The organism is Pseudomonas sp. 10-1B (assembly GCF_000935045.1).
Classification (GTDB): Bacteria; Pseudomonadota; Gammaproteobacteria; order Pseudomonadales; family Pseudomonadaceae; genus Aquipseudomonas.
Genome location: NZ_JYKS01000012.1, coordinates 54,694 through 97,485 on the forward strand (window position 1 = coordinate 54,694; position 42,792 = coordinate 97,485).

The window sequence follows — 42,792 nt, forward strand, 5'->3', positions numbered from 1 at the left end:
ACCGACCAGGACACGGAAGCCCAGTTCGCCAGCGTCGTTGCGCACCGGTTCCAGGCCGATGTCATGCACTTCGATGGCGGCGCGGTCTTCCTGCGAGCCGTTGATGGCAATCTTGAACTTGCGCGGCAGGTAGGCGAATTCCGGGTGGAAGGTGGTCCACTGGCGGACGATTTCGCACCACGGGCGCGGGTCGATGATTTCGTCTGCGGCGACACCGGCGAACTGGTCGGTAGTGGTGTTGCGCAGGCAGTTGCCGCTGGTCTGGATCGCGTGCATCTGCACGGTGGCCAGCTCGGCGAGGATGTCCGGGATGTCTTCCAGCGCCGGCCAGTTGTACTGCACGTTCTGGCGGGTGGAGATGTGGGCGTAGCCCTTGTCGTAGTCGCGGGCGATCTTGGCCAGGGTGCGGACCTGGCGGGCGCTCAGTTGGCCGTAGGGCACCGCGACTCGCAGCATCGGCGCGAAACGTTGGATATAAAGGCCGTTCTGCAGGCGCAGAGGGCGGAATTCTTCCTCGCTCAGCTCACCGGCCAGGTAGCGGCGGGTCTGATCACGGAACTGCTTGACGCGGTCCTCGATGATCCGCTGATCGTACTCGTCGTATACGTACATAAAAGTCCTGTCTCAGGCATGCAGCTATTCGCGCGCACGGCCGCGCACTCCGCTTCGGAGCCGGGGAACGATAGCAGGTTGCGTTTATGCGCTAAAGTGATGTTTTTGCATATGAAAAGAACCAAATGGACTATGTGAGACTGACTGGCATTTGTGCGCTGGGCAAGGCCTGGCGTTTATAATCCGCGGTTTGCTTCGCAGAGAGTGACCCCATGCTCAAGGCCCTGTGCCAAAGCTTGTGTCTTGCCCTGCCGCTGGCGGCAAGCGCGCAGCCTGCTTCGGTGGTTTTCCTCAACCCGGGGCTGTCCACCGAGACATTCTGGACCAGCTACACCCGCTTCATGCAGGCCGCCGCGGACGAGCTGGGCATGACCCTGCACGTGGAATACAGCGAGCGCCGCGCCGACCTGACACTGACCCAGGCCAGGGCGATCCTGAGCGGGCCGCAACGGCCGGACTACCTGGTGCTGGTCAACGAGCAGTACGTGGCACCGGAAATCATGCGCCTGTCGCGTGGCACCGGGGTCAAGCTGTTACTGGTCAACAATGGCCTCACCGTCAGCCAGGCGCGCAGTATCGAGGCCCAGCCCGACAAGTATGCCGAACCACTGAGCACCTTGATGACCAACGACGAGCAGGCGGGTTTCCAAATGTTGCGCCAGATGGTCGCGCAATTGCCCCGCGACAGCGGGCCGGTGGACCTAGTGGCCTTTGCCGCGATCAAGACCACCCCTGCTTCGCAGTTGCGCGAGCAAGGCATGCGCCGCGCCTTGGCGGACTTCCCCCAGGTGCGTTTGCGCCAGGTGGTGTACGGCGGCTGGAGCCGCCAGCGTGCCTACGAGCAGGCACAACTGCTGCTGGAGCGCTACCCGGCTACCCGCCTGGTGTGGTCGGCCAATGACGAGATGGCCTTTGGGGCCATGCAGGCGTTCGAGGAGGCGGGGCGCAAGCCGGGGCGCGATGTGCTGTTCAGCGCCATCAACAGTTCGCCCGAGGCCTTGCGCGCGCGTATCGATGGGCGCCTGAGCGTGCTGCTGGGCGGGCATTTCACCTTAGGTGGCTGGGCCATGGTGATGCTCCACGATGATGCCCAGGGGCTGGCGGTGAACCGCGACGGCCTGCGCGAGCACCGCATGCCGGTGCTGCAACCGATCGACCAGGCCAAGGCCAGGCGTTGGCTGAAACTGCTGGAACGGGCTGACTATGGCGTCGATTTCCGGCATTACAGCGCCGAAGGGCGATCGGCCAGCTACCAGTACCCGTTTCTGACGTCACCGGTCGAATATTGAAAGACCCTGCTTGAGGGAAGGGCATTGCTCGTCTTAACTGCTGATGGTGAAGTGCATTCCCATAACCACTACAAGAGGCAATGCAATGGGAAACTCAACCAAGGTCCGCAAAGCTGACAGCAGCGTCGATGCCTGGGCGATCCTGTGCCTGATCGTCCTGGTGGTGGTCACTGCCGTGTATTGGGTCAGCCACCAGTAGACTTGTCTTTCTAGACCGTGATGTAGCCAGGGCGCCTGCGGGAGGGAATCCCGCAGACGCTTTTATTTTGCCGGTTCCGGCCCTTTCGCGGGCAAGCCCGCTCCTACAAGGGTTGCGCGGACCGTGTAGGAGCGGGCTTGCCCGCGAAGGGGCCGGAACAGGCTAGCGGGTAAGATGCAGGGCCAACTGCACCAGGCCGATCAATACGGCGATGAACACCAGGGTAAACAACGTCCCCAGCGCAATGAAATGGCTAGCCTTGCCGTGGGTGAAGTCGCGGGCGCGGTTCTTGCCGCTTTGCACGCCGAAGGCGGCAGCGAGGATGCTCTGCAGCATCTGCCAGAAGGTCGGGGGTTTGCCCTGGCTGGAATCGTCCATGCTGGCTCCTGAAGAAATCAGAGGCAATCAGGGACAGTGTAGGCAATGGTTGTGAGGTTGCCTGTGATGGCCTCTTCGCGGGCTTGCCCGCTCCCACAGGTACAGCACAAACCTCAAGGGCGGTGATTTACCTGTGGGAGCGGGCAAGCCCGCGAAGAAGCCAATGCGCTCTTAGCTGTCGTAACCCAGGTTAGGCGCCAGCCAGCGCTCGCTAACACTCACATCCTGACCTTTACGTGCGCTGTAGTTCTCGATCTGGTCCTTGTCGACCTTGCCCACGGCAAAATACTGCGCCTGCGGATGGGCGAAGTACCAGCCGCTGACCGCCGCCGCCGGGAACATCGCGAAGTGCTCGGTGAGGAACACGCCGCTCGGCCCGGTTTCGCCAATGGCAGTGCCATCGAGCAGGCGGAACAGGGTTTCCTTCTCGGTGTGGTCGGGGCAGGCCGGGTAGCCCGGGGCCGGGCGAATGCCGCGGTATTGCTCCTTGATCAGCGCCTCGTTGTCCAGCTGCTCGTCGTGGGCATAGCCCCAGTGTTCTTTACGCACCTGTTCGTGCAGCCACTCGGCACAGGCTTCGGCCAGGCGGTCGGCCAGGGCCTTGACCATGATCGAGCTGTAGTCGTCGCCCTTGTCCTGGTAGGCCTTGGCCACTTCCTCGGCACCGATGCCGGCGGTGGTGATGAAGCCACCGACATAGTCGCTGACGCCGCTGGCCTTCGGCGCGACGAAGTCGGCCAGCGACCAGTTGGGCTTGCCGTCCGGTTTGATGGTCTGCTGGCGCAGGTGGTGCAGGGTGGCCAGGGCCTGGCCGTCTGGGCCGTAGACTTCGATGTCGTCATCGGCCACCTGGTTGGCCGGCCAGAAGCCGAACACCGCGCGGGCGCTGATCAGCTTCTCGTCGATCAGCTTGTCGAGCATCTCGCGGGCATCCTTGTACAACGCCGTGGCGGCCTCGCCGACCACTTCGTCGCTGAGGATGCGCGGGAACTTGCCGGCCAGGTCCCAGGAGATGAAGAACGGGGTCCAGTCGATGTATTCGGCCAGGGTGCGCAGGTCGATGTCTTCCAGCACCTTGACGCCGGTGAAGGAGGGCACTGCAGGCTGGTAGCCGGCCCAGTCGTACTGCGGCTTGGCGGCGATGGCCTGGGCGTAGCTCAGGCGCTCGGTGCGGGCACTGCGGTTGGCGGTGCGCTCGCGTACTTCCACGTATTCCTGGCGGGTCTTCTCGATGAAGCCCGGTTTGAGTTCCTTGGACAGCAGCTGGGTGGCCACGCCGACCGCACGCGAGGCGTCGGTGACGTAGACCACGGCATCGTTGCTGTACTTCGGTTCGATCTTGACCGCAGTGTGCGCTTTGGACGTGGTGGCACCGCCGATCATCAGCGGCAGTTCGAAGTTCTGGCGCTGCATTTCGCGGGCGACGTGGACCATCTCGTCCAGCGACGGCGTGATCAGGCCGGACAGGCCGATGATGTCGCACTTTTCGTCGCGGGCGGTTTGCAGAATTTTCTCGGCCGGCACCATCACGCCAAGGTCGACGATGTCGTAGCCGTTACAGCCCAGCACCACGCCGACGATGTTCTTGCCGATGTCGTGCACGTCGCCTTTCACCGTGGCCATCAGGATCTTGCCCTTGGCTTCCGGCTTGTCGCCTTTCTCGGCCTCGATGAACGGGATCAGGTGCGCCACCGCCTGCTTCATCACGCGGGCTGACTTGACCACCTGGGGCAGGAACATCTTGCCCGCGCCGAACAGGTCGCCGACCACGTTCATGCCGTTCATCAGCGGGCCTTCGATCACTTCGATGGGGCGCGCGCACTGCTGGCGGCATTCTTCGGTGTCTTCGACGATGAACGCGGTGATGCCCTTGACCAGCGCATGCTCCAGGCGTTTTTCCACCGGCAGCGAGCGCCACTCTTCGTTTTCCACTTCCTTGGTGGCGCCACCGCCGCGGTAGTCGTCAGCAATCGCCAGCAGGGCGTCGGTGCCGTGCGGGGTGCGGTTGAGCACCACGTCCTCGACCTTTTCGCGCAGTGCAGCGGGGATCTCGTCGTAGATTTCCAGCTGGCCGGCGTTGACGATACCCATGGTCAGGCCGTTCTGGATCGCGTGGTAGAGGAACACCGAGTGGATCGCCTCACGCACCGGGTTGTTGCCACGGAACGAGAACGACACGTTGGACACGCCGCCCGAACTCAGCGCGTGCGGTAGGTGGTCGCGAATGTAGGCACAGGCCTCGATGAAGTCGACGGCATAGTTGTTGTGCTCTTCGATACCGGTGGCCACGGCGAAGATGTTCGGGTCGAAGATGATGTCTTCCGGCGGGAAGCCCACTTCGTTGACCAGAATGTCGTAGCTGCGCTGGCAGATTTCCTTCTTGCGTGCGGCGGTGTCGGCCTGGCCGACCTCGTCGAAGGCCATCACCACCACCGCGGCGCCGTAGCGTTTGCACAGGCGGGCGTGGTGCTTGAACTGTTCGACGCCTTCTTTCATGGAGATCGAGTTGACGATGCCCTTGCCCTGGATGCACTTCAGGCCCGCTTCGATCACTTCCCACTTGGAGGAGTCGATCATGATCGGCACGCGCGAGATGTCCGGCTCACCGGCGATCAGGTTGAGGAAACGGACCATGGCGGCCTGGGAGTCGAGCATCCCTTCGTCCATGTTGATGTCGATCACCTGGGCGCCGGCCTCGACCTGCTGCAGGGCGACTTCCAGGGCCTCGGTGTAGTTCTCTTCACGGATCAGCCGGGCGAACTTGGCGGAACCGGTGATGTTGGTGCGCTCGCCGACGTTGACGAACAGCGACTGGCGATCGATGGTGAACGGCTCCAGGCCCGACAGGCGGCAGGCCTTGGCGATTTCCGGGATTTCCCGTGGCGGGTACTTGGCCACGGCCTCGGCGATGGCCTGGATGTGGCCCGGGGTGGTGCCGCAGCAACCGCCGATGATGTTGAGGAAGCCGCTGGCGGCGAACTCTTCGACCACCGCAGCCATTTCGGCCGGGGTTTCGTCGTATTCACCGAAGGCGTTCGGCAGGCCGGCGTTGGGGTGCGCCGAAACGTGGGTGTCGGCCTTGGTCGACAGCTCTTCCAGGTACGGGCGCAGGTCCTTGGCGCCGAGGGCGCAGTTCAGGCCTACGGAAATCGGCTTGGCGTGGCGCACCGAGTTCCAGAACGCTTCGGTGGTCTGGCCCGACAGAGTACGGCCGGAGGCGTCGGTGATGGTGCCGGAGATCATGATCGGCAGTTCGATGCCGTCGTCCTCGAACACCTGCTGCACGGCGAAGATCGCCGCCTTGGCGTTGAGGGTGTCGAAGATGGTCTCGATCAGGATCAGGTCGGCGCCGCCTTCGATCAGGCCACGGGTGGCCTCGACATAGTTCGTTACCAGCTCGTCGAAGCTGACGTTGCGGTAGCCAGGGTCGTTGACGTCCGGGGAAATCGAGCAGGTGCGGCTGGTAGGGCCGAGCACGCCGGCGACGAAGCGCGGCTTGTCGGGTGTTTCCAGGGTCTTGGCATCGGCCACCTGGCGGGCGATGCGCGCGCCTTCGACGTTCAGCTCGTAGACCAGCGACTCCATGCCGTAGTCGGCCTGGGAAATCTGCGTGGCGTTGAAGGTGTTGGTTTCGAGGATATCGGCGCCGGCATCCAGGTAGGCCTTCTCGATGGCGGCGATCACGTCCGGGCGGCTGAGCAGCAACAGGTCGTTGTTACCCTTGACATCGCTTGGCCAATCGGCGAAACGCGTGCCACGATAGTCGTGTTCCTCGAGGCGGTAACTTTGGATCATAGTACCCATGCCGCCGTCGAGAATCAGGATGCGCTCTTTGAGTGCGTGCTGGAGTGCTTGGAGACGAGCGCTGCGGTCGGACATAGGAACTACCTGGTCGGGCAAAAATCAGAAGGTGCGGAATCATAACAAAGCTGCGCGGTTTTTAGGCGCATTGCCCATTTTCATGAAAACTGCTCATGTTGGCGGCAAAGCCCCGGCACCCAAGGACGACCAGGCAAAAAATCGTGATGGCTTTCAATACCCAGGACTTTCCGCACATGGTGCATCGTATTCTTGTCGGCGCCTTCGCCCTGTTCATCAGCGGCGCGGTGTTCGGGCAAGCCCCCCAGTCGAGCCCGGCTATTTCCTACAGCCGGGACATTCAACCGATCTTCACCGAGAAATGCGTGGCCTGCCACGCCTGCAACGACGCCGCCTGCCAGCTGAAGCTGGAAAGCCCCGAAGGCGCGGTGCGCGGGGCCAGCAAGGTCCCGGTGTACCAGGGCGACCGCAGCAAGGCGGTGCCCACCACGCGGTTGTTCTACGACGCCCACAGCGAGGGCGAATGGCGCAAGAAGGGCTTCTACTCGGTGCTCGACAACCAGGGCAGCCAGGCCGCGCTGATGGCGCGCATGCTGGAGCTGGGGCACAAGACCCCGCTCACGCCCAATGCCAAGCTGCCTGACGAGATCGTCCTGGGCCTGAACCGCAATAACATGTGCCCCTTGCCCCATGAGTTCGACGCCTACGCCGGCGCCCATCCCAAGGAGGGCATGCCACTGGCGGTCACCGGCCTGACCGACAAGGAATACGACACCATGCGCCGCTGGTTGGCGGCCGGTGCGCCGGTCGAGTACCAGCCGATACAGCCGAGCGCGGTCGAGGCCAAGCAGATCGCCGACTGGGAAGAACTGCTCAACCGCCCGGGCTCCACCGAGGCGTTGGTCGGCCGCTGGCTGTACGAGCATCTGTTCCTGGCGCACATCCACTTCGTCGGTGGTGAGCAGGGCCACTTCTTCCAGTGGGTGCGTTCGCGCACGCCCAGCGGCCAGCCGGTCGACATCATTGCCACGCGTCGCCCCAATGACCCGCCCGGTACCGACTTCTATTATCGCCTGACCCCGGTGCAGGGCGTGATCGTGCACAAGACCCACATCACCTACCCGATGGGGCCGCAGAAGCTCAAGCGCGTGAAGCAGCTGTTCTATGCGGGGGACTGGCACGCGACCTCGTTGCCGGGCTACGGCCCACGCCACCGGGCCAACCCGTTCGAAACCTTCGAGGCGATCCCGGCGGTAGCGCGTTACCAGTTCATGCTGGATAACGCCGAGTACTTCGTGCGTACCTTCATCCGTGGCCCGGTATGCCGTGGGCAGATCGCCACCGATGTGATCCGCGACAATTTCTGGGCGCTGTTCCAGGAGCCGGCCTTCGATCGCTACATCACCGATGCCAAGTACCGGGGCGAGGCCACGCCGCTGCTGGCCATGCCCGGGCAGATCGATGATGTGGGCAGTGTGCTGAGCTTGTGGCACGCCTACCGGGACAAGCGCAACGAGTACGAGAAACTGCGCCGCGAAGCCTATGCCGACATGCCGGCGCCGGGCTGGGCGACCCTGTGGGCCGGTAACGACAACGCCCTGCTGAGCATCTTCCGCCACTTCGACAGCGCCTCGGTGAGCAAGGGCCTGATTGGGGACGTGCCGCTGACCGTGTGGCTGTTCGACTACCCGTTGTTCGAACGCACCTATTACCAACTGGCGGTCAACTTCGACGTGTTCGGCAACGTGTCGCACCAGTTGCAGACACGCCTGTACTTCGACCTGATCCGCAACGGTGCCGAGGTCAACTTCCTGCGCCTGATGCCAGCCGACCAGCGCAAGGCGATTCTCAGCGACTGGTACCAGAACAGCGGCAAGGTGAAGATGTGGTTGGACTACGAGGACATCGACAGCGATACCCCGAGCGGTATCAAGCTCGACCCGCGCAACCCCAAGCGCGACTTCGGCCTGAAACTGTTGCAGCGCACCGGCAGCCTGAATGCCGCGCCCGACCCGATCAACCGCTGCCAGGGGGCGTTCTGCTCACGGCCGCAAATGAGCGAAGAGTTCCGCAATGCCGAGCAGTCGCTCAGCCGACTGGTGTCGCGCCCGGCTGCCGGGCTGAAGGTGATCGACCAGTTGCCCGAGGCGACCATGTTGCGCATTGAAGGGCAGGGCGGCCAGCGCCAAGTCTACAGCCTGCTGCGCAACCGCGCGCACAGCAACGTGGCGTTCCTGCTGGGCGAGGCCGCGCGCTATCAGCCGGGGCTGGATACCCTGACCCTGTACCCGGGGATACTCAGCAGCTACCCGAACTTCATCTTCAATATCCCGACCAAGGATGTGCCGGAGTTCGTCGAGGACATGGAGTACGCCAAGGATGATCCGGCAAAGTTCGAGCGCATCGTCATGCGCTGGGGCGTGCGCCGCAGTCACCCTGAGTTCTGGCGCTACTTCCATGACCTGAACAGTTTCATCAAGGAGACCCAACCGGTCGAGGCGGGCGTGCTGGACATGAACCGCTACGAGAACCTCTGATCGGGTTGGCTGACCTTTCCGATTAGCCTGCGGTCGGAAAGAGCAGGTGGTCCGGGGGCTGCTTGGCAGCCCAATCGCCGGCAAGCCAGCTCCCACAGGTCTGCGTTGTCTTCGGGTTTACGCGGTCCCTGTGGGAGCTGGCTTGCCGGCGATGGAGCGCACAGCGCTCCCAACGGCCTCAATGCACCGGCAATCGCAGGGTACTCCATGCTGTATTCGCTTCAGGCACTGCGGGCGTTCGCCGCCTGGGTGGTGGTCTGCCACCATTTCATGCAGATCTTCTTCGACTTCCATGCCACCGGCCCCATCGGCCAACTGCTCACCGACCGCGGCGCGGTAGGCGTCGACATCTTCTTCGTCATCAGCGGGCTGGTCATCTACCTCTCGACCCGCGACAAACCCATCGAACCGCGCCAGTTCCTGCTCAACCGGGCACTGCGTATCGTCCCGGCCTACTGGTTCTATACGGCGCTGATGGCTGCGCTACTGTTGGCCTTCAGCCGATGGATGCCGCACCAGGTGTTCACCTGGCAGCACTTGCTGCTGTCGCTGCTGTTCATCCCGGCGGAAAACCCCGGTGGCTATGGCCTGTACCCGACCCTGAACGTGGGCTGGACGCTGAACTTCGAGATGTTCTTCTATCTGCTGTTCGGCCTGGCCTTCCTGGTACGGCAACGGCATCACCTGCTGCTGCTCACCGCTGTGCTGTTGCTGGTCAGCGAGGTGCTGGGCCGGCTGGGTGTGCTCAGCCGCTTCTACAACAACGACATCATCTACGAGTTCCTGCTCGGCATCGGCCTGGGGGTGTTGTACCGTCGTGGGCTGATCCGCCAGGGGCGGTGGCTGCCGCTGGTGTTGCTGGGCGTGGCAGGCCTGGCCATCTACCACCTGGACGCTTCCCTGCGCCTGCTGCACTGGGGCGTGCCGAGCGCAATGATCGTGCTGGCCTTCGTTGCTTTGGAACCACTGTTCCAGGGCAACCGGCTGCTCAAGGCCTTGGGCGACTGTTCGTATTCGGTGTACCTGATCCATGTGCTGGTGCTGTACGCCGGTTGGTTCGCCAGCCAACGCCTGCAGTGGAACCCGTACCTGGTATTCGCCCTGTGCGTACCGTCCATTGGACTAATGTCGTGGTTCAGCTACCAGTGGCTGGAGCGCGGCCTGTACCGGCGAATGCAGGCCTGGCTGGTGGCGCCACGGCAGCCGGCCCCTGAATATGCGCTTTCCCGAGTCAAATGCTAGGACTTTGTTCGAAGGCCGGGTTGGCGTACACTTGGCCGCAAGTCTGTGAGGAACTTACATGAGCGCTATAACCATTACCGACGCCGCCCATGACTACCTGGCCGATCTGCTTTCCAAGCAGAACACGCCTGGCATCGGCATCCGCATTTTCATTACCCAGCCGGGCACCCAGTACGCCGAGACGTGCATTGCCTATTGCAAGCCGGGCGAAGAGAAGCCTGACGACACCGCCGTGGGTCTGAAGAGCTTCACCGCTTACCTGGACGCGGTCAGCGTGCCGTTCCTGGAAGACGCACTGGTCGACTACGCCACCGACCGCATGGGTGGCCAGCTGACCATCAAGGCGCCGAACGCCAAGGTGCCGATGGTCAACGAAGACAGCCCGATCAACGAGCGCATCAACTACTACCTGCAGACCGAGATCAACCCCGGCCTGGCCAGCCACGGCGGCCAGGTGAGCCTGGTGGACGTGGTCGACGACGGCATCGCGGTGCTGCAGTTCGGTGGTGGTTGCCAGGGTTGTGGCCAGGCCGACGTGACCCTGAAGGAAGGCATCGAGCGCACGCTGCTCGAGCGGGTTCCCGAGTTGAAGGGTGTGCGTGACGTGACTGACCACAGCCAGAAAGAGAACGCTTACTACTAAGGTTGACGCGGTCGTTGTATGTGGGAGCGCCTGCCTTGTATTGCCTGGGCTGGCCTCATCGCCGGCAAGCCACAGGTACTGCACAGTGCTTGAGGCGTATGCGGTCGCTCCCACAAGTCGGCTCTCATAGCAACAAAGTGTTACGGTTTCAACCCCTGCGACAACAGGCCGCAGCCCGTATTCAAAGGGCTGCAGGCCATCCCCGCCTTGGTCGGGTAGAACCCCTTGGGGTGTCATGCCAGAATGCCCCGGTTTTTCGGCCGGCCCGTCCCGAGGGCCGGCACCTTCCCTGTAAAGGATGGTTCCATGAATGATCTGTATACCCGGCGCGCAGTTGTCGCTGGGATGGGCGTTCTCGGGCTTGGCCTGCTGGCAGGCTGCAGCCCGGCCCGGGGGCTCGAGTTCAAGTACGGCAAGAACATGAGCAACGAAATCCTCGGGCGCAAGTTCAGCCTCAAGGACCCCCAAGGCAATGTGCGCACCCTGTCGAGCTTCTACGGCAGCATGCCGATGATCTTCTTCGGTTTCACCCAGTGCCCGGCGGTCTGCCCGACCACCCTGGCGCGCGCGGCGCAAATCAGGAAGCTGCTGCGGGGCCGCGACCGCGACCTGTTCCAGGTGGTGTTCATCACCCTCGACCCGGAGCGCGATACCCCCGAAGTGCTCGACGCCTACGTCAAGGCCTTCGATCCGTCGTTCACCGCCCTGACCGGTACCCCCGAGGAAATCGCCGCGGTGGCCAAGGAATTCAAGGTGTTCTACGAGAAAGTCCCGGCCGGCGACACCTATACCATTTCTCACTCGTCCACCAGCTACGTTTACGATACACGTGGCACCCTGCGCCTGAGCCTGGGCCATTCCCTGAACGCCAAGGAATGCGCCGAAGACCTGGTCACCCTGATGGAGATCTGCTGAATGTCGATGCAACCGATCAAACGCGGTCTGGCCGCCCTGGTACTGATGGGCCTGGCCTTGCCGGCCCTGGCCCAGACCACCGTGAGCGACGCCTGGGTGCGTGCCAGTGTACCGCACCAGCAGTCTACCGGGGCCTTCATGACCCTGACCGCCAGCAGCGACAGCAAGCTGGTGAGCGTGGCTTCGCCAGTGGCCAAGACCGTGCAGGTGCACGAGATGACCATGAACGGTGACGTGATGGGCATGCGTGAGGTGAAGGCTGTCGAATTGCCGGCCGGCAAAGCCGTGACCCTGGACCCGAATGGCCTGCATGTGATGCTGATGGGCTTGAACAACCAGGTGAAGGAAGGCGACAAGGTACCGTTGACCCTGACCATCGAAGATGGCAAAGGCGCCAAGGAAACCGTCGAGGTAGAGGCAGAAGTGCGTCCGCTCAACGCCGAGACCGGCGGTGGGCATGATCACATGCACATGAACCACTGACCGATACAGCGTCTGCCTTAGCGGCTGATGCTCGGCAGTTAATGACAAAGGGGCTACTGCGCAGCCCATCGCAGGCAAGCCAGCTCCTACAGGTACCGTGCAAATCTCAAGGATTGCGCCGTCCGTGTGGGAGCTGGCTTGCCTGCGATGGGCCGCGCAGCGGCCCCAATTATTTGACTGACAGCACCACTTATTAGCTACGGAAGCGTGGCAGCGGCCTTTCAAGGGTCAGCGAGGTCAGGGTCTTGCGGACCTGGGCCTCATCAGCCTCCAGCGCCTTGAGGCTCGCGCGGATCTTGCCCGCAGCGGGCACATCGCCCTGGCGGTCGATCCAGTCGGCAATCTCCTTGCAGGCACTGCTCAGGCAGGCCTGGCGCTGGTTCATCAGCGATATCAGGGTGGTGAGCTCTCTTTCGGACATGGCAGGATCCTCCATTCAGCCTTGTCAGTGTAGCAGTGGCTGGCCGGCTTGCCTGAGGCCGGGTGACGCAGTTCAAGCCGAAAGGCAGGCGTTGCGATAAGCCCCTGGCGTCACCCCGTAAGCTTGCTTGAACTGCCGGCTCAAATGGCTCTGGTCGGCAAAACCCAGGTCGAACGCCACCTCCGAAGCGACCAGGCCGCTCTTCAGCATTTCCCGGGCGCGGGCCAGGCGCCGCTGTTTCAGCCAGGCATGCGGCGGCAGGCCCGTGGCCTGGCGGAACACGCGGGCAAAGTGGAACGGCGACAGGTTCACCGCCGCTGCCAGGGCTTCCAGCGAGGGCGGGTCGGCCAGTTGGCTTTCCAGCAGTTCGCGGGCGCGGGCTACCGCCAGTGGTTCGTGGCCGGGGGCCGCAGGTGCGGCGCATTGCCCGTGCCGTTGCACCAGGGCCAGCACCGCCTGACGCCAGGCGGTCTGTTGCTGCAGGGCACTGGCGCCGGCTTCGGACAGCTGGTGCAGCTGGCTGAAGGCGATGGCCAGGGCTGGGTCATGGATCACGCTGTCCTTGAAGCTGGGCATGCCGTGGCGGCCCAGTTCCAGTTCGTCGAGCACGCCGGTGACGCGCTCGTGTTCGGGGTAGAAGCCGCGATAGCGCCAGCCCGCTTCGTGGGCGGTGGCGCCAGTGTGCAGTTCGTCGGGGTTGATCAGCACCATGCTGCCGACCGGCGCCAGGTGCTCGCTGCCACGGTGCCAGAAGCGCTGGGCGCCCGATTCGATCACGGTGAACACATAGCCTTCGTGCACATGCGGGGCGAAGCGCTGCTGGAAGAAGCGCGCATGCAGCATCTCGACGTCGCCCAGGGCCGGCGCCTGCCAGAGGTGTGTCTGTTCGCGCAAGGGCGTGCTCATGCCAGCCAGTTGCGCAGGAAGAAGAAGATCAACATGCTCACCAGCATGCTCAGCAACACGCTGCGGGTCAACAACACCAGGGCGACGGCCACCAGCGAGCCCAGCAGGTAAGGGTTGAGCAGGCTCAGATCGAGTTGCTGCTCGGGCATGAAGATGATCGGGCCGCAAATGGCGGTGAGCATGCCCGGCACGGCAAAGCCGAGGAACTGCCGGGCGTTGGAGCTCAGGCGCAGGGGCAGGCGCGGCTCCAGGAACGCGTAGCGGTTGAGGAACACGATGGCGCCCATGGCGAAAATCAGGATCCAGGTCATGCGCGGGCTCCGGTGAACTTCTGGCAGATGAACCCGGCGCTCATGCCCAGCAGGCCTGCGGCCACCAGGGCGGTCTCCCAGTGCCAGTAGCTGAACAGTACCGAGCAGAACAGCGACACCGCCACGCACACCAGCGTCGCCAGGTTGCGCACCAGCGGTGCGATCAGGGCGACGAAGGTAGCGACGATGGAAAAGTCCAGGCCGAGTTGGTCCAGGTGTGGAATGTTCTGGCCCAGCAGGATGCCGGCCAGGGTGAACAGGTTCCAGGCGACGTAGAAGGTCAGGCCCACGCCCAGGGCGTACCAGCGGTTGAACTGTTGTTGGTCGTACTGGCTGGTCAGGGCGAAGAACTCGTCGGTCAGCAGAAAGCCCAGGCCCAGCCGCCAGCGCAGCGGCTGGTTGGACAGCACCGGGCGCATCGACAGGCCATACAGCAGGTGCTGCGAGGTCAGCAGCAGGGTGGTGAGCAGGATCGACGCCAGGTTGGCGCCGCCCTTGAGCATACCAATGGCCACCAGTTGCGCGGCGCCGGCGAAGACGATGGCCGACAGCCCTTGGCCCTGCCAGGCGCTGAGGTTGGCCTCGATGGCCATGGAGCCGGCAAGCAGGCCCCAGGGGGCGACGGCCAGGGACAAGGGGAGAATGGCGATGGCGCCGTGGAGAAAGGCTTGGCGGGCGATATGGGGCATGGTGGCTGCAACGCGTGTACAAGGTAGAGCAGCATGCCAGACGGGGCAGGGGATGGCTTGAACGATCTTGCTGGTCTACCCCTGTCCGGGCCCTATCGCCGGCAAGCCAGCTCCCACCTCGACCGCATAGCTCTCAAGCCCTGTGTAGTACCTGTGGGAGCTGGCTTGCCGGCGATAGGGCCCGGACTAGCCGCTACGGATGCCGGGTCAGACGCTGCTGCGCCGTCACGCAGCCGTTGATGTCCACGGCTTTCTGCAACAGGCTCTGGCGGTGTTGCGGGTCGAGGTCGCCGAGCAAGCGGTACACTTCGGCCTGGTAGTCACGCTGGTGCCCCCACTGCATTTCCAGGCCTTGTGGCTGGCTGCGGTTGCAGGCCAGGCGTGTGGCCGGTTGCGGGTAATAGGGAGCGTACACGGTGGCCATGCTGGGAATGGCTTCCAGCGCAGTGCGGTATTCGCGACTGACGTTGTAGGGCGGGCACCAGGTAGCAATGGCCGGCGCGGGTGCCGCAAAACCCTGCTTGAGGCTGGCTTCGAGCAGGGGGCAGGCGGCATCCGGGATCTGCGCAGCGGGCAGGTAGGTCATGTAGTACAGCGCCAGGCGGTACTGCGCGACGGGGTGGCCGAGCTCCACGGACTTTTTCAACAGGGTAACCGCTGTCGGCAAGGTATGGGCCATGGCCTGACCCTGGCGGCTGAGTTCCGGGTCGCTGCCCACGGCCGTGCGCAACGTGCTGGCACCGTCGTCCTGGCCATCGGCCTGTTCCAGCAGGGGCAGGGCCTGACGGTAGAGCAGGTCGGCATGGGGGTCGATACTCACCTCCAGCGCGTGTGCAGCCAGCGGCATCAGGGCGAGCAACAGCGGGTGCAGACGTAGCAGGCGGCTCACAGGCAAGCCCCACGGGATGCCAGGTACTGATGGGCGGCTTCGATGTTCATGGCGGTCAAGCGTGCGCCTCGGGCAAATCGGAACGACGAGGTATTCTAGCCACCCAAGGGGTTGGCCGGAAGACCAACAGGCAACTGTCAGACGAGCTTGATGGGGGGAACCTTGCGTTGGCCGTGTTTTTCCTGGGCCAGGCCAAGCTTGGCGGTGATGACCTTGGCCAGGGCATTGTTGCCCAGGTCGTTCAGGTGCAGGCGGTCGATGAACAGGTTGGCCCCGAACACCGGCGAGCTGCTGAGCATGCAGTTCATGTCGTAGCAGGGGACCGGGTCGGCCTGGCTCTTGATACGGCGGAAAAACGCCGAGTGCAGCTGGCTGTCGAATGCGCCATCCAGCAGTCGGTCGAAATTCGCCGGTTGCCGCTCCAGCGCGGCCAGCATGGCCTGCTCGCCATCGGGCAGGGTATCCCGGCACCAGGGCAGCAACGGTTGCAGGATGAAGGTGAGGGTGGCGTGGCTGTCTGCCAGCAGGCGGTCCCATTGGCGCAAGGTACGGCCAATGTTGTCGGCAGCACGTGCCAGGCGCTTTTCCGGGGACGACAGTGGCCAGGGCGCAGAGGCTTCGACAGGGGGCGCAGTAAAGGCCTGGCCGATACGCTGCCACAGCGACGGCCGGCGGGGGCGCGTGGTGGGCTGCATGCCTTCGCTGAAACTGTTGAGAAAATCCTGGTACGCCTTCGCGTGCTGCGGGTCGTGCTGGCTGGCGAGGACTTCGCAAAGGGCTTCGTGGGCCAGGCTGTTGAGGCCACTGAGCACCACCACATGGCCCAGCTGGCCAAGACGATACTGATGGGTCAGGAACATCAACAGCTCCTGGCTGGCATTGAGCCCGCAACCGGCCAAGCTCAGCCAGACTTCGCCGGTGAGCATCGACAGGTGCGAAGCCACCGTGTGTTCGTCGGAGCTGGCGCCAATGCCCAGGGCGGTGGAACCACCGACCAACAGGTTGATGCGCGCCGCGCCGCCGCGCTCGGCCGCCGAAAAGCGCTTGCCGGCGCAATGGCTGTAGCGCAGGCCCAGGGCATCGGTGTTGATGGTGCCGGAGCGGTAGTCGGTTTCATGTACGTGCACGGTGTGGGGGGCACGGCGGCTGCCCAGCAGCAGAAAACGCTGGTAGTCCTGTTGCAACGGTGAAGGAGACGGGCTCGTATCAGTCGCGGTCATGCTCTGTCCTTCTATTGCACCTTGCTCTTCGCATCGACTTCAGGCCGCCAGTTCTTTGAGGTTGTACAGCAGGCCGCCGGCGGCGATCAGCAGCAGGGCGATGCCCGAGGCCAGGCTGATCAGGCGGTTGCTGCGCTGCGAGGCGATCTTGCCAATGGCGAAGATGTAGAGGCTGAGCACGGCGAAATCGATGAGCACCCACAGCAGCGACAGCACCACCATGCTTTTGCCGAACGATTCGGTGATCTGGATGAACTGCGGGAAGAAGGCGATGAAGAAGATGATGTCCTTCGGGTTGGAGATGCCCACCATGAAGCCTTGCAGCAGGCCGCCACGCCCAGGTTTGGCGGCTTCGTTCGCTGCTTCTGGTGCCGGTGCCTGCAGGGCGTCCTTCAGCGTGCTCACGGCGATGTAGCCTATGAACAGGCAGCCCAGCAGGCTCATGGTGCTGAGCCAGGCCTTGTCGATGGCTGCGCTGGTGAGGATGATCCAGGCCGCTGCGCCAATCAGCACCAGTGACGCCCAGTTGGTGCCTATGGCGGTGAACATGGCCTTGCGCGAGCCGGAGGCGGCCGCGGTGTTGATGATCAGTGCCACCACCGGACCGGGGGTGGCTATCAGCAGCAGGACGGTGAGGGCATAGGTGGCGGTGAGTGCGGTATTCACGGTCAGTTCTCGATCAGTATGTCGGGTGTCGTCTGATGTACGGCGTGGGCGTGGAACGGGCAGCGCGACGGGTTGAGCGACCCTGCCTCCTGCAGTTGGTACTGCTTCCACTCATAGTTGTCGGCGTCGCCGAAGAAGCCAAGGGTGTCGGGCATGACCCCGTCGTTGTAGTGGCGCACGCGCTCGCGAATGCGTTCGCGGATACGTTGGCCACTTTCGGTGTTGGCGTTGGCCACTTCGTCGAAGTTCTCTCGAGGGTTGATGACGAAGGTGATGTGTTGCCCCAGGTTGCGGCTTTTCATCTGCTGGTGGCCGGGGAAATTCATGTTGATGAACAGCGGCATGCCGGCATAGCAGAACGACCAGCCGTTGTCGTCGGGATTGGTCGGGATGCCCTGCGGCCAAGGGTGCGGGTCGCGTGCATGGACGCCACGCAGCACCTTCCAGGCCAGGGCCTGTTGCTCGGCCAGGTTGTAGTCGGCGGCGGTTTCGAGAAACACCACCAGTGGGCTGCCGATACGTTGCTTGGGTTTGATCGGTGCGACGGTGCGCACATAGTCGGCCAGGCCCTGGGCGATGTCATCGGCCAGTTGCTCGGCACGGGCGAAGAGAATGTGGCAGGTTTCGCCGTTTACGGCTTTGCGGCCGAACAGGCAAGGGAAGTCGGGGTTGGCAAGAATACTGCGAAACTGTTCTATGGTTTTGCAGGTCCAGTGTTGTGTGTTCCGGACATGTTCAGTGGCCAGCTCTAGCGCATCCAGGCGATAGCAAGTTCCATAACCCGTAAACATGATTTCCCCAGGCGTTAATTTAAGTGAACGTTCCAGTCATATGCAGGCAGGATCTTGGTTATGTTTATTGTTTACTTGCATTTTCCGAGACGCTCCGGACGTTGTAAAACGCGTGGTACTATGACCTACTATTAGTCTCATTCATGCTCGGGACATCGCCATGTCGGAACGGATTCAGGCCTTGCACGCACTGCGTGCCTTCGAGGTGGCCTCTCGCTATGGCTCCTTTACCCGTGCCGCGGAAGAACTGGCCCTGACCCAGGGGGCCGTCAGCCACCACATCAAAACCCTCGAAACCATGTTCGGCTGCGATCTGTTCGAACGGCGTGGCCCGAAACTGAGCCTTACCGAGCACGGACGGCTGCTGGCGCAAGAGCTGAAGGTGGGCTTCAAGATCATCGAAAATGCCTGTGCCCTGTTGCGCCAGGACCGCTACGGCCTGCGGCTGAAGGCCCCGTCCACGCTTACCATGCGCTGGTTGCTGCGGGCGCTGGATGCCTTCAAGAAGAACGAGGACAACTGCAGCGTGCAGCTGTCCAGCGTGTGGATGGACATCGACAGCGTGGACTTCTATTCCGAGCCTTACGACTGCGCCATCCTGTTGGCCAGCGGGCGTTTTCCCGCCGATATCGAGAGTTTCAAGCTGTTCGATGAATGGCTGATCCCGGTGTGCCACCCGGATTACATGACGCAGGCGCAACCGGACCTGGCCGACCTGACGCGGTGCGAGTTCCTGCACCCGTCCCCCGACCGGCGTGACTGGCGGCGCTGGCTGGCACGCATGGACGCGTTGGACATCAGCATCGACCAGGGGCAGGTGTTCGATACCCTCGACCAGGGCATCTCGGCCGCCCAGCAAGGCTTGGGTATTTCGGTGGTCGATCTGGTGCTGGCCAGTGCCGATCTGGCGGCCGGACGGCTGGTTACGCCGTTCAAGCATGCGGTGGCCACTGGTGATGGTTATTACATGACCTGGCTCAAGGCCAGCCCCAAGGCGCGGCAAATGCACAAGCTGCGTGACTTCTTGCTTGGCCAGGTACCGCCGCTGGCCTACAAGGACATCAACTACCTGTACGGTTGAGCTTGTGCAGTGTTGCAGGCGGCAAACCTCTCATGACAGGCCTGACAAAGGTAGAATCCTCTTTCTACAGACGATCCAGAGGTCACCGCGGTGGAGTTGCAGCAGGGCTTTGTCCTGACCCGGCATTGGCATGACACGCCCGAAGGCACCTGCGTGGAGTTTTGGCTGGCCACCGACCAGGGGCCTCGGCAGCTGCGCCTGGCGCCGCAGGAGTCGGTGGCGTTCATCCCGCAGGCGCAGGCCGAGCACGCTCGTGTGCTGTTGGCCAAGGAGCCTGGGGTACAGCTCAAACCACTGCGGCTGAAAGCCTTCGACCAGCGCCCGGTGCTGGGTTTGTATTGCCGGCAGCACCGGCAACTGATGCAGTTGGAGCAACGCCTGCGCAGCGCCGGCATCGAGGTGTTCGAAGCCGATATCCGCCCGCCCGAGCGCTACCTGATGGAGCGCTTCATCACCGCCCCAGTGCAGTTCACCGGCCAGCCGGACGCCCAGGGTGTGTTGTGCGATGCCCAGCTCAAACCCTTGCCGGGCTATCGCCCGCCGCTGCGCCTGGTGTCGCTGGATATCGAAACCAGCGAGCGGGGCGAGTTGTACAGCATCGCCCTGGAAGGCTGTGGCCAGCGCCAGGTGTACATGCTCGGCCCGGCCAACGGCACGGCCGATGGCCTCGACTTCGACTTGCACTACTGCGCCGACCGCGCCGCGCTGCTGATTTGCCTCAACCAGTGGATGGCCGAGCATGACCCGGATGCAATCATCGGCTGGAACCTGGTCCAGTTCGACCTGCGCCTGCTGCATGAGCACGCCAAGTCACTGCAGGTGCCGCTGGCCCTGGGGCGCAATGGCGCGCCCATGACCTTGCGCAGCCATGCCGGTGGCGGCCACGTCTTTGCCGATGCCCCGGGGCGGCTGCTGATCGACGGTATCGAGGCGCTGCGCTCGGCGACCTGGAGCTTCCCGTCGTTCAGCCTCGAGAGTGTCGCCCAGAGCTTGCTCGGTGAAGGCAAGGCCATCGACACGCCGTACCAGCGCATGGACGAAATCAACCGCCGCTTCGCCGAGGACAAACCGGCCCTGGCGCGTTACAACCTCAAGGACTGTGAACTGGTCACACGTATCTTCGCCCACACCCACCTGCTCGAATTTCTCCTCGAGCGTGCGTCGGTCACGGGATTGGCCGTGGACCGCAGCGGAGGTTCGGTCGCTGCGTTCTGCCATTTGTACATCCCGCAGATGCACCGCCTGGGCTTCGTCGCCCCTAACCTCGGCAGCCGCCCCGACGAAGCCAGCCCCGGGGGCTTCGTCATGGATTCGCGCCCAGGCCTGTACGACTCGGTGCTGGTTCTGGACTACAAGAGCCTGTACCCGTCGATCATTCGGACCTTCCTGATCGACCCGGTGGGGCTGGTCGAGGGCTTGCGCCTGCCTGACGACGAGCATTCGGTGGAGGGCTTCCGGGGAGGGCGTTTTTCGCGCAGCCAGCATTGCCTGCCGGCCATCGTCGAGCGCGTTTGGCAGGGCCGGGAGGCGGCCAAGCGGGAGGGCAACGCGCCGTTGTCGCAGGCGCTGAAGATCATCATGAATGCCTTCTACGGGGTGCTGGGCTCGAGCGGCTGCCGTTTCTTCGACCCGCGCCTGGCCTCGTCGATCACCATGCGCGGTCACCAGATCATGCGCCAGACCCGTGCGCTGATCGAAGCCAAGGGCTACGAGGTGATCTATGGCGATACCGACTCCACCTTCGTCTGGCTGAAAGGGGCCCACGGCGAAGCGGCGGCGGCGCAGATCGGCCGCGAACTGGTGGCCCAGGTCAACCAGTGGTGGCGCGAGCACCTGCGCGAACAGATGAATCTGGAGAGTGCCCTCGAGCTGCAGTTCGAAGTGCATTACCGGCGTTTTCTGATGCCGACCATCCGCGGTGCCGATGAGGGCAGCAAGAAGCGCTACGCCGGGCTGGTGCAACGGGCTGACGGCCGTGAAGAAATGGTCTACAAGGGCCTGGAATCGGTGCGTACCGACTGGTCGCCGCTGGCTCGGCAGTTCCAGCAGGAGCTGTACGGACGCATCTTCCGCGGGCAGCCGTATCGCGACTACGTGCGCCAGTACGTGCAGCAGACCCTGGCAGGCGAACTCGACAGCCTGCTGGTGTACCGCAAGCGCCTGCGCCGGCCGCTGGCCGACTACCAACGCAACGTGCCGCCGCACGTGCGCGCCGCGCGCCTGGCGGATGACTACAACCGCCGCCTGGGCCGGCCACAGCAGTACCAGCGGGGCGGCTGGATCAGCTACCTGATCACCACAGCCGGCCCAGAGCCGCTGGAAAACCAGCAGACGCCGATCGATTACGAGCACTACCTGAGCCGCCAGCTGCAGCCTGTGGCCGATGCCATACTGCCTTTCGTTGGCGATGATTTCGGCGCCCTCACGGACCGCCAGCTGTTGTTGTTCTGAGAGGCGTTTCAGGCTGTTTCATCGTTAACGTTGCCTACTCGCAGCTCGAACTCCATGGGCAGTGGCGTTGGACTATGCTCTGCTCAGGCTTGAGTGGTTGCGCAGCCACTTGGGGCTGATTGGGAGATGATCCGGTAATGGCAAGTTACCTTTAGCCGAACCATCTGTTGCGTCAGGTGGTTTAGGCTCGCATGTAGGATCTTTCTCCATGATCTGTAGTCTTTGTTTTATCGAGAGAATAAGGAGATACGCATGCTCGTCCGGTCACTGACCCTCGCCACCCTGCTCGCTGTCGCAGGCCCCCTGTTAGCCGCAGACAGTGATGCGCCGCTGGCCAAGGAACTGGGCAAGGCCAGGCCATTGGTGATTATCGCCCCGAGCAGTGCCGACCCTACCTTGCGCGGGCTGAACAAGGCCCTCGAAGACCCGGCCACCCAGGCGGCTTTCAAGGAGCGCAACCTGGTGCTGTACAGCGTTGCCAACATGATCGGCAAGCGCGAGGACAAGAACCTCGAGCAGCAGACCACCATGGCCCTGATCCGTGAGTTGAAGCTGGGCGCGAGCAAGGGCACCAAGGTGATCCTGGTAGGCAAGGACGGTGAGCGGCACATGCTCAAGGACGACGACAGCGGCGAGGCCATCGATCCGCAGGTGATCCTCAAGGCTGTCGATGAGCTGCCCGCCAGCGAAAAGGCCGTGACGGCGCCCGAGCCGGTGGCGGCGGCAGCGGAGGCCAAGGCCAAGGACAGCAAGCCGGCCAAGCCTGCCAAGCCGGCCGCTCCGCCCAAGCCGCTGGAAGACTGACCCGCCGCAACGGCCCCGGCGCACTCCGGGGCCGTGTATCCCATTGTATCTGGCCGCGCTGCAGACCCATTGCCATACAAAACCGCGGCCTGCGCGATACATCTACGACATAGCGCAAAGGCCTAATGGCTCCACTTCCCAACCACAGTGGAGCAACACCATGACTCAAGTACGAAGCACCCTTGGCCTGCTCGGTGCCGCCTTGATCGGCAGCATGGCATTGAGCAGCAGCGCCTTTGCCGTCGAACCGTTGGCCCAGGGTTACCAGCTGGCTTCGGCCAAGGCGGCCGGCGAGGGCAAGTGTGGTGAAGGCAAGTGCGGCGGCAGCGGCAAGGCCACCCAGAGCGAAGGCAAATGCGGTGAGGGCAAGTGTGGCGCCAGCGCCAAGGCCGGGGCTGAGGGCAAGTGTGGCGAAGGCAAGTGCGGTGATGCCTCGTTTGCCAAGACCGACAGCGACCACGACGGCAAGGTCTCGCGGGACGAGTTTCTGGCGGTGGCCAAGGAACGTGCCGGCGATTTCGACAAGATCGACCGTAACCATGACGGCTATATCTCCGAACAGGAAGCCGCGGATCATCTCAAGGCGATCTACCAGGCCAATGGCAAAAGCATGCCCGACGGCCTGTTCAGCCACCTGACCGGCAAGCCCTGAGCTTCCCCCTGGAAACGCCACAACGCCCCTCCTGCTGGTCAGGCGGGGCGTTGTGCCTGTTGCGGAGACCTGTTCATGCACCCTGTACCTTTGTCCCCTCTACCTTTACAGACAGGGCTTGGCCTACGCCGCGGCCTGTTACCAGAGCTGCTGGCCATGGAGGCCGGTGCTGTGGATTTTCTCGAGTGCGCACCGGAAAACTGGATTGCCGTGGGCGGTGCCTATGGCAAGGGCCTGGCACAGCTGGCCGAGCGTTTTCCCATCGCCTGCCATGGGTTGTCGTTGTCACTGGGTGGCAGCGAGCCGCTGGACTGCCAGTTCCTCGACCAGACCCGTCGGTTTCTCGATCAGCATCAGGTGCGCCTGTACAGCGAGCACCTGAGCTACTGCAGCGATGACGGGCATCTGTACGACCTGATGCCGATTCCCTTCACCGACGAGGCCGTGCGCCATGTGGCGGTGCGGATACGCCAGGCCCAGGAGCACCTGCAACGGCGCATTGCCGTGGAGAACATCAGTTACTACGCCGCACCGTACCAGGCGATGAGCGAGCTCGATTTCATTCGGGCGGTGCTCGAGGAAGCCGACTGCGACCTGCTGCTGGACGTCAACAACGTCTTCGTCAACGCCTGCAACCATGCTTACGACGCCCGCGAATTCCTGGCAGGCTTGCCCACGGCGCGGGTTACCGGCATGCATGTGGCCGGCCATTACGATGAAGCGCCAGACCTCAAGGTCGATACGCATGGGGCCGCGGTGAAGGAAGATGTGTGGGCGCTGTACGCCATCGCCTGTGCGCGATTCGGCATTCAACCGACAGTGCTCGAACGTGACTTCAACTACCCACCACTGGCCGAGTTGCTGGCCGAGACGGCGCGTATTCGCGCTGTACAGCGTGCTTCGGGAGGGCAAGCGGATGAATGAGACCTTGCGCGAACAGCAGTACATCCTGGCCCGGCACCTGCGCGACCCACAGCGTCATCCCCCGCCCCCTGGCGTGGAGGCGCGGCGCCTGAAGGTGTACCGCGAGTTGTTCTATGGCGCCATCGAAGGCTTGCTGGCCGGCAGCTTCCCGGTGATGCGCCAGGCGTTGGGCGAACAGCGCTGGCATGCTCGCGTGCGTGACTTCTACGCCAATTACCGAAGCCAGACGCCATTGTTCACCGAGCTTGCCGAAGCGTTCGTCGATTACTTGCAAGGTATTGAACTGGATGCACCCTGGCAGTTGGAGCTGGCGCACTATGAGTGGATCGAGGCGCAGCTGTACTTGAGCGATGCCGAAGACCCGGTGCATGACCCTGCGGGTGACCTGCTGGCAGGTGAGCCGCTGCTGTCTTGCCTGGCGCGGGTGCTGGCCTATCGCTGGCCGGTAGAGCGTATCGGTGCCGCATACCAGCCAACGGTTGCGCCAGAGGCACCCACCTTGCTGCTGGTGTATCGCGATGCAGGGTTGCAGGTGCGCTTCGCGCGCCTGGCGCCGATGGTGTATCGGTTGCTGGCGCTGGAGCAGGGCAGCGGGCGGGCGCGGTTGCAGGCGTTGGGGGGTGATATGCAAGAGGGGCTGGCGCTGCTGGAAGGGTTGCGCGAGCAGGGTGTCATCATCGGTACATGTTGAGGCGTTGCGCCCCATCGCCGGCAAGCCGGCTCCCACAGGTGAAGCGCATGCCTTGAAACCTGCGCAGTACCTGTGGGAGCCGGCTTGCCGGCGATGGGCTGCGAAGCAGCCCCGAGTCATCACCTGCAGAATCGCGCCTTGAGCCAATGATCCAGGCTCAGCCGCCCAGCCCCGTTGAGCAGCAGTGGCACCAACGCCACCAGGTAGATCAGCGGCAACTTGAAGTTGCCAAAACCCTGGTCGGTAATGGCATAGCCCTGGGCCAGCTCGGCCAGGGTCGACCAATGCGCTGGCCAGTGCACCGCAGCTATCGCCACCACGGTCAGCATCATCAACCCCGCCGAAGCCAGCCTTGTACCCAGGCCTAGCAACAGCAGCAACGGCAGGATCAGCTCTGCCCACATCGACAGCTGCCAGTTCACCTGGGCGGGCAGCAGGTCGAAGGGAAACGGGAAGCTGGACTGCAAGTCAGAGAACCAGTTGTTGCCATTGAACTTCTCCCAGCCGGATTCGAAAAACTCCCAGGCCAGGAACAGCCGTAGCGGTAGGTCGGCGCTCCAGGTGCCGATGCGGTCGAAGGTGGTCATGGTGAAGGCTTTCATCGAGGAGGCTCCCGGGTGTGATGGTGTGATCGGGAGTGTGGGGCGGTGGGGTATCTGCAGTGTGTCGGTGGGGCAGGGGTTGTGTATCGGATTGTACTGAGAGGTTGCCTGAGTAGGCCCCATCGCCGGCAAGCCATGTGCAATTTCTGTGGGAGCCGGCTTGCCGGCGATGACGTCAGTTGCCGTTCATTTCAGCTCGATCTGTGCGCACAGCCCGCCGCTGTCGCGGTTGCTCAAGGTCAGCCGCCCGCCCATGGCCTGGATCAGCTGGTGGGCGATGGCCAGCCCCAGCCCGGTGCCGCCGGTGCTGCGGTTGCGTGAGCCTTCCACCCGGTAGAACGGCTTGAGCACTTCATCCAGTTCGCCACTGGGTATCCCTGGGCCGTTGTCGAGCACGCGGATCACGGTCATGCTGCCCTCGCGGCAGACTTCCAGCTGGGCCGCGCCGGCGAACTTGAGGGCGTTGTCCACCAGGTTCACCAGCACCCGGCGCAGGGCATGCGGGCGAGTTTCCAGCAGGCTGCCGGTGCTGCCACGGCGTTCGACCTGGGCGCCGCTGTCCTGGTAGTCGAACACCAGGCTGTCGAGGAAGGCGTCCAGGTTGACCCGGCAGGGCGGCTCGGTGCTGGTGTCCATGCTGCGCGCATAGGTCACGCCCTCGCGCACCAGGTGCTCCATCTCGCCCAGGTCGCTCCACAGCTTGTCTTTCTCGACCCCGTCGTCCATCACTTCGACACGCAGCTTCATGCGCGTGATCGGCGTTTGCAGATCGTGGGAAATGGCGGCCAGCAACTGCATGCGCTCCTTGAGGTGGGCGGCGATACGTGCTTGCAGGGCGTTGAAGGCCACGGCGGCGTAGCGCACTTCGCGCGGGCCGCTTTCGTCCAGTTGCACCCCGGGTTTGTCCGGGTCGAGGTTGTCCACCGCCCGCGCCAGGCGGGTGAGGGGGCCGATGGCCAGGCGCACCGCCAGCCAAGTGCACAGCAACAGCACGGTCAACTGGATCAGCAATACCACAGGCAGCCAGCGGGCCACCGGGACCGGCGACGGGGTTACGTCGATGGTCAGTGGTGCTCCGTCGGCCAGATTCAGGTGTGCCTGGAAGTGCGCGTGCGGACCGGGGATTTCCTGGAAGGTCAGGCGGTAGTCGGCGCCGATGGCCTTGACGATCGAATCAGCGGCCATGGGCGGGTCGCTGCTGGGCATGGCTTCGCCCGCCAGGCCCTGGTCCAGGCGGTAGCGGTAGGTACGCCGCTCCAGACGCGGCAGCCAGGCGGCACGTTCGGCCGCGGGCAGGTGGTCGAGGATGGCGACCGAGGTGGCCACGTCCTGCTCCAGGGTGCTGAGCATCATCGAGCGGCTGCTGATGTAGCGCTCGTAGGCCTGCAGGCCGAACGACAGGCCATAGGCCAGCACCAGGCCGGTGAAGAAGATCAGCGCCAGGCGCGAAGCCAGGGTACGTGGCCACTTCATAACGGCGACTCGAGCAGTTGCACCGGCAACGAGAACACATAGCCCTCGCTACGCACGGTCTTGATGCAGGCGGGTTCGCGGGCGTCGTCACCCAGGCGCTGGCGCAGGCGACTGACCAGCAGGTCGATGGAGCGGTCGAAGATGTCGGCTTCACGGCCCTGGGTCAGGTTGAGCAACTGTTCGCGGCTGAGCACCCGTTGCGGATGGTCGAGAAACACCCGCAGCAGGCGGTATTCAGCGCCACTCAAGGCCACCAGGGTGCCTTCGCTGTCGAGCAGGTGGCGCGCGGTGGTGTCCAGCCGCCACTGGCCGAAGCCGAGCAGGCGGCTGCTTTCGCTGATGGTCAGGTTGGGCGGCAGCATGCGCGTGCGGCGCAGCACGGCATTGATACGGGCAAGCAGTTCGCGGGCCGAGAACGGTTTGGTCAGGTAGTCGTCGGCGCCCATTTCCAGGCCGATGATGCGGTCGGTTTCGTCGTTGCGGGCGGTCAGCATCAACACCGGCGTGTTGCGGTGCTTGCCGGCGCGCAGTTCGCGGCACAGCAGCAGGCCGTCATCGCCGGGCATCATGATGTCGAGGACGATCAGGTCGACGCTGTTGGCTTCGAGAAAGGCGCGCATCTGTCGGCCATCGGCGACGATGCTGGTGCGCAGGCCGTTTTTCTTCAGGTAGTTGCCGACCAGTTCGCGGATCTCGCGGTCGTCGTCGACGATCAGGATGTGATCGACGTGTTCCATGAGCTGCGTTCCTGTGCAAGAGGGGGATGGGCGCAGTGTACCGAGCGCGCTCGCGCTTGCCTGCGGGCTTTTGTATTGCAGTGTATCTGGCGCTGGCACTGATACAGGAAGAAGCACATCACCGCCTTGGGCGACACATACGGGATACCTGGCGGGCGTGAAATGGCTCTCGACCGGGGAGCAGCACTCCCCACACCCAAGCGTTACACAGGAGAGATGCCATGAACGTCAAGACCTTTGTCAGTGCCAGCCTGTTCGCCGTGCTCAGCTTCGGTGCCATCGCCGCCCAGGCCGCCACGGCCCCGATGAACGATGCCGGGGTCATGCAATATCGCTACGGCGACCACCTGGATGTGAAGAAGGTACTTTCGGTACAGGATGACCAGAGCAACGCCTGCGGCCTGGTGAACACCCGCATGGACTACCTCGATTCCAAGGGGCAGCAGCAAAGTGTGCAGTACCGCAGCTATGCCACCGGCGGTTGCCATGAGAATTGATCGCCGCTCGATGTTGAAGGTGGGCGGCATTGCCTTGGCGCTGATCGGCGTGGGCCTGGCCGGGCACTTGGCAGCCCGCGACAGCTACGGCGCCATGCCGTCGCTGTCGGGCGCCAGCCAGTGGCTGAATTCCGCGCCACTGGATGCTCCGGGGCTCAAGGGCAAGGTGGTGCTGGTGGACTTCTGGACCTGGGATTGCATCAACTGCCAACGCAGCCTGCCCCATGTGAACGACTGGGCGAGGCGTTATGCCGACCAAGGGTTGGTGGTGGTCGGCGTGCATACGCCAGAGTACGACTACGAGCACGACGTTGGCACCTTGCGTGACAAGGTCGCCAGGCTGGGTATCGGTTACCCGGTGGCGGTGGATAACGACTACAAAGTGTGGAATGCCTGGGGCAACCAGTTCTGGCCAGCGCATTACTTTGTCGACCGCAAGGGGCAGGTGCGCCATGTGCACTTTGGCGAAGGGGATTATGGCGGGCAGGAGAGGGTGATACAGGCGTTGCTGGATGAGAAAGGGTGAGTTGCCTGCATGGATTATTGTGGGAGCGGCCTTGTGTCGCGAAAGGGTTGCGCAGCAGCCCCAGGTTTCAGCTGTAATGCGCAAATCCCTGGGGCTGCTGTGCAGCCCTTTCGCGACACAAGGCCGCTCCCACAGTTACAGCGCAGGCTTTTGGGGCGGTGCGATCTATCAGGTGAAACTGGCGAAATGCGCCTGCATCCGCGCCGCATCCGCCTGCCGCCCGCTGAACAGCTCGAACGCTTTCACCGCCTGGAACACCGCCATGTTGCTGCCATCCAGCGTCCGGCAACCCAGTGCCCGGGCGGCGCGCAGCAGTTCGGTTTCCAGCGGGAAGTAGATGATCTCCGCTACCCACAGGCGCGCATGCAGCAGCTCGACTGGCAGCGGCGTGCCCGGCAGCTTGGCCATGCCGACGGGTGTGGTGTTGACCAGCCCATCCGCCTCGGCCAAGGCCGTGGCCAGGTTGCTGCCGACCACGGCGCGACCAGCGCCAAAATGGGCATTCAGGTTATCTACCAGCGCCTGCGCGCGGGCCGTATCCACTTCGAACAACACCAACCGCTCGACCCCTTCACCCAGCAGGGCGTGGGCCACGGCCGAACCTGCACCACCGGCACCCATCTGCACCACCTGGCGTCGTGCCACGTCTGGCAGACCGCGGCGCATACCTTCGGCAAAACCCAGGCAGTCGGTATTGTGGCCAACCCGCTTGCCGTCCTTGAGCACTACGGTGTTCACCGCGCCGATACCGCGGGCTTCGTCTGAAAGTTCGTCGAGCAGCGGCAGGATCGCCTGCTTGAACGGGTAGGTGATGTTGAGCCCGGTGAAGCCGGTGTGTTGTGCCGCATCGAGCAGGTCGGGCAGGGCACTGTCGTCCAGTTGCAGCTGGTCGGCGTCGATCAGCCGGTACAGATAGCGCAGGGCCTGGGCATCACCTTCGTGTTCATGCAGGGCAGGGGTACGCGACAGTTGGATGCCGCGGCCGATCAGGCCGGCGAGGATGGCGTGCCGGCTCATGCTGTGCGCTCCTGGAGCATTTCGGCGAAGTGGCTCAAGGCCATGCGGTAGCCATGGCTGCCCAGGCCGCAGATGACGCCCACGGCGATGGACGAAACGAACGACAGGTGACGGAACGGTTCGCGCTTGTGCACGTTGGACAGGTGCACTTCGATAACGGGCAGTTCGCTGGCTACCAAGGCGTCGCGGATGGCGACCGAGGTGTGGGTCCAGGCACCGGGGTTGATCACGATACCGGCGCAGCGGCCGCGGGCGGCGTGGATCCAGTCGATCAGTTCACCTTCGTGGTTGGTCTGGCGGAATTCGATTTCCAAGCCTTGGGCATGGGCGCTATCGGCACAACTCTGGGCCAGGTCAGCGAGGGTTTCGTGGCCATATTGGGCAGGCTCGCGGGTGCCCAGCATGTTCAGGTTGGGGCCGTTGAGCACGAGAATAAGGGGCTTCATGACTGGCATCGCTTTGTTGTTGTTGGATGCGTCTAGTTTTGTACCGCCTGGTTAGTTTAGTCAATTTGACTGAGCCTCCATGTTGGGAAAGTGGGCGATTATCGAACTTTATGTGGTCTGTTCCGGCCCTTTCGCGGGCAAGCCCGCTCCCACAGCGACAGCACTGGCGATAACTGTGTAGGAGCGGGCTTGCCCGCGAAAGGGCTGAAACAGACGGTCACAAGCTTGATTACAGAATTGTAATCTTGCCGCCACCGCCCCGATAACCAGGCTTCCCTACAGTCCCTCGCCAACGCTCGTCGACGAGGACCTGTTTCGTGCCCATCCCCCGCAAGATCATCTTGCTCTGCCTATTGCTGGCCGGCGCCCCCAGCGCCCAGGCTGGCCAGAGCCTGAGCCTGCCCCAGGCGCTTGCCGCTGCCTTTGCCCAGAACCCGGAGCTGGCCGCTGCCGGCCGTGAAATCGGCATCGCCGATGGTGAGCGGCGCCAGGCCGGGCTGATCCCCAATCCGGAACTGTCCTGGGAGGTCGAGGACACTCGCCGTGACACCAGCACCACCACTGTCACCCTCAGCCAGCCCTTGGAACTGGGCGGCAAGCGTGGGGCACGTATCAGCGTGGCCGGTGCCGGCCAGGCCATTGCCCAACTTGACCTGGAGCGCCAGCGCAATAGCCTGCGCGCTGATGTGGTACAGGCTTTTCACGCAGCCCTGCGCGCGCAGACCGCGCTGGAGCTGGCGTATCAATCGCAGGCATTGACCGAGCGTGGGTTGCGGGTGGTGCAGGGGCGGGTGAGCGCCGGCCAATCCTCGCCAGTGGAAGCTACCCGGGCCCAGGTGCAACTGGCCCAGGCCCAGGCCGAAGTGCGTCGTGCGCAAACCCTGCGTAGCGTGGCCTACCAGGCCCTGGCACGGCTCACCGGCAGCCCGTTGGCAAGCTTCGACCAGTTACAAGCTGCCAACCTCTCCCCTGGCGATGCTCCCCGCGCGCAAGCCTTGCTCGACCAGGTCGAACAGACTGTCGAATGGCGTCTGGCCGCCGCCCAGGTCGAGCGCGGTGACGCGGCCCTGGGGTCGGAAAAGGCCCAGCGTATTCCCAACCTCACCGTCAGCCTTGGTAGCCAGTACAGCCGCGAAGAGCGCGAGCGCGTGAATGTGGTGGGCTTGTCCATGCCGTTGCCGCTGTTCGACCGCAACCAGGGCAACGTGCTGGCGGCCGCGCGCCGTGCCGACCAGGCGCGTGACCTGCGCAACGCCGTCGAACTGCGCCTGCGCAGTGAAACCCGCAGCGCCCTCAGCCAGTGGGCCACGGCCATGCAGGAAGTGCAGGCCTATGACCGCACTATCCTGCCCGCTGCGCAACAGGCGGTGGATACCGCCACCCGCGGTTTCGAAATGGGCAAGTTCGCCTTCCTCGACGTACTCGACGCCCAGCGCACGCTGATCGAGGCACGCGGGCAGTACCTCGAGGCATTGGCCCAGGCGACCGACGCGCGTGCGCAAGTCGAGCGGATCTACGGCGACCTCGGTTCCCGGTGACGACCGATGGCCGCGGCGCAGGACATTTGCATTCAACAGCAGGAGCAACAATGAACAACCCACGCAAGCTCGCCCTCCTGGCCGTGGCCGTTGCCGCCATTGGCCTTGGTGGCCTGGCCTGGACCGGTAACCTCGGCCAGGCATCGAGCACTGAAGCCCACCACGACGACCATGGCGAGGACAGCCATGGCCATGGCGAGGAGCAGGCCGACGAAGGCCATGCCGAAGAAGAGGGCGAGCTGCACCTGTCCAGCGCCCAGATCGCAGCCGCCGGTGTGCAGTTGGCCACCGCTGGCCCGCGTGAGCTGGGCACCGCCATCAGCTTCCCGGGGGAAATCCGCTTTGACGAAGACCGTACCGCCCACGTCGTGCCGCGCGTGCCCGGTGTTGTCGAGGCGGTGCAGGCCGAGCTTGGCCAGGCGGTCCAGCGTGGCCAGGTGCTGGCGGTGATCGCCAGCCAGCGGATTTCCGACCTGCGCAGTGAGCAGCAGGCCGCCCAGCGCCGCCTGGCGTTGGCGCAACTGACCTTCCAGCGTGAACAGCAGCTGTGGCAGGAGCGCATCAGCGCCGAGCAGGACTACCTGCAGGCCCGCCAGGCGCTGCAGGAGGCCGAGATTGCCGTGGCCAACGCCCGGCAGAAGGTTGCCGCCGTGGGCCCGGCCGGTGTCGGCAACCGCTATGAGCTGCGCGCACCGTTCGATGCGGTGGTGGTGGAAAAGCACCTGACCGTGGGCGAGGTGGTCGATGAGACCAGCAATGCCTTCACTCTGTCCGACCTGAGCCGGGTGTGGGCCAGCTTCGCCGTTGCCCCGCGGGACCTGGACAAGGTGGTGACCGGCCGCAATGTCACAGTCAGCGCGCCGGACCTGGGTGCCCAGGTCGAGGGCAAGGTCAATTACGTTGGCAGCCTGCTCGGCGAGCAGAACCGCGCCGCTACTGTCCGTGCCACCCTGGCCAACCCCAACGGCGCCTGGCGTCCCGGCTTGTTCGTCAATATCGCGGTCAGCGTCGAGCGCTTCAATGCCGCCGTGGTGGTGCCGGAAAGCGCCCTGCAAACCTGGGAAGAGCAGACGGTGGTATTCGTCCGCACCGAAGCAGGCTTCGAGGCCCGCCCGGTGCAGACCGGCCGGCGCGACGCCGGCCAGGTGGAGGTCATCAGCGGCCTTGCCGCCGGTACTCAGGTGGCGACTGCTGGCAGCTTCGTCCTCAAGTCGGAGCTGGGCAAGGGCTCGGCCGAGCACAGCCATTGATCACGGGGACGCCTGTATGTTCGAACGCCTGATCCAATTCGCCATCGAGCAGCGCCTGGTGGTGATGCTGGCCGTGGTCCTGATGGCCGCGGTGGGTATCCACAGTTACCAGAAACTGCCGATCGACGCTGTACCGGACATCACCAATGTCCAGGTGCAGATCAATACCGCCGCGCCCGGGTATTCCCCGCTGGAGACCGAACAGCGCATCACCTTCGCCATCGAGACCGCCATGGCCGGCCTGCCCGGGCTCAAGCAGACACGCTCGCTATCGCGCTCGGGGCTGTCGCAGGTCACGGTCATTTTCGATGACGGCACTGATATCTTCTTCGCCCGCCAGCTGGTCAACGAGCGCCTGCAAGTGGCGCGTGAGCAGTTGCCCGAAGGGATCGAGGCGGGCATGGGGCCGATTTCCACGGGGTTGGGCGAGATCTTCCTGTGGACCGTGGAGGCTGAGCAAGGCGCGCTGAAGGAAGACGGCACACCTTACACCCTGACCGACCTGCGGGTGATCCAGGACTGGATCATCAAGCCGCAGTTGCGCAATGTGCCGGGGGTGGCCGAGGTCAACAGCATCGGCGGCCATGCCAAGCAGTACCTGATTGCGCCGGAGCCCAAGCGCCTGGCCGCCTACAAACTCACCCTCAACGACCTGATCGCGGCGTTGGAGCGTAACAACGCCAACGTTGGCGCCGGCTATATCGAGCGCAATGGCGAGCAGTTGCTGATTCGCGCGCCGGGCCAGGTGGTGTCTGCCGCGGACATCGCCAGCATCGTCATCGCCAGCGTTGACGGTACGCCGATCCGTGTCAGCCATGTCGCCGAGGTTGGCCTGGGCGAAGAATTGCGCTCGGGTGCGGCCACCGAAAACGGCCGGGAAGTGGTGCTGGGCACGGTGTTCATGCTGATTGGCGAGAACAGCCGCACGGTATCCCAGGCGGTCGCCGCCAAGCTGGTCGAGATCAACCGCAACCTGCCCAAGGGCGTGGTCGCGGTGACGGTGTACGACCGCACCAACCTGGTGGAAAAAGCCATCGCCACGGTGAAGAAGAACCTGGTCGAAGGCGCCATCCTGGTTATCGCCGTGCTGTTTCTGTTCCTGGGTAACATCCGCGCCGCGTTGATCACTGCCATGGTCATCCCGTTGTCGATGCTGTTCACCTTCACTGGCATGTTCAGCAACAAGGTCAGCGCCAACCTGATGAGCCTTGGCGCGCTGGACTTCGGCATCATCGTCGACGGTGCGGTGGTGATCGTGGAAAACGCCATTCGCCGCCTGGCCCATGCCCAGCAACGTCACGGCCGCATGCTGAGCCGTGCCGAGCGCTTCCACGAAGTGTTCGCCGCCGCCCGCGAGGCGCGCCGACCGCTGATCTACGGGCAACTGATCATCATGGTGGTATACCTGCCGATCTTTGCCCTGACTGGGGTGGAGGGCAAGATGTTCCACCCCATGGCCTTCACCGTGGTCATCGCTCTGCTTGGCGCCATGATCCTCTCGGTCACCTTCGTGCCGGCAGCCATTGCCCTGTTCGTCACCGGCAAGGTCAAGGAAGAGGAAGGCCTGGTGATGCGCACGGCGCGCCGGCGCTATGCCCCGGTGCTGGCGTGGGTACTGGGCCGGCGCAAGCTGGCGTTCGCCGCCGCCAGCATGCTGGTGTTGATGTCCGGGGTGATGGCCAGCCGCATGGGTAGCGAGTTCATCCCCAGCCTCAGCGAGGGCGACTTCGCCCTGCAGGCCCTGCGCGTGCCGGGTACCAGCCTGACGCAATCGGTGGACATGCAGCAGCGCCTGGAGCAGGCGATCATCGCCCAGGTACCGGAAGTGCAGCGGGTGTTCGCCCGCACCGGCACCGCCGAGATCGCCTCCGACCCGATGCCGCCGAACATTTCCGATGCCTATGTGATGTTGCGCCCGCGCGAGCAATGGCGTGACCCGGGCAAGCCGCGTGACGCACTGATTGCCGAAGTGCAGCGTGCCGCAGCCAGTGTGCCGGGCAGCAACTACGAGCTGTCGCAACCGATCCAGCTGCGCTTCAACGAGCTGATTTCCGGGGTACGCAGTGATGTGGCGGTGAAACTGTTCGGTGATGACATGGATGTGCTCAACCGCACCGCCGCGCAAATCGCCAGCAGCCTGCAGGGTGTGCCGGGAGCGTCCGAAGTGAAGGTCGAGCAGACCAGCGGCCTGCCGGTGCTGACCATCGACATCGACCGCGACAAGGCGGCCCGCCATGGCCTGAACGTGGGCGATGTGCAGGATGCCATCGCCATTGCCGTCGGTGGCCGCACGGCCGGCACCTTGTATGAAGGCGACCGCCGTTTCGACATGGTGGTGCGCCTGTCGGAAACCTTGCGCACCGATGTCGACGGGCTGGCCAGCCTGCTGATTCCGGTACCGGCCAGTGCCGCTGCGGGCGCAGGGCAAATCGGCTTCATCCCGCTGTCGCAGGTGGCCACGCTGAACCTGCAGTTGGGGCCGAACCAGGTCAGCCGCGAGGATGGCAAGCGAGTGGTGGTGGTCAGTGCCAACGTGCGTGGGCGCGACCTGGGGTCGTTCGTCGAGGAAGCCGAACAGGCCCTGATCGGTCAGGTACAGATTCCGCCGGGCTACTGGACGCGCTGGGGTGGCCAGTTCGAGCAACTGCAGTCGGCGGCCGAGCGCCTGCAGGTGGTGGTGCCGGTGGCCTTGCTGCTGGTCATGGCGCTGTTGCTGATGATGTTCAACAACCTCAGGGATGGCCTGCTGGTGTTCACCGGCATTCCGTTTGCCCTCACCGGCGGGGTGCTGGCGCTGTGGTTGCGGGACATACCGCTGTCCATTTCTGCCGGGGTGGGGTTCATTGCCCTGTCGGGGGTGGCGGTGCTCAATGGGCTGGTGATGATTGCCTTTATCCGTGGCTTGCGTGAAGAAGGCCGCACGCTGCGGGCAGCGGTCGAGGAGGGGGCGCTGACGCGTTTGCGGCCGGTGCTGATGACGGCGCTGGTGGCGTCGCTGGGGTTCATACCGATGGCTTTGGCCACGGGGACCGGGGCTGAGGTACAGCGGCCGCTGGCGACGGTGGTGATTGGCGGGATCCTGTCGTCCACCGCGCTGACCTTGCTGGTGTTGCCGGCGTTGTATCAGTGGGTGTATCGGCGGGAAGAGCTGCAGGAGGGCTGAGAACCTGGGGCCGCTTTGCGGCCCATCGCGACACAAGGCCGCTCCCACAGGGGAACGCACAATCCTGTGGGAGCGGCCTTGTGTCGCGATGGGCTGCGCAGCAGCCCCCAAATCTCAAACGGTACGACGAACTCCAGGCCGCTCGCCGCCCGCTCCCAGCTCATCATGCAACGAAATCCGCGAAGTCTCCGGCAACGCCAACCCGCCCACCAACGCCACCAGCGCAATCACCACCAGATAGAACGCCGGTGCCAGGCTGCTGCCGGTCTGCCCGATCAGCCAGGTCGCCACCAGCGGCGCGGTGCCGCCAAACAGCGTGTAGGCCACGTTGTAGGTAATCGCCGAGGCGGTATAGCGGGTGCGGGTAGGGAAGCTCTCCGACAGCAAGGCCGCCGTCACCACGCCACTGCACAACGCCCCCACCGCCAGCAATATCACCCCCAGCAGGGCACCGGACATCGAGCCGGAGCTGGCCAGCCAGTACGCAGGGAACACGCACAGCATCACCCACAGGCAGGTAAAACCGATGGTCTTGCGCCGCCCGACCCGGTCCGAGAATGCCCCGGCCAGCGGGCAGCCAACGGCGGCGAACAGCAGGGCCACGGTAGTTACCAGCAGCGACTGCGCACGGCTCAGGTTGCCGACCAGTTGCAGATAGGTGGCGAAGTAGGTGGTGAACATGTAGAACGACAGCGCGGTCAGCGAGATGAATGCCCCCAGGTTGCGAATCGCCCGTCCATGGTGGCGCAGGGTTTCCTTGAGCGGCGAATGTTCATGCTCCTTGCCCTGGGCGATGGCTTCGCGGAACGCCGGAGTTTCCTCCATGCGCCAGCGCAGGTACAGGCCGACTAGCCCCAGCGGTGCGGCGATCAGGAACGGGATGCGCCAGCCCCAGGCATTCATCGCCTCGCTCGACAGGCTGGCTTCCAGGCCATAGGCAATTACCGCCGCGCAAGCAAAGGCGGAAAAGGTCGAGACCGGCACGAAACTGCCGTAGAAGGCACGCTTGTCGCTGGGCGCGTGTTCCATCAGGTAGGCGCAGGCACCGGCGTATTCACCGCCGGCGGAAAAGCCTTGCAGGCAGCGCGCCAGGGTCAGCAGCGCGGGGGCTGCCAGGCCGATGCTGGCGTAGGTCGGCAGCAGGCCGATCAGGGTGGTGGAGCCGGCCATCAGCAAGATGGTCAGCGACAGGATGCGCTTGCGCCCCAGGCGGTCGCCCAGGGCGCCGAACACGATGCCGCCCAAGGGGCGCAGGGCGAAGGCCACGGCGAACACCGCGAAGGTCTTGAGCAAGGCCACGCTGGCGTCTTCGCTGGCGAAAAACTGGCTGGCGATCAGGGTGGCAAGAAAACCGTAGACGGCAAAATCGAACCACTCGACGAAATTGCCGATGGCCGAGGCGGCGATCACCTTGCGCAGGGTGGCGGGGGATACCTCATGAGGTGCGGACATGCGGGGGCTCTCCGGTTCCATTGGCAGCCATGATGAAAGTGGCGCGGTCTGGGCCGCGCCATCATTTTTGTGCTGCCAGTAGATAGCCGGGCGCTGCAAGGCGCTTTGTCGAGGGCGACCTCGGGATACCTGATTCAACCGAAAGTGCCGGGCTGATCATGATGGCCCCAGCGCCGGCGTGGTTCATTGCCGGCCGACTTTCCATGGGGCGTATTCCAACTCGCTGTAACCCTTGGCTACACCATCGGTGTCGACCTTGAAGCCCGGCAGGCTGTGCAGGTCAAGCGCCATGCAGCGGCGGTTGAGTTCGGCCTGCAGTTGGCCATCGAGACGGAAGTCATCCGGCCGGTTCGGGTGGGGATATATTTGCACCAGGCAGCCTTGGACCTTGCCCTGTGCATTTGCCTCATAGTAGAGCGAGGCCCTGCCGATACTGTTTACCGGCTGGTCGCGCAGCAGCTGCTGCCAGAAGAATTCGCGTTGCGCATTGGCTTGCCGCCGAGCGCTATCAGGTGCCTGGGCGAAAGCGGGCAGCACCACGAACAGCGGGGCGCGTACTTCCACTGTACCGTTCTCTTCGCGCAGCGACTTGGGCACCGCCGGGTAGATGGTCTTCCAGCATTGCGCCTCGACCATGCTGGCCAACGCCTTGAAGTCCGAGCGTTGCAGGTCGGTGGGCAGTACTGTTTCGTACTTGATCGGAGCCTTGCTGGCTTTGCAACTGATGGGTGCGGAGTTCTGGTCGAGGGTGACATCGAGCATGACCACGCCGATTTGCTTGTCGGTATCTGCCGTAGCGATGCCCAGCCTCAGCGCTTGTTGCATGTCGCTGACGAATGTTTTACGCGCCTGCTTGTCCTCCTCGGATGCAGGCCGATTCTGGCAACCCGCCAAGACAATGAGTGCGGCGGCCACGATTGCCGGAGACAACGATCTGAACACAGAAACTTCCTTGATGTGATGGAGCCGGCTTCATTCCGGCATGAGTGAGAACCGACATTATCACTCGGAATGCTTGAAGACTTTGTGTGGTTTGTGTGTGGGAAATGTCCTGTTTAGCGGTATCGGCGCCATGGCCGATACCGCCCCTTCCATCAGAAACGCATATCCAGCGCCAGCTCGAAGGTGCGCGGCGGCCCCATGTAGTACTGGCTGTTGTAGGCTTGCTTGGCATACACCTCGTCGGTCAGGTTGCGCACCCGCCCGGTGAGCGCGGTGTGCTCATCCAGCCGGTAGCGGGCGAACGCGCCGAACAGGGTGTACGCCGGTGCCTTGAGGCTGTTGGCGTTGTCGGCATACACCGAGCCCACGTAACGCCCGTCCGCCCCCACCGACCACGCCGGGGACAGGCTATAGGTCAGCCACAGGTTGGCGACGTTGGCCGGTACGTTCACCGGTGCATTGCCCTTGCGCGACACCGACACGCCGTTGACCGCCTCGTTGAACTCATCGTATTGCGCATCGACATAGGCATAGTTGGCCTCGGCCAGCAGCTTCGGCGTTACCTGCAGGCGCCCGGACAGCTCGACGCCGCGCGAGGTCTGCTGCCCCGCCTGGACCGTGAGGTTGGCGTCGTTCGAGTCGCGCACGGCAAAGTCCTTGCGCACGATCTGGTACAGCGCCAGCGTGGCCGCGCCGCGGCCGTCGAGAAAGTCGAACTTGCTGCCCACTTCCCACTGCTCGCCCTTGGACAGGTCGAACAGCCCGACGTTGGAGTAGGTCGCTGCCGCCAGCGAACCGGCCGGCAGGTCGGCGGAGGTGCTGTATTGCGCGTAGAGGCTGGCCGAGTCGGTCAGCGCATAGGTCAGGCCGATGCGACCGGAAAGCGGTTCCCAGCGCCGTTCGAAGAACGCCGGTGAGGTTGGTGTCACTGCGCCGTAGTTGGTCACCTCCATGTCCAGGTAGTCGTAGCGCAGGGCTGTCAGCAGGGCCAGGCGCTCGGTGAGTTGCAGGCGGTTTTCGGCAAACAGCGCACGGTTGATTACCTCGTGGCGGCGTTGTTTGCTCAGGCCGGCGTTCACCCCGGGGATGTCATCGAAACTACCAGGGTCGAAGTGCTCGGCATCGACCACGTCGCTCCAACTGCCCGAGGTGGGGTAGAGGGTCTGGCGCATGCGCGAGTATTCCAGCCCCAGCGACCACTGGCTGGCCAGGCCCAACAGCTGGTTGTCGTGGCGCAGTTCGATACGGTCGCCCAGCAGGTTCTGGTCGTGGCGCTGCAGGTAGGGGCTGCTGCGCTGCACCTGGCTATTGCTGGTATAGGCGTAGCGTTCGAGGTTGCGGTAGTCGCGCTGGGCGTTGTAGTGGTACAGCGTGTTCTGCAGGCTGGTGCTGTCGCTGAGCTGGTAGTCGAGGATCGAGCGCAGCCAGCGTACCCGTTGCTCGTAGCGGCCGTCGCCGACGTTGTAGTTTTCGAAGCGGCGGCTATTGTCGATTTTCATCGTGCTGCGCCCGGGCAGGATCGGCGAGCCCCAGTAGGGGCTGTCTTCACGGTCTTCCTGGTACTCCAGCGCCAGGGTGTGGGTGAGGTTGGGCGCCAGGTCGCTGAGCAGTGAGAAGGCCAGGCTGTCGGTGTGTCGCTCGTTGCGGTCGACGTAGCCATTGCCATGCCCACGGCTGAAGTCCAGGCGCATGAAATGGCGGGCGTCGGCGGGGTTGCTGGCCAGCGCCTGGTTGATGCCGAACGCCACCTCGCTATCGTCGAAACTGCCATAGCGTATACGGCCGTCGATGATCTGCGGGTCGCGGCTGGCCAGCTTGGTGATGTAGTTGATCGAACCGCCCACTGCTCCTGCGCCATGCAGGAACGAGGACGGCCCGCCGATCAGTTCGACGCGGTCCAGCACCCAGGCATCCACCGGCCGCGTGGCGCTGCTGTAGCCGAGGTTGATGCCGTTGTACAACTGGGTGACCTGGTTCTGGGTGAAGCCGCGGTAGGCGACGAAGCCGCCAAAACCGGGGTTGGCCGAGGCGTTGACGCCGGTCATTGCGTTGATCACGTCCTGGCTGTCCTTGGCACCGCGTTCTTCGATCAGGCGACGGTCAGAGACGCTGACCGAGGCGGGCGTTTCCCGCGCGGTGAGGCCCAGGCGTGAGCCGGTGCGGATCGGCTCGTCCAGTTGCACGCCGGTGGCGGCGTCGCGGTCGCCATCGATGGTGGTGGCGCTGAGTTCCACGGGGACGCTGTCGGCCCAGGCAAAGCTGCAGGTGCCCATGAGGAGCACCAGGGAGGTATGGCGGAGCATGTTGGTTGGTCTTCCACGCAAAGGTCATGGCTGAGCTGAGCACGGGCGTAGCGGCACGCAGGCAGGCGCGCCCGGCTGAGGTCAGGCGAAATGAAATACGGCTGCGGGGAAAGCGGCGGGGGAGGCGCGGGGGTTGAGGGCGGGGCGTTGATAGCGCGGCGGCGGTTGCGCCCAGCTGCGCACGACGATGGGCGAGGTGGCCACGGCTTGCGCCGGGCTGAACGACCAGCCGCCGCTGCTGAGCGGCACGGCAAGGCCGAACGAGGAACACACCGGGCAGTCGAGCTGGGCCATGTGCTGGTCGCCGCCAGCGCCATCGAGGTCGATGGCCACGCCGTGCTCGCTGTTGATCGAGCAGAAACCACCCTCCAGCCCGGCCAGGCGCAGGCCACCCATCTGGCCATGGTGCAGGCCACATAGCAACAGGCTGAACAGGACGCTGGCATAGAGCGTCCAGGCGGTCAGCGTGCGGGTGTGCCGGGAGGTTTTCATGGCGGCGAATCTACCACCCCGACAAGCGGTCGGGTAGTGCTTTGCTTCAGGATTTTGGGGCTGCTTTGCAGCCCATCGCGACACAAGGCCGCTCCTACAAGCGGTCGCATTCCTTTGTAGGAGCGGCCTTGTGTCGCGAAAGGGGCGCAAAGCGCCCCCGGGTTCTGTCAGGCCGCGCGCTCGAGCACATCCAGCAGGTCGACGAACTCCAGCGCCAGTTTGTGGCGTGGCGCCAGGTGCACCAAGGGCACCGACGCCTGGTGCGATTCCCGCATCTTGATCGAACTGCTCAGGTACACCGGCAGCACGGGCATGCCTTCGCTGCGCAATTGGTCGACCAGGGTCTGGTGCAGCGCGGTGCGCCCGGCGAACTGGTTGACCACTACCCCCTCCACTTGCAACGCTGGGTTGTGGTCCTGACGCAACTCTTCGACCTCGGCCATGACGCTGTGCAGGGCCTGGCGTGAGAAACTGTCGCAGTCGAACGGGATCAGCAGCCGCTCGGCCGCCACCAGCGCGCTGAAGGTGTAGAAATTGAGCGCGGGCGGGGTATCGATGTAGATCCGCTCGTAGTCCTCGCCCAGTTCCACCAGCAGCTTGCGCAGTTTGTTGATCTTGAACTTGCTCTCCAGCTTGCTCTGCAGGTCGCTGAGGTCGGGGCTGGCGGTGACCAGGTGCAGGTTGTTGTAGCGGGTTTCGGTGATCGCCACGCGGTGCTTCTTGCCGGCGGCGGTGACGGGCGTCAAGGTCTGGCGGAAGAAGTCGGCGATGCCGGAAGGAATGCCGTCATTGACCAGGCCGGTCAGGTAATAGGTGGCATTGGCTTGCGGGTCGAGGTCGACCAGCAAGGTCCGGTAGCCCTCGGCGGCACTGGCTGCGGCGAGGTTGCAGGCGATGCTGGATTTGCCGACGCCACCTTTCTGATTGAAAACCACACGACGCATGAGACGCTCATCCATGAAATGAAAATGTCAGGTTGGGGTCAATCCTATGACTGAAACACGACAGTTTTATGACAAGGTTTGTTACAACCTGCACTTTCATCTTCATCTCTACCGGCCCTTTCGCGGGTAAACCCGCTCCCACACAGGCTGTGTGAAAACCTGAAATTTTGAGCCAGCTCCTGCAAAATGCCCCGCATCAACGATGCGGGGCATTTTTCATGGCGTACATTCAGGGCGAACCACGGAATCAGACCAGCCTGTTTCCAGTCTCGATTGATGAGCTTATCCCGGCCGATCATCTGGTGCGCGTCATTGATGCGTACGTTGCCCGAATTGATCTGAAGGTGCTGGGCTTCGACAAGGCCGAGCCCAAAGTGAATGGACGCCCGCCTTACAACCCCGCGCTTACAACCCCGCTGATTTGCTCAAGCTGTACCTATACGGCTACTTCTACCAGATCCGTTCTTCCCGTCGCCTTGAAGCCGAATGTCAGCGCAATGTCGAGGTCATGTGGTTGCTCAACCGTCTTGCTCCTGACTTCAAAACCATCGCTGATTTCCGTAGAGACAACACTGTGGCGTTTTCAGCCACCTGCCGTGCTTTTGTGCAGTTCTGTCGAAGTGCGGGCTTGGTCAAGGGGGATCTCGTCGCAATTGATGGCAGCAAATTCAGAGCCGTAGCTTCCAATCGCCGTCATATCAGCACCAAACATCTCAAGCGGGACCTGGAAAAGTTGGATCAACGTATTGCTCGTTACCTGGCGACCCTGGATGAGTCGGATCAGAGTGAAAGTGCCG

General features: G+C 63.8%; 38 protein-coding genes and 1 pseudogene (1 of these 39 only partly in view). 18 read left to right on the forward strand and 21 right to left on the reverse strand.

What is annotated here, in order from left to right; genetic code table 11:
* A protein-coding gene (locus TZ03_RS09175) for a nitrite/sulfite reductase (RefSeq protein WP_051097171.1) crosses the window boundary here: on the reverse strand, positions 1 to 612 show its 5' end (the start). It extends 1,041 nt beyond the left edge of the window; only the first 612 of its 1,653 coding nucleotides appear in the window; it begins with the start codon at positions 610 to 612; its stop codon lies off the left edge, out of view.
* A 212-nt stretch (positions 613 to 824) separates the two neighbouring features.
* Here TZ03_RS09175 and TZ03_RS09180 point away from each other — a divergent pair, with 212 nt between their 5' ends.
* Positions 825 to 1,901, forward strand: a complete 1,077-nt coding sequence (locus tag TZ03_RS09180; RefSeq protein WP_051097172.1) for an ABC transporter substrate-binding protein — start codon at positions 825 to 827, stop codon at positions 1,899 to 1,901.
* A 361-nt stretch (positions 1,902 to 2,262) separates the two neighbouring features.
* On the opposite strand, the gene TZ03_RS09185 is transcribed toward TZ03_RS09180, so the two are convergent.
* Positions 2,263 to 2,478 (reverse strand): DUF2970 domain-containing protein, encoded by a 216-nt coding sequence (locus TZ03_RS09185; RefSeq protein WP_051097173.1) that lies wholly within the window; start codon positions 2,476 to 2,478, stop codon positions 2,263 to 2,265.
* Between the two features lie 171 nt (positions 2,479 to 2,649).
* Positions 2,650 to 6,357, reverse strand: a complete 3,708-nt coding sequence (gene metH / locus TZ03_RS09190; RefSeq protein ID WP_051097174.1) for a methionine synthase — start codon at positions 6,355 to 6,357, stop codon at positions 2,650 to 2,652.
* 176 nt (positions 6,358 to 6,533) lie between these two features.
* Here metH and TZ03_RS09195 point away from each other — a divergent pair, with 176 nt between their 5' ends.
* The 5 genes from TZ03_RS09195 to TZ03_RS09215 all read left to right on the forward strand — a co-directional run bounded on the left by TZ03_RS09195 (position 6,534) and on the right by TZ03_RS09215 (position 12,117).
* Positions 6,534 to 8,834: a fatty acid cis/trans isomerase gene (locus TZ03_RS09195; RefSeq protein WP_051097224.1), complete on the forward strand. Its 2,301-nt coding sequence runs from the start codon at positions 6,534 to 6,536 to the stop codon at positions 8,832 to 8,834.
* A 207-nt stretch (positions 8,835 to 9,041) separates the two neighbouring features.
* Positions 9,042 to 10,076 carry an acyltransferase family protein gene (locus tag TZ03_RS09200; RefSeq protein WP_051097175.1) on the forward strand — a complete coding sequence of 345 codons (1,035 nt, stop codon included), beginning with the start codon at positions 9,042 to 9,044 and terminating at the stop codon, positions 10,074 to 10,076.
* 58 nt (positions 10,077 to 10,134) lie between these two features.
* On the forward strand, positions 10,135 to 10,719 hold the full coding sequence (gene nfuA, locus TZ03_RS09205) for a Fe-S biogenesis protein NfuA (protein WP_016714701.1): 585 nt from the start codon (positions 10,135 to 10,137) through the stop codon (positions 10,717 to 10,719).
* Between the two features lie 306 nt (positions 10,720 to 11,025).
* Positions 11,026 to 11,634, forward strand: coding sequence for an SCO family protein (locus TZ03_RS09210; RefSeq protein ID WP_051097176.1), 609 nt, complete (start codon positions 11,026 to 11,028; stop codon positions 11,632 to 11,634).
* On the forward strand, positions 11,635 to 12,117 hold the full coding sequence (locus tag TZ03_RS09215) for a copper chaperone PCu(A)C (protein ID WP_051097177.1): 483 nt from the start codon (positions 11,635 to 11,637) through the stop codon (positions 12,115 to 12,117).
* Between the two features lie 193 nt (positions 12,118 to 12,310).
* On the opposite strand, the gene TZ03_RS09220 is transcribed toward TZ03_RS09215, so the two are convergent.
* The 8 genes from TZ03_RS09220 to TZ03_RS09255 form a co-directional block, all read right to left on the reverse strand.
* Positions 12,311 to 12,538, reverse strand: coding sequence for a hypothetical protein (locus TZ03_RS09220; RefSeq protein WP_012313790.1), 228 nt, complete (start codon positions 12,536 to 12,538; stop codon positions 12,311 to 12,313).
* Between the two features lie 72 nt (positions 12,539 to 12,610).
* Positions 12,611 to 13,444 carry an AraC family transcriptional regulator gene (locus TZ03_RS09225; protein WP_051097178.1) on the reverse strand — a complete coding sequence of 278 codons (834 nt, stop codon included), beginning with the start codon at positions 13,442 to 13,444 and terminating at the stop codon, positions 12,611 to 12,613.
* Positions 13,441 to 13,755: an AzlD domain-containing protein gene (locus TZ03_RS09230; RefSeq protein WP_051097179.1), complete on the reverse strand. Its 315-nt coding sequence runs from the start codon at positions 13,753 to 13,755 to the stop codon at positions 13,441 to 13,443. Before TZ03_RS09230 ends, TZ03_RS09225 begins: the two co-directional genes overlap by 4 nt.
* Entirely contained in the window at positions 13,752 to 14,444 is a 693-nt protein-coding gene (locus TZ03_RS09235) for an AzlC family ABC transporter permease (RefSeq protein ID WP_051097180.1), read from the reverse strand. Before TZ03_RS09235 ends, TZ03_RS09230 begins: the two co-directional genes overlap by 4 nt.
* 193 nt (positions 14,445 to 14,637) lie before the next feature.
* Positions 14,638 to 15,333, reverse strand: coding sequence for a hypothetical protein (locus TZ03_RS09240; protein WP_051097181.1), 696 nt, complete (start codon positions 15,331 to 15,333; stop codon positions 14,638 to 14,640).
* Positions 15,334 to 15,470: 137 nt separating this feature from the next.
* The gene (locus TZ03_RS09245; protein WP_051097182.1) at positions 15,471 to 16,553 is read right to left on the reverse strand and encodes a hypothetical protein; all 1,083 of its coding nucleotides are present in this window, start codon (positions 16,551 to 16,553) and stop codon (positions 15,471 to 15,473) included.
* A 39-nt stretch (positions 16,554 to 16,592) separates the two neighbouring features.
* A complete protein-coding gene (locus TZ03_RS09250; protein ID WP_051097183.1) occupies positions 16,593 to 17,219 on the reverse strand; it encodes a LysE family translocator in 627 nt (208 codons plus the stop codon).
* A 2-nt stretch (positions 17,220 to 17,221) separates the two neighbouring features.
* Positions 17,222 to 18,010: a YqcI/YcgG family protein gene (locus TZ03_RS09255; RefSeq protein WP_051097184.1), complete on the reverse strand. Its 789-nt coding sequence runs from the start codon at positions 18,008 to 18,010 to the stop codon at positions 17,222 to 17,224.
* 160 nt (positions 18,011 to 18,170) lie between these two features.
* On the opposite strand from TZ03_RS09255, the gene TZ03_RS09260 reads away from it, so the two are divergent.
* From TZ03_RS09260 to TZ03_RS09285, 6 genes are all read left to right on the forward strand, one after another.
* Positions 18,171 to 19,091 carry a LysR substrate-binding domain-containing protein gene (locus TZ03_RS09260; protein WP_051097185.1) on the forward strand — a complete coding sequence of 307 codons (921 nt, stop codon included), beginning with the start codon at positions 18,171 to 18,173 and terminating at the stop codon, positions 19,089 to 19,091.
* A gap of 90 nt (positions 19,092 to 19,181) precedes the next feature.
* Positions 19,182 to 21,542: a DNA polymerase II gene (locus TZ03_RS09265; protein WP_051097186.1), complete on the forward strand. Its 2,361-nt coding sequence runs from the start codon at positions 19,182 to 19,184 to the stop codon at positions 21,540 to 21,542.
* Positions 21,543 to 21,794: 252 nt separating this feature from the next.
* Positions 21,795 to 22,346, forward strand: coding sequence for a DUF4174 domain-containing protein (locus tag TZ03_RS09270; protein ID WP_051097187.1), 552 nt, complete (start codon positions 21,795 to 21,797; stop codon positions 22,344 to 22,346).
* 160 nt (positions 22,347 to 22,506) lie between these two features.
* On the forward strand, positions 22,507 to 22,998 hold the full coding sequence (locus TZ03_RS09275; RefSeq protein WP_051097188.1) for an EF-hand domain-containing protein: 492 nt from the start codon (positions 22,507 to 22,509) through the stop codon (positions 22,996 to 22,998).
* A gap of 75 nt (positions 22,999 to 23,073) precedes the next feature.
* Positions 23,074 to 23,922 carry a DUF692 domain-containing protein gene (locus TZ03_RS09280; protein WP_051097189.1) on the forward strand — a complete coding sequence of 283 codons (849 nt, stop codon included), beginning with the start codon at positions 23,074 to 23,076 and terminating at the stop codon, positions 23,920 to 23,922.
* Entirely contained in the window at positions 23,915 to 24,613 is a 699-nt protein-coding gene (locus TZ03_RS09285; RefSeq protein ID WP_051097190.1) for a DUF2063 domain-containing protein, read from the forward strand. Before TZ03_RS09280 ends, TZ03_RS09285 begins: the two co-directional genes overlap by 8 nt.
* A gap of 119 nt (positions 24,614 to 24,732) precedes the next feature.
* Here TZ03_RS09285 and TZ03_RS09290 read toward each other — a convergent pair whose 3' ends face one another.
* From TZ03_RS09290 to TZ03_RS09300, 3 genes are all read right to left on the reverse strand, one after another.
* Positions 24,733 to 25,215, reverse strand: a complete 483-nt coding sequence (locus TZ03_RS09290; protein ID WP_051097191.1) for a DoxX family protein — start codon at positions 25,213 to 25,215, stop codon at positions 24,733 to 24,735.
* A 186-nt stretch (positions 25,216 to 25,401) separates the two neighbouring features.
* On the reverse strand, positions 25,402 to 26,688 hold the full coding sequence (locus TZ03_RS09295; protein WP_051097192.1) for a sensor histidine kinase: 1,287 nt from the start codon (positions 26,686 to 26,688) through the stop codon (positions 25,402 to 25,404).
* Positions 26,685 to 27,425 carry a response regulator gene (locus TZ03_RS09300; RefSeq protein ID WP_051097193.1) on the reverse strand — a complete coding sequence of 247 codons (741 nt, stop codon included), beginning with the start codon at positions 27,423 to 27,425 and terminating at the stop codon, positions 26,685 to 26,687. Before TZ03_RS09300 ends, TZ03_RS09295 begins: the two co-directional genes overlap by 4 nt.
* 221 nt (positions 27,426 to 27,646) lie before the next feature.
* On the opposite strand from TZ03_RS09300, the gene TZ03_RS09305 reads away from it, so the two are divergent.
* Both TZ03_RS09305 and TZ03_RS09310 read left to right on the forward strand, forming a co-directional pair.
* Positions 27,647 to 27,922: a DUF2790 domain-containing protein gene (locus TZ03_RS09305; protein ID WP_051097194.1), complete on the forward strand. Its 276-nt coding sequence runs from the start codon at positions 27,647 to 27,649 to the stop codon at positions 27,920 to 27,922.
* Positions 27,923 to 27,932: 10 nt separating this feature from the next.
* Positions 27,933 to 28,448 (forward strand): thioredoxin family protein, encoded by a 516-nt coding sequence (locus TZ03_RS09310; RefSeq protein WP_051097195.1) that lies wholly within the window; start codon positions 27,933 to 27,935, stop codon positions 28,446 to 28,448.
* Between the two features lie 168 nt (positions 28,449 to 28,616).
* On the opposite strand, the gene TZ03_RS09315 is transcribed toward TZ03_RS09310, so the two are convergent.
* Positions 28,617 to 29,465, reverse strand: coding sequence for a shikimate dehydrogenase (locus tag TZ03_RS09315; protein WP_051097196.1), 849 nt, complete (start codon positions 29,463 to 29,465; stop codon positions 28,617 to 28,619).
* Positions 29,462 to 29,911, reverse strand: coding sequence for a type II 3-dehydroquinate dehydratase (aroQ, locus tag TZ03_RS09320; protein WP_051097197.1), 450 nt, complete (start codon positions 29,909 to 29,911; stop codon positions 29,462 to 29,464). Before aroQ ends, TZ03_RS09315 begins: the two co-directional genes overlap by 4 nt.
* A 317-nt stretch (positions 29,912 to 30,228) precedes the next feature.
* On the opposite strand from aroQ, the gene TZ03_RS09325 reads away from it, so the two are divergent.
* From TZ03_RS09325 to TZ03_RS09335, 3 genes are read left to right on the forward strand one after another with little or no spacing between them, the layout of a single operon-like run.
* Positions 30,229 to 31,449 carry a TolC family protein gene (locus TZ03_RS09325; protein ID WP_051097198.1) on the forward strand — a complete coding sequence of 407 codons (1,221 nt, stop codon included), beginning with the start codon at positions 30,229 to 30,231 and terminating at the stop codon, positions 31,447 to 31,449.
* A 50-nt stretch (positions 31,450 to 31,499) separates the two neighbouring features.
* Positions 31,500 to 32,699, forward strand: coding sequence for an efflux RND transporter periplasmic adaptor subunit (locus TZ03_RS09330; protein ID WP_051097200.1), 1,200 nt, complete (start codon positions 31,500 to 31,502; stop codon positions 32,697 to 32,699).
* Positions 32,700 to 32,715: 16 nt separating this feature from the next.
* Positions 32,716 to 35,862: an efflux RND transporter permease subunit gene (locus TZ03_RS09335; RefSeq protein ID WP_051097203.1), complete on the forward strand. Its 3,147-nt coding sequence runs from the start codon at positions 32,716 to 32,718 to the stop codon at positions 35,860 to 35,862.
* 114 nt (positions 35,863 to 35,976) lie between these two features.
* Here the strand turns inward: TZ03_RS09335 and TZ03_RS09340 are convergent, their stop codons facing one another.
* The 5 genes from TZ03_RS09340 to TZ03_RS09360 form a co-directional block, all read right to left on the reverse strand.
* Positions 35,977 to 37,314, reverse strand: a complete 1,338-nt coding sequence (locus TZ03_RS09340; protein ID WP_051097205.1) for an MFS transporter — start codon at positions 37,312 to 37,314, stop codon at positions 35,977 to 35,979.
* 183 nt (positions 37,315 to 37,497) lie between these two features.
* Positions 37,498 to 38,139 carry a hypothetical protein gene (locus TZ03_RS09345; RefSeq protein ID WP_236692796.1) on the reverse strand — a complete coding sequence of 214 codons (642 nt, stop codon included), beginning with the start codon at positions 38,137 to 38,139 and terminating at the stop codon, positions 37,498 to 37,500.
* A 269-nt stretch (positions 38,140 to 38,408) separates the two neighbouring features.
* Entirely contained in the window at positions 38,409 to 40,559 is a 2,151-nt protein-coding gene (locus TZ03_RS09350) for a TonB-dependent receptor (protein WP_051097209.1), read from the reverse strand.
* 81 nt (positions 40,560 to 40,640) lie between these two features.
* Positions 40,641 to 41,051, reverse strand: coding sequence for a DUF2946 family protein (locus tag TZ03_RS09355; RefSeq protein ID WP_051097211.1), 411 nt, complete (start codon positions 41,049 to 41,051; stop codon positions 40,641 to 40,643).
* 167 nt (positions 41,052 to 41,218) lie between these two features.
* Entirely contained in the window at positions 41,219 to 41,995 is a 777-nt protein-coding gene (locus TZ03_RS09360; RefSeq protein ID WP_051097213.1) for a ParA family protein, read from the reverse strand.
* A gap of 218 nt (positions 41,996 to 42,213) precedes the next feature.
* Here TZ03_RS09360 and TZ03_RS28595 point away from each other — a divergent pair.
* Positions 42,214 to 42,792 (forward strand): annotated as a pseudogene (locus TZ03_RS28595) (transposase); the annotation flags it as partial.

What these genes read in the sequence shown, in the direction of transcription:
- TZ03_RS09185 (WP_051097173.1), bottom strand. Translation starts at nt 2,478, where the DNA reads ATGGACGATTCCAGCCAGGGCAAACCCCCGACCTTCTGGCAGATGCTG.
- TZ03_RS09360 (WP_051097213.1), bottom strand. Translation starts at nt 41,995, where the DNA reads ATGCGTCGTGTGGTTTTCAATCAGAAAGGTGGCGTCGGCAAATCCAGC.
- TZ03_RS09340 (WP_051097205.1), bottom strand. Translation starts at nt 37,314, where the DNA reads ATGTCCGCACCTCATGAGGTATCCCCCGCCACCCTGCGCAAGGTGATC.
- TZ03_RS09355 (WP_051097211.1), bottom strand. Translation starts at nt 41,051, where the DNA reads ATGAAAACCTCCCGGCACACCCGCACGCTGACCGCCTGGACGCTCTAT.
- TZ03_RS09300 (WP_051097193.1), bottom strand. Translation starts at nt 27,425, where the DNA reads ATGGAACACGTCGATCACATCCTGATCGTCGACGACGACCGCGAGATC.
- TZ03_RS09350 (WP_051097209.1), bottom strand. Translation starts at nt 40,559, where the DNA reads ATGCTCCGCCATACCTCCCTGGTGCTCCTCATGGGCACCTGCAGCTTT.
- TZ03_RS09285 (WP_051097190.1), top strand. Translation starts at nt 23,915, where the DNA reads ATGAATGAGACCTTGCGCGAACAGCAGTACATCCTGGCCCGGCACCTG.
- TZ03_RS09225 (WP_051097178.1), bottom strand. Translation starts at nt 13,444, where the DNA reads ATGAGCACGCCCTTGCGCGAACAGACACACCTCTGGCAGGCGCCGGCC.
- TZ03_RS09330 (WP_051097200.1), top strand. Translation starts at nt 31,500, where the DNA reads ATGAACAACCCACGCAAGCTCGCCCTCCTGGCCGTGGCCGTTGCCGCC.
- TZ03_RS09290 (WP_051097191.1), bottom strand. Translation starts at nt 25,215, where the DNA reads ATGAAAGCCTTCACCATGACCACCTTCGACCGCATCGGCACCTGGAGC.
- TZ03_RS09195 (WP_051097224.1), top strand. Translation starts at nt 6,534, where the DNA reads ATGGTGCATCGTATTCTTGTCGGCGCCTTCGCCCTGTTCATCAGCGGC.
- TZ03_RS09315 (WP_051097196.1), bottom strand. Translation starts at nt 29,465, where the DNA reads ATGAGCCGGCACGCCATCCTCGCCGGCCTGATCGGCCGCGGCATCCAA.
- TZ03_RS09345 (WP_236692796.1), bottom strand. Translation starts at nt 38,139, where the DNA reads ATGCAACAAGCGCTGAGGCTGGGCATCGCTACGGCAGATACCGACAAG.
- nfuA (WP_016714701.1), top strand. Translation starts at nt 10,135, where the DNA reads ATGAGCGCTATAACCATTACCGACGCCGCCCATGACTACCTGGCCGAT.
- TZ03_RS09230 (WP_051097179.1), bottom strand. Translation starts at nt 13,755, where the DNA reads ATGACCTGGATCCTGATTTTCGCCATGGGCGCCATCGTGTTCCTCAAC.
- TZ03_RS09210 (WP_051097176.1), top strand. Translation starts at nt 11,026, where the DNA reads ATGAATGATCTGTATACCCGGCGCGCAGTTGTCGCTGGGATGGGCGTT.
- TZ03_RS09270 (WP_051097187.1), top strand. Translation starts at nt 21,795, where the DNA reads ATGCTCGTCCGGTCACTGACCCTCGCCACCCTGCTCGCTGTCGCAGGC.
- TZ03_RS09220 (WP_012313790.1), bottom strand. Translation starts at nt 12,538, where the DNA reads ATGTCCGAAAGAGAGCTCACCACCCTGATATCGCTGATGAACCAGCGC.
- TZ03_RS09295 (WP_051097192.1), bottom strand. Translation starts at nt 26,688, where the DNA reads ATGAAGTGGCCACGTACCCTGGCTTCGCGCCTGGCGCTGATCTTCTTC.
- TZ03_RS09280 (WP_051097189.1), top strand. Translation starts at nt 23,074, where the DNA reads ATGCACCCTGTACCTTTGTCCCCTCTACCTTTACAGACAGGGCTTGGC.
- TZ03_RS09245 (WP_051097182.1), bottom strand. Translation starts at nt 16,553, where the DNA reads ATGACCGCGACTGATACGAGCCCGTCTCCTTCACCGTTGCAACAGGAC.
- TZ03_RS09310 (WP_051097195.1), top strand. Translation starts at nt 27,933, where the DNA reads ATGTTGAAGGTGGGCGGCATTGCCTTGGCGCTGATCGGCGTGGGCCTG.
- aroQ (WP_051097197.1), bottom strand. Translation starts at nt 29,911, where the DNA reads ATGAAGCCCCTTATTCTCGTGCTCAACGGCCCCAACCTGAACATGCTG.
- metH (WP_051097174.1), bottom strand. Translation starts at nt 6,357, where the DNA reads ATGTCCGACCGCAGCGCTCGTCTCCAAGCACTCCAGCACGCACTCAAA.
- TZ03_RS09335 (WP_051097203.1), top strand. Translation starts at nt 32,716, where the DNA reads ATGTTCGAACGCCTGATCCAATTCGCCATCGAGCAGCGCCTGGTGGTG.
- TZ03_RS09235 (WP_051097180.1), bottom strand. Translation starts at nt 14,444, where the DNA reads ATGCCCCATATCGCCCGCCAAGCCTTTCTCCACGGCGCCATCGCCATT.
- TZ03_RS09275 (WP_051097188.1), top strand. Translation starts at nt 22,507, where the DNA reads ATGACTCAAGTACGAAGCACCCTTGGCCTGCTCGGTGCCGCCTTGATC.
- TZ03_RS09200 (WP_051097175.1), top strand. Translation starts at nt 9,042, where the DNA reads ATGCTGTATTCGCTTCAGGCACTGCGGGCGTTCGCCGCCTGGGTGGTG.
- TZ03_RS09305 (WP_051097194.1), top strand. Translation starts at nt 27,647, where the DNA reads ATGAACGTCAAGACCTTTGTCAGTGCCAGCCTGTTCGCCGTGCTCAGC.
- TZ03_RS09260 (WP_051097185.1), top strand. Translation starts at nt 18,171, where the DNA reads ATGTCGGAACGGATTCAGGCCTTGCACGCACTGCGTGCCTTCGAGGTG.
- TZ03_RS09215 (WP_051097177.1), top strand. Translation starts at nt 11,635, where the DNA reads ATGTCGATGCAACCGATCAAACGCGGTCTGGCCGCCCTGGTACTGATG.
- TZ03_RS09255 (WP_051097184.1), bottom strand. Translation starts at nt 18,010, where the DNA reads ATGTTTACGGGTTATGGAACTTGCTATCGCCTGGATGCGCTAGAGCTG.
- TZ03_RS09180 (WP_051097172.1), top strand. Translation starts at nt 825, where the DNA reads ATGCTCAAGGCCCTGTGCCAAAGCTTGTGTCTTGCCCTGCCGCTGGCG.